The sequence below is a fragment of the Komagataeibacter europaeus LMG 18890 genome (assembly GCF_000285295.1).
GTDB classification, from domain to species: Bacteria; Pseudomonadota; Alphaproteobacteria; order Acetobacterales; family Acetobacteraceae; genus Komagataeibacter; species Komagataeibacter europaeus.
This window is the reverse complement of the sequence record NZ_CADP01000015.1, coordinates 1-54,366: the sequence shown is the minus strand read 5'-3', so window position 1 is coordinate 54,366 and position 54,366 is coordinate 1. Positions and strand designations below refer to the sequence as shown.

Annotated in this window: 55 protein-coding genes and 2 pseudogenes; 16 read left to right on the top strand and 41 right to left on the bottom strand. The window is 64.5% G+C overall.

Features of this window, described 5'->3' with window-relative positions:
- Positions 1-148 precede the first annotated feature (148 nt).
- Together GEU01_RS07400 and GEU01_RS07395 are read right to left on the bottom strand one after the other, a co-directional pair.
- Entirely contained in the window at positions 149-1,228 is a 1,080-nt protein-coding gene (locus GEU01_RS07400) for an IS5/IS1182 family transposase (RefSeq protein ID WP_019085572.1), read from the bottom strand.
- A 258-nt stretch (positions 1,229-1,486) separates the two neighbouring features.
- On the bottom strand, positions 1,487-2,896 hold the full coding sequence (locus tag GEU01_RS07395) for a sugar porter family MFS transporter (RefSeq protein WP_019085571.1): 1,410 nt from the start codon (positions 2,894-2,896) through the stop codon (positions 1,487-1,489).
- Positions 2,897-3,146: 250 nt separating this feature from the next.
- On the opposite strand from GEU01_RS07395, the gene GEU01_RS07385 reads away from it, so the two are divergent.
- Positions 3,147-4,475: a DUF6056 family protein gene (locus GEU01_RS07385; protein WP_019085569.1), complete on the top strand. Its 1,329-nt coding sequence runs from the start codon at positions 3,147-3,149 to the stop codon at positions 4,473-4,475.
- A gap of 110 nt (positions 4,476-4,585) precedes the next feature.
- Here the strand turns inward: GEU01_RS07385 and GEU01_RS07380 are convergent, their stop codons facing one another.
- Positions 4,586-4,882: a hypothetical protein gene (locus tag GEU01_RS07380; RefSeq protein WP_019085568.1), complete on the bottom strand. Its 297-nt coding sequence runs from the start codon at positions 4,880-4,882 to the stop codon at positions 4,586-4,588.
- Between the two features lie 182 nt (positions 4,883-5,064).
- Between GEU01_RS07380 and GEU01_RS07375 the strand changes: the two genes are divergently transcribed.
- Positions 5,065-5,253, top strand: a complete 189-nt coding sequence (locus GEU01_RS07375; protein WP_026018574.1) for a hypothetical protein — start codon at positions 5,065-5,067, stop codon at positions 5,251-5,253.
- A 204-nt stretch (positions 5,254-5,457) separates the two neighbouring features.
- On the opposite strand, the gene GEU01_RS26725 is transcribed toward GEU01_RS07375, so the two are convergent.
- Both GEU01_RS26725 and GEU01_RS27290 read right to left on the bottom strand, forming a co-directional pair.
- On the bottom strand, positions 5,458-5,646 hold the full coding sequence (locus tag GEU01_RS26725) for a hypothetical protein (protein ID WP_019085566.1): 189 nt from the start codon (positions 5,644-5,646) through the stop codon (positions 5,458-5,460).
- A gap of 403 nt (positions 5,647-6,049) precedes the next feature.
- The gene (locus tag GEU01_RS27290; protein WP_269719725.1) at positions 6,050-6,184 is read right to left on the bottom strand and encodes a hypothetical protein; all 135 of its coding nucleotides are present in this window, start codon (positions 6,182-6,184) and stop codon (positions 6,050-6,052) included.
- Between GEU01_RS27290 and GEU01_RS27515 the strand changes: the two are divergent.
- A pseudogene (locus GEU01_RS27515) lies at positions 6,178-6,420 on the top strand (CatB-related O-acetyltransferase); the annotation flags it as partial. The gene GEU01_RS27290 and the pseudogene GEU01_RS27515 overlap by 7 nt on opposite strands.
- 332 nt (positions 6,421-6,752) lie before the next feature.
- On the opposite strand, the gene adhP reads toward GEU01_RS27515, so the two are convergent.
- From adhP to GEU01_RS07350, 3 genes are all read right to left on the bottom strand, one after another.
- Entirely contained in the window at positions 6,753-7,787 is a 1,035-nt protein-coding gene (gene adhP, locus GEU01_RS07360) for an alcohol dehydrogenase AdhP (protein WP_019085564.1), read from the bottom strand.
- Positions 7,788-7,929: 142 nt separating this feature from the next.
- Positions 7,930-9,189: a cystathionine beta-lyase gene (gene metC / locus GEU01_RS07355; RefSeq protein ID WP_026018573.1), complete on the bottom strand. Its 1,260-nt coding sequence runs from the start codon at positions 9,187-9,189 to the stop codon at positions 7,930-7,932.
- 11 nt (positions 9,190-9,200) lie between these two features.
- Positions 9,201-10,049 carry a sulfurtransferase gene (locus GEU01_RS07350; RefSeq protein ID WP_019085562.1) on the bottom strand — a complete coding sequence of 283 codons (849 nt, stop codon included), beginning with the start codon at positions 10,047-10,049 and terminating at the stop codon, positions 9,201-9,203.
- 118 nt (positions 10,050-10,167) lie between these two features.
- Between GEU01_RS07350 and GEU01_RS07345 the strand changes: the two genes are divergently transcribed.
- Complete coding sequence (locus tag GEU01_RS07345) at positions 10,168-11,244, top strand: AI-2E family transporter (RefSeq protein WP_019085561.1); 1,077 nt, start codon at positions 10,168-10,170, stop codon at positions 11,242-11,244.
- Positions 11,241-11,933, top strand: a complete 693-nt coding sequence (locus GEU01_RS07340) for an endonuclease/exonuclease/phosphatase family protein (RefSeq protein WP_019085560.1) — start codon at positions 11,241-11,243, stop codon at positions 11,931-11,933. The genes GEU01_RS07345 and GEU01_RS07340 overlap by 4 nt, the downstream gene beginning before the upstream one ends.
- A 9-nt stretch (positions 11,934-11,942) precedes the next feature.
- Here GEU01_RS07340 and GEU01_RS07335 read toward each other — a convergent pair whose 3' ends face one another.
- The 3 genes from GEU01_RS07335 to GEU01_RS07325 form a co-directional block, all read right to left on the bottom strand.
- Positions 11,943-12,344: a cytochrome c3 family protein gene (locus GEU01_RS07335; RefSeq protein WP_232272446.1), complete on the bottom strand. Its 402-nt coding sequence runs from the start codon at positions 12,342-12,344 to the stop codon at positions 11,943-11,945.
- On the bottom strand, positions 12,332-12,967 hold the full coding sequence (locus GEU01_RS07330; RefSeq protein ID WP_232272445.1) for a ferric reductase-like transmembrane domain-containing protein: 636 nt from the start codon (positions 12,965-12,967) through the stop codon (positions 12,332-12,334). The genes GEU01_RS07335 and GEU01_RS07330 overlap by 13 nt, the downstream gene beginning before the upstream one ends.
- A 272-nt stretch (positions 12,968-13,239) precedes the next feature.
- Positions 13,240-14,658: a phospholipase D-like domain-containing protein gene (locus GEU01_RS07325; protein WP_019085558.1), complete on the bottom strand. Its 1,419-nt coding sequence runs from the start codon at positions 14,656-14,658 to the stop codon at positions 13,240-13,242.
- Positions 14,659-14,780: 122 nt separating this feature from the next.
- Here GEU01_RS07325 and GEU01_RS07320 point away from each other — a divergent pair, with 122 nt between their 5' ends.
- Positions 14,781-15,179, top strand: a complete 399-nt coding sequence (locus GEU01_RS07320; RefSeq protein WP_232272444.1) for a YraN family protein — start codon at positions 14,781-14,783, stop codon at positions 15,177-15,179.
- A 15-nt stretch (positions 15,180-15,194) separates the two neighbouring features.
- Here GEU01_RS07320 and GEU01_RS07315 read toward each other — a convergent pair whose 3' ends face one another.
- The 10 genes from GEU01_RS07315 to purB all read right to left on the bottom strand — a co-directional run bounded on the left by GEU01_RS07315 (position 15,195) and on the right by purB (position 22,836).
- Positions 15,195-15,536 carry a hypothetical protein gene (locus GEU01_RS07315; protein WP_010507969.1) on the bottom strand — a complete coding sequence of 114 codons (342 nt, stop codon included), beginning with the start codon at positions 15,534-15,536 and terminating at the stop codon, positions 15,195-15,197.
- 142 nt (positions 15,537-15,678) lie between these two features.
- Complete coding sequence (gene grxD / locus GEU01_RS07310; protein ID WP_010507968.1) at positions 15,679-16,014, bottom strand: Grx4 family monothiol glutaredoxin; 336 nt, start codon at positions 16,012-16,014, stop codon at positions 15,679-15,681.
- Between the two features lie 37 nt (positions 16,015-16,051).
- On the bottom strand, positions 16,052-16,285 hold the full coding sequence (locus tag GEU01_RS07305; protein ID WP_010507967.1) for a BolA family protein: 234 nt from the start codon (positions 16,283-16,285) through the stop codon (positions 16,052-16,054).
- Between the two features lie 19 nt (positions 16,286-16,304).
- Entirely contained in the window at positions 16,305-18,515 is a 2,211-nt protein-coding gene (purL, locus tag GEU01_RS07300; RefSeq protein ID WP_019085555.1) for a phosphoribosylformylglycinamidine synthase subunit PurL, read from the bottom strand.
- The gene (gene purQ / locus GEU01_RS07295; protein ID WP_019085554.1) at positions 18,512-19,216 is read right to left on the bottom strand and encodes a phosphoribosylformylglycinamidine synthase subunit PurQ; all 705 of its coding nucleotides are present in this window, start codon (positions 19,214-19,216) and stop codon (positions 18,512-18,514) included. The genes purL and purQ overlap by 4 nt, the downstream gene beginning before the upstream one ends.
- A complete protein-coding gene (locus GEU01_RS07290; protein WP_019085553.1) occupies positions 19,213-19,596 on the bottom strand; it encodes a Rap1a/Tai family immunity protein in 384 nt (127 codons plus the stop codon). The genes purQ and GEU01_RS07290 overlap by 4 nt, the downstream gene beginning before the upstream one ends.
- The gene (purS, locus tag GEU01_RS07285) at positions 19,593-19,835 is read right to left on the bottom strand and encodes a phosphoribosylformylglycinamidine synthase subunit PurS (protein WP_010507962.1); all 243 of its coding nucleotides are present in this window, start codon (positions 19,833-19,835) and stop codon (positions 19,593-19,595) included. Before purS ends, GEU01_RS07290 begins: the two co-directional genes overlap by 4 nt.
- The gene (gene purC / locus GEU01_RS07280; RefSeq protein WP_019085552.1) at positions 19,832-20,593 is read right to left on the bottom strand and encodes a phosphoribosylaminoimidazolesuccinocarboxamide synthase; all 762 of its coding nucleotides are present in this window, start codon (positions 20,591-20,593) and stop codon (positions 19,832-19,834) included. The genes purS and purC overlap by 4 nt, the downstream gene beginning before the upstream one ends.
- Positions 20,594-20,688: 95 nt before the next feature.
- Positions 20,689-21,432, bottom strand: coding sequence for an NRDE family protein (locus tag GEU01_RS07270; RefSeq protein ID WP_019085551.1), 744 nt, complete (start codon positions 21,430-21,432; stop codon positions 20,689-20,691).
- A gap of 51 nt (positions 21,433-21,483) precedes the next feature.
- Positions 21,484-22,836, bottom strand: coding sequence for an adenylosuccinate lyase (gene purB, locus GEU01_RS07265; protein WP_019085550.1), 1,353 nt, complete (start codon positions 22,834-22,836; stop codon positions 21,484-21,486).
- Between the two features lie 226 nt (positions 22,837-23,062).
- Here purB and GEU01_RS07255 point away from each other — a divergent pair, with 226 nt between their 5' ends.
- From GEU01_RS07255 to GEU01_RS07240, 4 genes are read left to right on the top strand one after another with little or no spacing between them, the layout of a single operon-like run.
- Positions 23,063-23,668 carry a YjbE family putative metal transport protein gene (locus GEU01_RS07255; RefSeq protein WP_010507956.1) on the top strand — a complete coding sequence of 202 codons (606 nt, stop codon included), beginning with the start codon at positions 23,063-23,065 and terminating at the stop codon, positions 23,666-23,668.
- The gene (locus tag GEU01_RS27280) at positions 23,668-25,641 is read left to right on the top strand and encodes a lytic transglycosylase domain-containing protein (RefSeq protein WP_019085549.1); all 1,974 of its coding nucleotides are present in this window, start codon (positions 23,668-23,670) and stop codon (positions 25,639-25,641) included. Before GEU01_RS07255 ends, GEU01_RS27280 begins: the two co-directional genes overlap by 1 nt.
- Entirely contained in the window at positions 25,641-26,105 is a 465-nt protein-coding gene (locus GEU01_RS07245) for a phosphatidylglycerophosphatase A family protein (protein WP_010507954.1), read from the top strand. The genes GEU01_RS27280 and GEU01_RS07245 overlap by 1 nt, the downstream gene beginning before the upstream one ends.
- Before the next feature lie 31 nt (positions 26,106-26,136).
- On the top strand, positions 26,137-26,640 hold the full coding sequence (locus GEU01_RS07240) for a CinA family protein (RefSeq protein ID WP_019085548.1): 504 nt from the start codon (positions 26,137-26,139) through the stop codon (positions 26,638-26,640).
- A gap of 107 nt (positions 26,641-26,747) precedes the next feature.
- Here GEU01_RS07240 and GEU01_RS07235 read toward each other — a convergent pair whose 3' ends face one another.
- The 14 genes and pseudogenes from GEU01_RS07235 to GEU01_RS26200 all read right to left on the bottom strand — a co-directional run bounded on the left by GEU01_RS07235 (position 26,748) and on the right by GEU01_RS26200 (position 41,312).
- Entirely contained in the window at positions 26,748-27,038 is a 291-nt protein-coding gene (locus tag GEU01_RS07235; protein ID WP_232272443.1) for a hypothetical protein, read from the bottom strand.
- A 41-nt stretch (positions 27,039-27,079) separates the two neighbouring features.
- Positions 27,080-27,568, bottom strand: a complete 489-nt coding sequence (locus tag GEU01_RS07230) for a type II toxin-antitoxin system RatA family toxin (protein WP_019085546.1) — start codon at positions 27,566-27,568, stop codon at positions 27,080-27,082.
- Positions 27,568-28,560, bottom strand: coding sequence for a lipoyl synthase (gene lipA, locus GEU01_RS07225; protein ID WP_026018572.1), 993 nt, complete (start codon positions 28,558-28,560; stop codon positions 27,568-27,570). Before lipA ends, GEU01_RS07230 begins: the two co-directional genes overlap by 1 nt.
- A 236-nt stretch (positions 28,561-28,796) precedes the next feature.
- Complete coding sequence (gene lpdA, locus GEU01_RS07220; RefSeq protein WP_019085544.1) at positions 28,797-30,206, bottom strand: dihydrolipoyl dehydrogenase; 1,410 nt, start codon at positions 30,204-30,206, stop codon at positions 28,797-28,799.
- A 12-nt stretch (positions 30,207-30,218) separates the two neighbouring features.
- On the bottom strand, positions 30,219-31,475 hold the full coding sequence (locus tag GEU01_RS07215) for a pyruvate dehydrogenase complex dihydrolipoamide acetyltransferase (RefSeq protein ID WP_026018571.1): 1,257 nt from the start codon (positions 31,473-31,475) through the stop codon (positions 30,219-30,221).
- Between the two features lie 14 nt (positions 31,476-31,489).
- Positions 31,490-32,858, bottom strand: a pseudogene (locus GEU01_RS22435) (pyruvate dehydrogenase complex E1 component subunit beta).
- A 7-nt stretch (positions 32,859-32,865) separates the two neighbouring features.
- Positions 32,866-33,825, bottom strand: a complete 960-nt coding sequence (gene pdhA, locus GEU01_RS07205; protein WP_231289843.1) for a pyruvate dehydrogenase (acetyl-transferring) E1 component subunit alpha — start codon at positions 33,823-33,825, stop codon at positions 32,866-32,868.
- Positions 33,826-33,959: 134 nt separating this feature from the next.
- Complete coding sequence (moaC, locus tag GEU01_RS07200) at positions 33,960-34,451, bottom strand: cyclic pyranopterin monophosphate synthase MoaC (protein ID WP_010507943.1); 492 nt, start codon at positions 34,449-34,451, stop codon at positions 33,960-33,962.
- Entirely contained in the window at positions 34,448-35,323 is an 876-nt protein-coding gene (trpC, locus tag GEU01_RS07195; protein WP_010507941.1) for an indole-3-glycerol phosphate synthase TrpC, read from the bottom strand. The genes moaC and trpC overlap by 4 nt, the downstream gene beginning before the upstream one ends.
- Before the next feature lie 18 nt (positions 35,324-35,341).
- Entirely contained in the window at positions 35,342-36,736 is a 1,395-nt protein-coding gene (trpD, locus tag GEU01_RS22430) for an anthranilate phosphoribosyltransferase (protein WP_019085542.1), read from the bottom strand.
- A 6-nt stretch (positions 36,737-36,742) separates the two neighbouring features.
- Complete coding sequence (locus GEU01_RS07185) at positions 36,743-37,339, bottom strand: anthranilate synthase component II (protein ID WP_026018570.1); 597 nt, start codon at positions 37,337-37,339, stop codon at positions 36,743-36,745.
- A gap of 227 nt (positions 37,340-37,566) precedes the next feature.
- On the bottom strand, positions 37,567-39,135 hold the full coding sequence (gene trpE / locus GEU01_RS07180; RefSeq protein WP_019085540.1) for an anthranilate synthase component I: 1,569 nt from the start codon (positions 39,133-39,135) through the stop codon (positions 37,567-37,569).
- Positions 39,132-41,123: a peptidyl-prolyl cis-trans isomerase gene (locus GEU01_RS07175; RefSeq protein ID WP_019085539.1), complete on the bottom strand. Its 1,992-nt coding sequence runs from the start codon at positions 41,121-41,123 to the stop codon at positions 39,132-39,134. The genes trpE and GEU01_RS07175 overlap by 4 nt, the downstream gene beginning before the upstream one ends.
- A 45-nt stretch (positions 41,124-41,168) precedes the next feature.
- The gene (locus GEU01_RS26200; protein WP_019085538.1) at positions 41,169-41,312 is read right to left on the bottom strand and encodes a hypothetical protein; all 144 of its coding nucleotides are present in this window, start codon (positions 41,310-41,312) and stop codon (positions 41,169-41,171) included.
- Between the two features lie 18 nt (positions 41,313-41,330).
- On the opposite strand from GEU01_RS26200, the gene tpiA reads away from it, so the two are divergent.
- The 4 genes from tpiA to kdsA all read left to right on the top strand — a co-directional run bounded on the left by tpiA (position 41,331) and on the right by kdsA (position 45,025).
- On the top strand, positions 41,331-42,074 hold the full coding sequence (gene tpiA, locus GEU01_RS07165; RefSeq protein WP_019085537.1) for a triose-phosphate isomerase: 744 nt from the start codon (positions 41,331-41,333) through the stop codon (positions 42,072-42,074).
- Between the two features lie 37 nt (positions 42,075-42,111).
- A complete protein-coding gene (gene secG / locus GEU01_RS07160) occupies positions 42,112-42,408 on the top strand; it encodes a preprotein translocase subunit SecG (protein ID WP_010507935.1) in 297 nt (98 codons plus the stop codon).
- Between the two features lie 128 nt (positions 42,409-42,536).
- Positions 42,537-44,180, top strand: a complete 1,644-nt coding sequence (locus GEU01_RS07155) for a CTP synthase (protein WP_019085535.1) — start codon at positions 42,537-42,539, stop codon at positions 44,178-44,180.
- Positions 44,177-45,025 (top strand): 3-deoxy-8-phosphooctulonate synthase, encoded by an 849-nt coding sequence (gene kdsA, locus GEU01_RS07150; RefSeq protein ID WP_019085534.1) that lies wholly within the window; start codon positions 44,177-44,179, stop codon positions 45,023-45,025. Before GEU01_RS07155 ends, kdsA begins: the two co-directional genes overlap by 4 nt.
- Positions 45,026-45,291: 266 nt before the next feature.
- On the opposite strand, the gene GEU01_RS07145 is transcribed toward kdsA, so the two are convergent.
- From GEU01_RS07145 to GEU01_RS07135, 3 genes are read right to left on the bottom strand one after another with little or no spacing between them, the layout of a single operon-like run.
- Complete coding sequence (locus GEU01_RS07145) at positions 45,292-46,365, bottom strand: glycosyltransferase family 4 protein (protein ID WP_019085533.1); 1,074 nt, start codon at positions 46,363-46,365, stop codon at positions 45,292-45,294.
- Between the two features lie 60 nt (positions 46,366-46,425).
- The gene (locus GEU01_RS07140) at positions 46,426-47,637 is read right to left on the bottom strand and encodes a hypothetical protein (protein ID WP_010507929.1); all 1,212 of its coding nucleotides are present in this window, start codon (positions 47,635-47,637) and stop codon (positions 46,426-46,428) included.
- Between the two features lie 50 nt (positions 47,638-47,687).
- On the bottom strand, positions 47,688-48,458 hold the full coding sequence (locus GEU01_RS07135; protein ID WP_010507928.1) for a helix-turn-helix transcriptional regulator: 771 nt from the start codon (positions 48,456-48,458) through the stop codon (positions 47,688-47,690).
- A 158-nt stretch (positions 48,459-48,616) separates the two neighbouring features.
- Here GEU01_RS07135 and GEU01_RS07130 point away from each other — a divergent pair, with 158 nt between their 5' ends.
- Together GEU01_RS07130 and sodC are read left to right on the top strand one after the other, a co-directional pair.
- Positions 48,617-49,828: a DmpA family aminopeptidase gene (locus GEU01_RS07130; RefSeq protein ID WP_232272442.1), complete on the top strand. Its 1,212-nt coding sequence runs from the start codon at positions 48,617-48,619 to the stop codon at positions 49,826-49,828.
- Positions 49,829-50,053: 225 nt separating this feature from the next.
- Positions 50,054-50,581: a superoxide dismutase[Cu-Zn] gene (gene sodC, locus GEU01_RS07125; protein WP_010507926.1), complete on the top strand. Its 528-nt coding sequence runs from the start codon at positions 50,054-50,056 to the stop codon at positions 50,579-50,581.
- A 158-nt stretch (positions 50,582-50,739) separates the two neighbouring features.
- Here the strand turns inward: sodC and GEU01_RS07120 are convergent, their stop codons facing one another.
- The 3 genes from GEU01_RS07120 to GEU01_RS07110 all read right to left on the bottom strand — a co-directional run.
- A complete protein-coding gene (locus tag GEU01_RS07120; RefSeq protein ID WP_026018567.1) occupies positions 50,740-53,067 on the bottom strand; it encodes a TonB-dependent receptor in 2,328 nt (775 codons plus the stop codon).
- 543 nt (positions 53,068-53,610) lie between these two features.
- A complete protein-coding gene (locus tag GEU01_RS07115) occupies positions 53,611-53,979 on the bottom strand; it encodes a lysozyme inhibitor LprI family protein (protein ID WP_019085530.1) in 369 nt (122 codons plus the stop codon).
- A gap of 14 nt (positions 53,980-53,993) precedes the next feature.
- Positions 53,994-54,366: IS5 family transposase (locus tag GEU01_RS07110; protein WP_019085529.1), on the bottom strand; the 373-nt coding region annotated here is incomplete at its 5' end.

Here is a 54,366-nt window from a genome sequence, read left to right as displayed (position 1 = left end):
CTGGAGACCCGCAAAAACCGGGTAATTTCTGGCGAAGCGGGCTGGCTTGATGACGTCGAGGTTGCGGGGCGCACCAAGGGTATCATTCGGACCGATTTCCACGATACCCGGCGTTGATTTCGCCGGTTTTGCCGACTTGCAGACAGAGTCAGCCTGCGGTTTCTAGACGCTCGTGGAAGATCAGCCGATTGAAGTTGTAGGCCAGGTTGCAAAGGGTCAGTTTCGCCTCAGCGCGGGCGAGGCCGATGGTGCGGATGAACAGGTTGAACCGGTTTTTCTGATGCGCGAAGACATGCTCAACATGCGCACGGATCGAGGATTTGGCGGCATTGGCCCGCGCGGTTGCCTTTGACATCGGCTTGCCCATGGGTTTGCGCCGATGAATACGGGACGTGAGCATCTGGTCCGACAGCCACTTCTCGTTGCGCCTGGATCGATAGGCACTGTCTGCCCAGACCTCGGAACTGGTATTGTTCGTGCTGACGACCTGCCGGAGAAGACGCCCGTCCGCCGCTGACGCCGAAGTCACCGCCATGCCTCGGATGAAGCCGAAGCGTCGGTCGATGCTGATGTGGGATTTGTAGCCGAAGACCGGCAGGGCGATCATGGGGAGCGGCGTCCCATCTGCCCGATACCGGACTTTTCCGCCGACCTTGAGTGTCCAGCGAGCGTCGGTATCCTTCTGTGCTGCCTTGTTCGGCTCGTCCGGCCAAATGTCGCTGGCGCTCTTCCCTGACTTGATCGCTTCGCGTTCGCCCTCGGTGTTCCGCTGTCTTGGCGCAGGCACTAGCGAGGCGTCCACGATCTGCCCGGACATTGGCATGTAGCCCTTCTTCTGGAGTTGCCAGTCAAAGGCCTTCATCACCCGCCTGAGCGTTCCCGTCTCGGTCAGGCGATTGCGAAAATGCCGGATCGTATTCTCGTCCGGCGTTCGATCCCCGAGCGACAGCCCCAGAAATCGCAGCCAACTCAGCCGATCGCGGATCATGAACTCCATCCGGGCGTCTGACAGATTATGCTGCGCCTGCAGGATCAGGACCTTGAACATCATCACCGGATCGAATGGTGGGCGGCCGCCTTTGCTACCATCGCCATACCCAAGCCCTTCGACCAGCCACGCCCGGAAATACTCGAAATCCACCGTCTCCTGCAAAACCTCGAGCGGATCGCCCTCTTTGCTCAATGCATCAAGGTGATCGCTCAAACTGAACAGGGACTTGGGATCCATAGCAGGCCTCCGTGATCGCGTAACTTCAATGAATCACCATAGCCGTCCAAACGCTACCGGTTTTTGCGGGTCTCCAGCTTGTTGCAGACCCGTGAACCATAACGGAATGAAATAAATGTGGAGATACAAAGAATTTTAAGTGAATATTTTCAAAAATAATGCCGCCTTAAAAAAAGGCGGCATACAGAAAATTTTTTACTTAAATTTACCAATAAATTATTTTCAGGCAGCCCTGAACAATCCACCTGTCAATCAGGTCTAACGCCCGATTTCACGCAGCGGCCGGCCGGCTTCCAGATGCTGTTCGATCACCTCCAGCGGCACGTCACGGGTTTCGGGCACCAGTGCCAGCGTAAACAGCACGAACACCACGTTCATCACGCTGAAACCGGCAAAGGTCCAGCCCGCCCCTGCAACCGCCACGATGCTGAGGAACGTGTTGCTGACCGCCCAGTCCATGCCCCAGTTGGCCAGCGTAGAGCAGGCGACGCCAAAGTCCCGTCCCTCGATCGGCTGGATTTCCGAACACAGGGTCCACACCAGCGGCCCGGCCCCCATGCCAAAGCCCGCCACGAACACCAGCAACGCCGCCACCAGCGCCAGCACCGCGCCAAGTCCGGTCAGGTGCATCCCCTCGATCACGCCCGCCGCGGCCAGGGCCACCGCCATGATGATGCAGCTTGTCACCAGCAGCGGCCTGCGCCCCCAGCGTGAAACCATGAAAATGGCCAGCACGCCCACGACCGCGTTGACCGCGCCGACCATGACCGTGGCCCATGCGGCGGCGGCGGTGCCGAAATGCGCCCCTTCCAGAATCTTGGGCGCGTAATACATCACCACATTGATGCCGGTCAGCTGCTGCATGACCTGCAACCCGATGCCAAGGGCGACGGAGCGGCGAAAAAACGGCCTGGTGCGCAGCAGGGCGAATCCCCCCACCGGCTTGCCCGCGCCCAGTTCGCGGCGGATGTTGTCCAGTTCCCGGTCTGCCGTCACCTCATCCCCACGCAGGCTGCGCAGGACCTTGCGGGCGTCCTCGAACCGGCCCTTTGCCGCCAGCCATGACGGGCTGGACGGCAGGAACGCGCACCCCATGAACAGCAGCGCCGCCGGAATGACCGGCAGCCCCACCATCAGCCGCCAGTGCCCACCACCCGACAGGATGCCGCCCGCCAGGTACCCCAGCAGGATGCCCGCCGACTGCAGCATGGAAAAGGTGGTCACCATGGTGCCGCGCATGCGCCCCGTCGTCAGTTCGGAAATATACAGCGGCGCGGTAAAGGTGCAGATGCCAATGGCCATCCCGATCAGGAACCGCCCCAGCAGGATCTGCCCGATCAGGCCCGCCGTGGCGCATAACAGCGCCCCCAGCCCGATCAGCAGCGTGGCCGTGCCCAGCGCCAGCCTGCGGCCAAAGCGGCTGGAAAACACGCCTGCCGCCCCGGATCCCAGCAGCGCGCCCACCATCAGCACCGACACGACCCATTCCTGCGCCCGGGCAGAGGCATGGAAATCATGGCCGATGAAGCCCAGCGCCTCCGCGATCAGGCCGGTATCCAGCCCCACCAGCAGTCCCGCGCAGGCAGTGGTCAGGGCCGCGCGCGCCGCAGCCCCGCCCGTACCGGCGGATGGCGGGGGCGACCCGGCAGTGGCCGGAGCGGCGGGCACCGCGCCATGCGGGGGGGAGACGGATTGATCGGCAGGCTGTAACACGTGGCTCTATCCCCTGATCTCCGGCATGATCGTGATTGACGGGGCCGGTCAGGATGGATTCATAGGCGATGCGACGGCATCGATCCATGATACAACCCCGGTCACGGATCAATTGCACGAACGGCCCCCGTGGCCAGACCGCATCATTTTTCCGTAGGGATGCCCGTCATGGTGAAATCCCGGACCGGCAGGGGCCCAGTATCGAATGAAACCATCCGCATGCATTCCCCCCCGCCCCGAACCCGGTGAACGGGTCGGGCTGGCGCTATGCTTCATGTTCCTGCTGTGGGCCAACTGGGTCACGCCGCTATGGGCGGATGATTACTGCCGCACCATGCCGTTCCACCCCGCCACCATCATGCGCATCGTATGGGGCAACTACAATTTCTGGACCGGGCGGTGGTTCACCACGCTGGCAACCTTTTTCGTGCTGGACCTGCGGCCCTATGGGTCGCTTGCGGCCTTTGCGGTGGTGAATGCGGGCATCTTCACCTTTCTGGTGCATGTCGTGGTGCATATGTGCCGCGCGGTGGCGGGGCGGCCCCCCCCTGCCTGCTGGCGGGACGGCATGGTGCAGTACCTGCTCGTGTTTCTCATGCTGTGGTGGCTGCCGCGCACCATTGGTGAGGTCGCGTTATGGAAAACCGGGGCCATTGGCTATCTGTGGCCTGTTGCGGGGGAAATGTGGCTGCTGGCGCGCATCCTGTCCCGCCGCACGGACATGAACGGGGTGCAGCATGGCGCCGTTTTCCTGATCTCCACCTTCCTTGAACCGCTTTCGCTGCTGCTGACGCTGGTGCTGGCGGGGGACGCGGTGCGGGCGTGGAAGCGGGGACGGCGCGCGCCGTGGGCGCTGCTGTGCAGCCACGGCATGGGCACGCTGGTACTGGGAATCGCGCCAGGCAACTATGTGCGCATGCGCACCATGACGCCCAGCCCGGTCATGGACCGGCTGGATGGGCTGCTGGGCAATCTTGGCAGCCTGTTTGACCCGTTCTGGCTGCCATTCGTGGCGGTGATCGGCACCGGCCTGTTCCTGGGGCGGCGGCAGACCCCCTTTCCCGCCTGCCGGCGTGCGGGGCATGGGGCATGGTTTGTCGGGCTGGCGCTGGCCTATATGGCGCTGCTGCTCATGTTCCCGCGCGAAGCACTGGCCGCGCGGGTATCCTTTCCCGCCAGCGTGCTGCTGGTGTGCTACCTGACCTGCCTGCTGTTCACCTGCCCCGCCGGGCGGGTTTTCAGTTGGGTCATGACATCGGGCTGTGCCGGGCTGGCTGTCATGCATATGGCCATTGTGGTGCCTGACCTTGTGCTTCTGGCGCGCATAAGCCACGACCGGGTGGCTAGCACGCGCGAACAGGTGGCGCGTGACCAGCCGGTCGTCCTGCCCCGCGTCACGATGGGGCCACGGCACAAGCTGCTGTATGTGCGCAAGGACATCATTTTCGTAGGCATCAACCCCGACCCGCACAACATGCTGACCATGTGTTTCGCACGCGCCATGGGGGCATCGTCCGTCCGGTCCGTGCCATGACGGATGATACAAGGTAAAAAAAGTTTCTGGGCGCCGCCTTTTTTGCAAAAGACGGCGTTTTCCGAAGCGTTCTGGAAAAACGCTTCGCCAGAAACTTCTGCCTTGACCTTTTACTGACCGCCGTTACCGGGCGGCGGGGACGCGGGCTGCGATCCCCCTTCCGGCGGGCCATTTTCGGGCTGCTGCTGGTTTTCACGCGCTTCCTTGCGCGCATGGTGGCGTCGCGCCATGCCTGCGGCACATCCGGCAGCCGCCCCGCCCTTGGCATGGCCACTGCCAACGAAATGCCCCGCCACGCCACCGGCGACGGCCCCCTTCACGCAGCCCCCCGGTTCCGCCCGCGCCGCAAGCGGCAGGACGAGGACAGTCGTGGTGGCAAGGGCCAGTGCGGTACGCCTGAAAAACATATCTTATCCCATCGGATTGGTGTTCAGGACGTTCAACGGCGGACCGTGGCGCGGGTTCCCCCGTCCCGATCCCGCGCGGTTTCAAGGGGTGTCAGGGAACGGCAGTCATGCAGGGGCAATGGTTGCCAGCCATCGTGGCATCTTTCATCCTCTGCCCATCAATCCAACGGGAGAATACCGACATGGCCAAAGAACCGACAAACGTCATCCACGCCGCCCTGATCCACGCCGCCGCCACCCTGACGGCCGCGAAAAAGGACGTGATGGAAAAAGCATCCCCTGCCGAGGTGAAGAAGCATTTCAAGACCTTCCTTCACACGCTGGAAGAAGGCTGGCGCGAGCATGAGGCAGGCGATCACCACCATTCCTGATCGCGGGGCATGAATGCACGAAAGGGGGCGGCGCCATCTGGCACCGCCCCCTTTCGCCATTCAATACCGAAGTTTCCGGCTGCTGCGTTATTTCAATTAGCGATGCCCGGTGAAAAACTGGCTCATGTCGCCCTTGGTCTTGTGGCCCCAGTTATCCAGTTTCTTGCCGGTCCGGTCGCCCCAGTCCTTGGCGCTGTCGGTCTTTTACGCGGCCTTTTCATGCGCTTCATGGGCCTTTTCACGGGTCTCCCTGCTGGTTTCATGGGATTTCAGGCGCACTTCACATTCCGCATGATCCGTCACGCCGTCGCAGGAATCCGCCAGCGCGGGCACCAGCATCGCCACGTTCAGCCCGGTTGCGCACAGCCCTGCCAGAATCACCGTTTTTTTCATGATACCCTTACCTGTCTTTCAGTTTCTGCATTATCGACATGTCGGCATGGCCGCGCATGCCCTATCCGATAGGAAAAACGCGCCCCCGAAGCCGAAGTTTCTTCAGGTCATTCCACATGTCCATAATATGTATCGACTGCGTATTTTTCATATATAAAATTTCAAGAAGTTATATTAAAAATATATATTGGTTGTAATGAAAATTCTTATAAATAAAAAAATAATTAATACCCTTAATCTCAATCATATAAACGTTGACAATAAATCAATATATTTACGTTTCTGGAATGATCTGGCCGAAATAGAAATCTATTCCTGGTTCAAGAACAGCACGCTGTTCCAGTGTGGCGCCTTTTCCTATTCCTTTTCAAAAATTTACGCGGATGTCACCGTAGGCAGGTATTCATCCATCTCCCATGGGTTTGGCGATTTCAGTCGATCCCATCCCCTGAATTCCGTAACGTCCAGTCCGGTTGTCACTGATGATTTTTACCGGAATCTGGCGCATTCCCATAAAAAAACTGGAATCTCCTGCCATTCAATTCTGATTACGGAAGAATTGTCATCGGGAATGACTGCTGGATCGGTGCAAACGTAATGGTCAAGGGTGGCGTCACAATCCACGATGGCGCGGTCGTCGCAGCGGGATCCGTGGTCACGAAAGATGTTCCCCCATACGCCATAGTTGGCGGAAACCCGGCCAGGATAATAAGAATGCGGTTCAATGAAAACATCATTGAAAAAATGCTGCGGTCCAGATGGTGGGATTATGCGTACTGGGACCTGAACATGCTGGACTGGAGCGATCCCCTCAAGTTCATGGAAATGTTTGAAACCAGAACTGCAGAAATAAAGAAATTCAATCCGCCCAAAATAAAATTTTCCGACCTGAGACCGGAACCCGACAATAAAATAGCGCACCTGTCCGAAAAATTACTGCATCGTATCGGCATCCTTTAGCCGGAATGCGCAATAACCTTGCCGTTTTACATCGGACAGCCACCTGCCACGGCGGCGCGACGACGGGATGCATCTTTCCCGTTCGCGCCCTCCGGTTACACGATACGCCACCCTGAACGGGCATCAGGGTGGCGGCTGCCGTCGTTTCAGGCCCCGTTACGGAAATCCAGCACCACGCGTCCCTTTACCCGGCCATGCTGCAGGTTGTCGAAAATGGTGTTGATGTTTTCCAGTTTGTCCGTGCTGACCACCGTCGTCACCTTGCCATCCGTGAAGAAGGACATGGCTTCGATCATGTCCAGCCGCGTGCCGACAATGGACCCGCGCACGGTCGTGCCATTCATCACCATGTCAAAGATGGACAGCGGGAAGTCACCGGGCGGCAGGCCGTTCAGCACCACCGTGCCGCCGCGCCGCGCGTAACCCACCGCCTGGCTGAACGCCTTGTCCGACACGGCGGTGACCAGCACGCCGTGGGTGCCGCCGGTCTGTTCGCGGATATAGGCGACCGGATCCTGCTTCAGCGCGTTGACGGTCACGCGCGCGCCCAGCCTGCGGGCTTCTTCCAGCTTTTCATCGCTGATATCCACCGCCGCCACGTTCAGGCCCATGGCCACCGCGTACTGGATGGCCATCTGCCCAAGTCCGCCCGCGCCGGAAATGGCGACCCATTCCCCGGCCCGGGTGTCCGTCATCTTCAGGCCCTTGTACACCGTCAGCCCCGCGCACAACACGGGGGCCGTCTTGATCGGGTCGATGTCTTTCGGCAGATGGGCGACGTAATTGGGGTCGGCCACCACGTATTCGGCAAAGCAGCCATTGACGGAATAGCCGGTGTCCTCCTGCTTTTCACACAGGGTTTCCCATCCGCCCAGACAGTGTTCGCAATGCCCGCAGGCCGAATACAGCCACGGCACGCCCACCACGTCGCCGGTCTTGATCCAGTTGACGTTGCTGCCGACCTCGACCACATGGCCGATTCCCTCGTGCCCCGGGATAAAGGGCGGCCTGGGCTTGGTGGGCCAGTCGCCACGGGCGGCATGCAGGTCCGTATGGCAGACGCCGCAGGCATCGACCTTGACCAGGATCTGGTTGGTGTTGATCTGCGGAATGTCCAGTTCCTCGATCGTCAGCGGCTTGCCGAATTCCCGTACAACCGCAGCCTTCATCTTTCCAGCCATCTTGCACCTTCCGTTCCGATGTCACGGCCCCGGCCATGGAGCCACCATTCCCTGCGCCACCCGCCCGGCCGGCATGGCCGGACGGGGGCATCGTGTATGGGGCAAGTGTCCCATCCCTGCCCCGTCGCAACCTTGATCTACGTCAGTCCGTCCCCCGCCCTGCGCGGGCGGCAGACATGCCATCCAGACCACGCGCCAGACCGTCCACCAGCAACCCGCCCGCTTCCAGCCCGACATGCAGCCTGCACGCCGGTCCCGCGCCCGTAACCGACAGGCACGAACGCGAGATCCCGCCCGTGGTGGGCAGCACAAGGCTTTCATACCCGCCCCATGACGCGCCAATGCCGAAATGCTGCAGCCCGTCGATCATGGCGGTCATGTCCGCGGTCGTGAAGCCCGCGTCAAACACCACGCCGAACAGGGAGGACGCGCCACTGAAATCCCGCGCCCAGTATTCATGCCCCGGGCATGACGGCAGGGCGGGATGCAGCACGCGATGCACCTCGGGCCGGGACTGCAGCCACAACGCCACCCCCAGCGCGGTGGCCGCCTGGCGTTCCAGCCGCGCGCCCATGGTGCGCAGGCCGCGCAGCGTCAGCCAGCAGTCATCCGGTCCCGCCGTCTGCCCCGCCTGTATCGCGGTGTCGCGCAGGGGCCGCCAGTCGGCATCCGACGCCACCGTGACCGCGCCGATGATGGTGTCGGAATGGCCCGCGGCGTATTTGGTCAGCGCCTGAACCGAGACATGCGCCCCATGCGCGAACGGGTTGAACAGGCCGATGCCCCATGTGTTGTCCACCACCAGCCGCGCGCCAGCCCGGGCGGCAAGGCGGCCGAGCATGGGAATATCCTGCACCTCGAACGAATGGCTGCCGGGACTTTCGGCAAAGACCAGGCGGGTATCGGGCCGCACCAGCGCCTGAAGCTCGGTCTCGGTCGCCATGGGCGGGAAATAGGTAACGTCCACGCCAAAACGCCGCAGCACCCTGTCGGCAAAGCGCCGGGTGGGACCATAGACGGAATCGGACAGCAGGCAGTGATCGCCCGCCTGCAGGTAGGCCAGCAGCGGCAGCGTGCAGGCCGCCAGCCCCGATGGCACGACCTGCGCGTGGGTGCCGCCCTCGATTTCGGCGATGACCGCTTCCAGCCTGTGCTGGATGGGGGATCCCATGGCGCCGTAGATCAGTTCCGGCCCATAGCGGCCATGACCGGCGCGGTCCATGGCCTCCAGACTGGAGAACAGCACGGTGGAACCCCGCTCGGCGGCGGGATTGACGAATACGCCCCTGTCGCCCTCCGGCCGGTCGCGCCCCATCTGGACAAGCCGCGTGGACATGTCGCGCCAGCCGCGCACGACGCGTTCAAGCAGGTCAGGCGGCACCAGCGCCATGGGATCGGTCATGTCGGCCGCCCTTACGCGCCGCACACGATGGGCGAATCAGGCGTGGACGCCCATTCCGCCCATGACCCGTCATAGACCGCGGGTTCCCCCGCGCCGCCCCCGATGCTGACCAGCGCCAGAGCGATCATGCACGCGGTCATGCCGCTGCCGCACGAACACGTCACGGGCGTGCTGTCGGTCACGCCAAGGCTGGCGAACTTTTCCTTCAGCGTATCAACGGGCAGGAAGCGGCCATTGTCATCCAGCAGTTCGGTATAGGGCAGGCTGCGCGCGCCGGGCATGTGGCCGGATTCGATCCCGGCGCGGGGTTCGGGGTCGCGGCCCTCGAACCGGCCCCGGCTGCGGGCGTCAAGGATCAGCCCCGGCAGGCGGCCATGCACGATGTCCAGCACGTCGCCCGTGCCGTGCAGCCGGCCGTAGCGCGGGCGGCTGACAAAGGGCGCGGGGGCGGCAAGGTCCGGCCCGGTTTCAAGCGCCAGCCCCGCGCTTTTCCATGCGGGCAGCCCGCCTTCGAGCACCTGCACCCGTTCATGACCGAACAGGCGCGTCAGCCACCATGCGCGCGCGGCGCAGGCCATGCCGTCCTGGTCATAGAACACGATGCGTTTCGTGTTCGCCATGCCGCGTTCGGTCGCAAGACGGGCGAAGCGGGCCTGACCGGGAATGGTATGCGGCAGGGGGGAATCCGGATCGGAAAACGTGTCGATGTCAAACCGCACGGCACCGGCGACATGGGCATTGGCGAAACGCTGCTGCGGGTCGAAGGCCTGTCCCGGCAACGCCATGGAGGCATCGAGCACAAGGATGTCGCCATGCTGGATGGCCTGTGCCAGGTCTGTGGCTGAGATCAGCGGATGCATACCTTCTCCCGGTGTTTAGGAATTGCGTGTCGCATAATAAGGTGCAGCATACGCCACGGGAACGAAAGTCCTGAACATTTGTCTTTCGTTTAATGGCAGGAGGGGATACGCCACCGCTATGGTCGAACGTATCATGATGGGACTGATGCTGGGGGGGATCGCATTCGGCTGCGTCCTGATCCTGTATCCGTTCATGACCGCCCTGCTGTGGGCTGCGATCCTGACCTTTTCCACATGGCCGGTGTTCATGCGGCTGCGGCGGCACATGTCGCTGCTGCCCGCGGCCCTGATCATGACGGTGCTGTGCGCGCTGGTGCTGGTGGTGCCGCTGGCCGCCGTGGTGTCCAGCAGCATTGCCGATGTCCCGGCGACACTGCAGTACGTGGTGGACGCGGTGGGCACGCTGCACCTGCCGCCGCTGCCCGCGCGCATTGCGCATATTCCGCATTTCGGCCCTGAAATTGTTGAAAAATGGCAGAAATGGTCGGTTGACATCGGCAGCATAGACCAGATCGTGCGCCCCTATGCCGGGCGCATCGGGCAATCGATCCTGACCGCCATGATGCAATTGGCCAGCGGGCTGGCGCATCTGGCCATGGCGCTGTTCATTTCCTTCTTCTTCTGGCTGGGCGGCGATGCGCTGGGCGATACCTTCGTCGCCGTGGTGCGGCGGATCGCGGGGGTGTATGCCGACCGGATCCTGCGCATCGTGGGCCGGACCATACGCGTCACGGTGTACGGCATCCTTGGCACCGCCATCATCCAGGGCATCCTGACCAGTATCGGCTTCGCCATCGCGGGCATTTCCAGCCCCGTGCTGCTGGGCGCGGTGACCGCCTTTGTCGCGGTGCTGCCCATCGGCGCGCCGCTGATCTGGATTCCCGCCGCCGTGTTCCTGCTGCTGACCCACCATCCTGGCTGGGGCATCTTCCTGCTGCTGTACGGCACGATCATCGTATCGGGGGCGGACCACGTCATCCGGCCCATGTTCATCGCGCGCGGGGCGCAGATGCCCTACCTGCTGACCGTGCTGGGCGTGCTGGGGGGGGTGCTGACCTTCGGGGGGCTGGGCATTTTCCTTGGTCCCGTCCTGATTGGCGTGGGCTATACCCTGACTGCCGAATTCGCTGCCGGCGATCCCCGGTCCAGAGATCCCGTCCCTGACGAAATACGCGAGCCGTTTATCGAACCATGACCCTAGCGCGCCCCTACCTTCGCCTGCCCTCAATCCAGCCCCGGCACGGCACGCCACCGCAGATGGACCTGACCCCGCGCGAGGGCGAGGCGATCAAGATCGTCAGCTGGAACCTGCTGCGCCGCATCGGGGCGACGGTACGTGACGTGATCGACCTGATCCGCGTCGAACGGCCCGACCTTATGCTGATGCAGGAAGCAACGGTGGAAATCGATGCCCTGCCCACGCTGATCGGCGGGCATTACGCGCGTTCCCCCCTGCCCGGCCGCATACACGGCCTGGCATGCTGGAGCCCGTGGCCCTACCGCCGCCAGCCGCTGACCTGCACCCTGCCCGCCGGCACGCTGATCCGCCGCGTGGCCCAGATCGTGGATTGCGGGACGGTGACGGTGGCCAATGTCCACCTGTCGCACGGGCAGTTGCTCAACCGCAGGCAGTTGCGCCGCGTCGTGCAGATCCTGCCGCACCAGGCCGCCATACTGGGGGATTTCAACCAGGTCGGTCCCGCCCTGATCCGGCATTTCCATGACGTGGGGCCACGCGAACCCACGCACCGCATGGCCGATATGCTGCCCATCCGGCTGGACCGCTGCCTTGTGCGCGGCCTGACCTGTATCGAACGCCATGTGATCGAGAATTACGCATCCGACCACCGCCCCATTTCCGTCCTGCTCAGGCCCATGCGCTGAACCTGCGCGTCAGAACAGCCGCCCATGCGCCGGGATGTCGGGTCTGCGGGCATGGCAGTCGCGGCATTCATGCACCGGCCCCGCCTGCCGGCCCTGCTGCTGCAGGTTCAGGTGGCAGCCTTCGCACAGTTCATGGAACTGGTCGCGCATGATGGGGGCCAGTTGCGGCGTTTCCCTGTGGCAGGCGATGCAGGTGCGGTGTGTCGCCGGTGTCACCACCGGTTTGAGGAAATCATGGTGGCAGGTGACACAGTTATAGCCCCCATGCGCGCGGTGGTGGAACACAAGGGGAATGTCCTGCCCTGTCGCGACCGTCATCCGGTGCCCGGCCACAAGCAGGGCGAACAGGGCCACAAGCCCGATTGCCGTCAGGACAGGCGCCATCGCGCGCCGCAGGCCTAATGCCGCCATAACACGAACACCACCGTTTCGGACGCGGCCACGCACAGCATGACGCCAACCAGCCCGCGGGCCAGATACGCCGTGTGCAGCCGCCGCCTGCGCCCGTCGCGACGGGTGGGCACGCGCGCCAGCAGCCAGCGTTCCCCCACCGGCAGCATGCAGGCGACCATGGCGATCCCGACACACAGCCAGACCTGCCACCACAGGGCCACATGCACCCGTGTCGCCACGACATGGAAAACCGAGGCCCCGAGTACCGCCATCGCCAGCATCGCGTGCGAGCGGCGAAACATGGCCGCCGTCGCGTAAAGCCCACGGCGCACGCGCTGCAACGCAAGGCACGGCGTCACCACCGCCAGCAGGGCCGCCGCCGCGCCGAACTGCATGCCGGGCGCGCCCGATGGCCACAGGTCATACAACGTCTGCGGATCCACCCACATGACCACCCCGGCATGCAGCGCCACCAGCCCGACGAACAGCCACGCCAGCCAGCGGTGCAGGGTCAGGAAGAACCGGCCGTCAAAAAAGGGTTCGGGCAGCGGGCGCCCGGTCAGGGCAAACAGCGTGAGCAGGAAAAACAGCGCCGAAAACCCGCACAGCATGCTGACCTCCCACGCAGTGGACAGGTGCATGATGCCGCATGGCCAGAAACACAGCAGGAAAACGCTATAGGCCGCGCATAATGGCAGGATCAGGAACATGCGACACGCGATATATGTGGCATGGCCATAAGGGACTGCTTCAGAGAAAGCCGTTGATGGAAGGTGGCAAAGGTTTTGGGTGAAGCTTTTTTCAACAAGCTTCGGAATACGCCGTCCTTTTGAAAAAAGGCGGCACCCGGAAACTTTTATTGCTCATATGCAATGGTAGGCATGCCCGCCCGACCCTGTCAATTCACCCCGCCCTACAGGTAAGGCAGGAACAGCCGCGCCGCCGCGTCCCGCATCTTGAGCGGGAAGGAACGGCGGTCAAGGTCATGGTGCGTCAGGCGCACATGGCGGTGGGTGGCGATGAAATCATCAATCATGGCCGCCAGCGTCCCGTCATACGCTTCCAGGTTGATTTCAAAGTTCAGCCGCAGGCTGCGCACGTCCAGGTTGGAACTGCCGACGAATGACCAGTGCCGGTCCACCACCATCAGCTTGGAATGGTTGAACGGCGGCCGCGCCAGCCAGATCCGGCACCCCGAATCAAGGAATCGCGGCAGGTTGGCCGACCGCGCCCAGTCCAGCACGGTATGGTTGCTGTGCCACGGCACGACGATATCCACCTCGATCCCGCGCATGGACGCAAGTGCAAGTGCGGTCAGGAACCGGTCATCGGGCAGGAAATACGGCGTCATGATCCGGATGCTGCGCCGCGCCAGGGTGAAAGCCTGCAGCATGGTGTATTCGATCTTTTCCAGATCCATGTCCGGGCCCGCGGTCACGACGCGGCTCAGGCTGGGGCCGTGGCTGTCCTGACGCGGGAAATAGATGTCCGCCGTCAGTTCCTCGCCCCGGGTAAAGGCCCAGTCGCGGGCGAAGGCCTCGCTCAACTGGTGGACGACCGGGCCCTTCAGTTCAAAATGCGTGTCCGATACCGGGTGGCGGGGATGGTATGCGGCAATGTTTTCCACGCCAATGTTCAGCCCGCCCATGAATCCGGTCAGCCCGTCCACCACCAGTATCTTCTTGTGGTCGCGCATGTTGATGAACGGCATGCGCCACGGCAGCATGGAATGCATGAACCGCCCCACCGGCACCCCCGCGTCATGCAGGATGCGCCCCACGCCACAGTTGAAATATCCCGATCCCACGCCATCAACCAGCACGCGCACCTGCGCGCCCCGCCTGTGGGCCGCGACCAGCGCGTCACAGAACTGCCGCCCGATCCGGTCGTCACGGAAGATGTACGAACACATCAGCACGCTGTGCCGCGCGCCGTTTATGGCGTCCAGCATGCGGGGATAGACGGTGTCCCCATCATGCATGGGCATGATCGCGTTACCACCCAGCAGCGGGCGGCCGGTCAGCTTGCCCACCATGGAGGCCAGCGGCGCGAAGGCCCCGGATTCGTCACGCCGCCATTGCGACGACATGGTGCGGCTGCGCCACGGGTGCTGTCCCGCCATGCGCCGCGCGCGCCGGTGCACGCGGTTGATGCCGAACATCAGGTACAGCGCCCCACCCGTCAGTGGCATGAGCACGGTCACGCCAATCCAGCCGATGGACGCCCCGACATCGCGCTTGGTCAGCAGCACATGCACCACCACCGCCGCGATGATGGACACGCGCGCCAGCAGCAGGCAAAGATCCCATATGGTCAGGAAATGAAGAAGCATGTCGCACATCCTGTCGCGGCCCGCGGCGTTTTCCCCATGGCCGACAAAGCCCGGTCGTGCTGCCTGCTATATCCTACCAGCCGGGTTTTACACACCCATGCCAGCCGCAGGAAAAACAAAGCATGACAATGCGTAATGCTGCCCCCGCTCCCCTCCACCGCCAGCGGCGCGGCAGGCGGGCCTGCGCTGATGGCATGGCGGCGGAACGGCTGGCGATCGCGGATATTCAGGCCCGTGGCGGACAGGTGCTGCTGCACCGCGCCCGCACGCGATGGGGAGAAGTGGATATCGTGGCGCTGCAGGCGGGCTGCCTGATCTTTGCCGAAGTCAAGGCACGCCCGTCCCTGCTGGCGGCGGGCGAAGCCATCCGCCCGGCGCAGGTGGCGCGTATCATGAACGCCGCGCGATTTCTATGCGCGGCCAACCCGCACTGGGTTTACGACAGCATGCGCTTCGATCTGTGCGCGGTGTTGCCGGGCAATGTCGTGGAATGGATACCGGACGCCTTCAGGCAGTATTGAGGCCGCTGCCCGGGATCAGGTGCGGTGGCGGGCCGCCGTGGGGTGGATGTGGTGGGCCACCGTGCCATGCGGGTGATAGACGATGGCATGGACCATGGTACGGCGCGTATGGGCCGCCGAACTGTGGTTCGCCGCCATCACGACCGGGGCGCCATGGCCACCATGGCCACCCGCGCGACGGGCATAGGCCACATGCCGGACCGGCGGCGGGGCCGCCGTCAGCGCGCCCAGTGTCAGCCGGTCGGCTTCCATGTCCGTCACGGCGTGGGTACGGGCGTGGGCGGGGGTTATGATGCTGCCAACAAGACCTGCGCCAAGCAGTAACATTGTAGCAAAACGCAAGTCGCTGTAGCGCATCAGGCCCCCTTGTTTTTCAAACCTGCACGAAGCTAGGCGAAAGCATGGGCGCGACGCAAGGGATGTTGTCCACAAAACGGGAAACGGGCGGAACATTTCTGTCCCGCCCGTCCCGATCCACCACGTTATGGTGCGCAGGCACTCAGGCCGCGGCGGTGGCGATGCCCTTTTCCGCCAGCAGCTTTTCCAGCTCGCCGGTCTGGTACATTTCCGTCACGATATCGCAGCCACCAACGAATTCGCCCTTGATGTAAAGCTGCGGCACCGTCGGCCAGTTGGAGAAATCCTTGATGCCCTGCCGCAGTTCGGGATCAGCCAGCACGTTCTCGGTCTTGAACGGCACGCCAAGGTGCTTGAGCACCTGCACCACGCGCGCGGAGAAGCCGCACTGCGGGAAGTTGGCGTCGCCCTTCATGTACAGCATGACGGGGTTGGCGTCGATCTGCGCCTGGATGCGCTGTGCGATTGTTTCAGCCATTGTTTTCGTTTCCTGCGTTGGGGGTAAGAATCCGTGATCAGTCCGGGGTCTGCGTCTGCAGGGCCAGGGCGTGCAGCTTGCCGCCCATGTGCCCCTGCAACGCGTTATAGACCAGCTGGTGCTGCCGCACGCGTGGCAGGCCGCGAAAGGCCTCGCTCACGACACGGCAGGCGTAGTGGTCCCCGTCGCCCGCCAGATCATCGATCTGGATCTTCGCATCAGGCAGGGCTTCGCGGATATAGGTTTCGATTTCCTGTGCCGTCATTGCCATCTGGCTTAAAACTCCTGCCCTATCGGTCCATCAGTCGCGGAAAGAATTCGGAATGTACCGCGAGCAGACGTGCCTTGGATATTGTGGACCCGCTGGGCAATGTCAAACCCTCGCCCCCCGAACGGCCCAGCCTGCGGCATGGCACACCCGCCTTTGCCGCAAGGGTGGCCAGCGCCTGCCCGTCGCGCACGGCGACGACGTAACGCGACTGGTCCTCGCCAAACCAGAAGGCTTCGGGCCGCATGCCCGACTGCGGCGCATCCAGGACGCAGCCCGCCTGCCCCGCCATGACCATCTCGGTCACCGCCACCAGCACGCCGCCATCGGCCACGTCGTGACAGGCGATGATGGTGCGGTCCTGAATCAGGCCACGCACGAAATCGCCATTGCGCCGTTCGGCGGCCAGGTCCAGTTCCGGCGGTTCCCCGTCCTGCGCGCCAAGGATCTCACGCAGCCAGATCGACTGGCCAAGCTGGCCCTTCGTCTCACCCAGCAGCATGACATCACAGCCATCGGGCATTTCCAGCCCGACCGCCGTGCGCACGTCCTCCAGCACGCCCAGCCCGCCAATGGCGGGGGTCGGCAGGATGGACTGTGACGTGCCATCGGGCGCGCGGGTTTCGTTGTACAGCGAGACATTGCCACTGACGACCGGGAAGTCCAGCGCGCGGCAGGCTTCCCCCATGCCCGCGATGGCATCGACGAACTGGCCCATCACCTCCGGCTTTTCAGGCGAGCCGAAGTTGAGGTTGTCGGTCACCGCCAGCGGGCGCGCGCCGGTCGCGGTAATGTTGCGCCATGCCTCGGCCACGGCCTGCGCGCCACCCAGCTTCGCATTGGCGCGGCAGTAGCGCGGCGTGCAGTCGGTGGTCAGGGCCAGCCCGATCTGCGTGTCCTCGACCTTGATGATCGCGGCGTCGGCCGCGCCGGGACGGCGCACCGTCTGGCCGCCCACCGTGCTGTCGTACTGGTTGTAGACCCACGCGCGCGATGCAAGGTCGGGACAGCCGATCAGCCGGATCAGCGCCTGTTCCACGCCCACGGGATCGATGATCCGCTCCATCGGCTGCGGCTTCAGCGCAGGCGCGGTCGGGCGGTGATAGACCGGGGCCTGATCCGCCAGCGGGGCCAGCGGAATGTCGGCCTCGACCTCGCCCTTGTGGCGGATCACGATGTTGCCGGTATCGGTCAGGTGGCCGATGACGGCGAAATCCAGTTCCCATTTGTCAAAAATGGCGCGGGCCTGTTCCGTGCGGTCGGGACGCAGCACGATCAGCATGCGTTCCTGGCTTTCGGACAGCATCATTTCATAGGCCGTCATGCCGCGTTCGCGCTGCGGCACGTTATCAAGGTCAAGGTCGATGCCGACCCCGCCCTTGCCCGCCATTTCAACAGCGGACGAGGTCAGGCCGGCAGCCCCCATGTCCTGAATGGCCACGATGGCGTCGGTCGCCATCAGTTCCAGACAGGCCTCGATCAGCAGCTTTTCGACAAACGGGTCGCCCACCTGCACGGTCGGGCGCTTGGCCAGCGCGTCCTCGTCAAACTCGGACGACGACATGGTGGCCCCGTGAATGCCGTCACGCCCGGTCTTGGACCCGACATAGATCACCGGGTTGCCCACACCGGCGGCGGCCGACAGGAAGATGCGGTCCTGCCGCGCGACACCCACCGTCATGGCGTTGACCAGCGGGTTGCCATCATATGCGGGGTGGAAGTTGATCTCGCCCCCCACGGTGGGCACGCCCACGCAGTTGCCGTAGCCGCCCACGCCGCGCACCACGCCATCCACGATGCGGCGGGTCTGCGGGTTGTCGGGGTCGCCAAAACGCAGGGCGTTGAGGTTGGCGACGGGACGCGCACCCATGGTGAACACATCGCGCAGGATGCCGCCCACACCCGTCGCGGCCCCCTGGTAGGGTTCGATGAAGGAGGGGTGGTTATGGCTTTCCATCTTGAAGATGGCCGCCAGCCCGTGGCAGATATCGACCACGCCCGCGTTTTCACCGGGGCCGTGGATGACCCACGGGGCCGTCGTCGGCAGGGTTTTCAGGAACGCGCGCGACGATTTGTACGAGCAGTGTTCGGACCACATGACCGAGAAAATGCCCAGTTCCGTGAACGTGGGCGTGCGGCCCATGATCGACAGGACATTGCCGTATTCTTCCGCCGTCAGGCCGAATTCGCGCGCCAGTGCCGCATCAACGGGGCGCGGTGACTTTGCACTCATCCGACCAGTGCCTCCACAAGTCCCGTAAACAGGGGTTTTCCGTCCTCGCCCCCCATCAGCGGATCAACCAGATCCTCCGGGTGGGGCATCATGCCGCAGATCCGCAGGTTTTCACTGAACACGCCGGCAATGGCGTTCATGGAACCATTGGGGTTCAGCTGCGGGTCGCCTTCATCCACGCGGCCATCTCCGGCCACGTAACGGAAGGCCACGCGGTCCGTGTCCTCCAGCATGCGGATGGTGTCGGCGCTGGCGATGTAATTGCCATCACCATGCGCCATGGGGGTGCGGAACACATCGCCCTTCGCCCAGTGGCGGGTGAACGGCGTGTCGTTGCGCTCGACGCGCAGGAAACAGTCCTGCGACAGGAAGCGCAGCGCCGCGTTGCGCAGCAGCGCGCCGGGCAGCAACTGCGCTTCGGTCAGGATCTGGAACCCGTTGCACACGCCCAGGATATGCCCGCCCCTGGCCGCGAATTCACGGATTGCCACCATGATCGGGGCATGCGCCGCCATCGCGCCACAGCGCAGGTAATCGCCATAGCTGAAGCCACCGGGCAGCACCACAAGGTCAGTGCCCGCGGGCAGCGCCGCCTCCCGGTGCCACACCATGGCCGGCGCCTGGCCGGTCACGCCGCGCAGGGCGATGGCCATGTCACGTTCGCGGTTGGTGCCGGGGAAAACTACAATCGCCGCCTTCATTTGCCGCCGCCGCAGGGATAGGATTCATGAAGCGCGGTAAACACGGCCTCCCCCGCCGGGCGGGACAGCGTGTCACGGTGGTCCTTCATCCAGCTTACGACCTTGGTGCGCATGTCCGCCGTGGGGGTTGCGGGGGTTATGCAGAAGGCCGAAACGTCCTTGGCGTCCTTTTCGGCATTACGCTCGAACAGGTGGTCAAGGGCCCCGGAATCGGCAACGCCGGAAATATAGGCGTCACAGATGCCGGTACCGGCGGGCTTGGTGCACAGCGATCCAAGCTGCTCGCCCGTCAGGCGCGACAGGCGCTGGGCGGACGCATGGGAAGCGGGCAGGCCAACGGCCATGACGCAGCCAAGGGCAAGAAGGCTGGCGATCTTCATCCAGCGACCTCCGTCGTGAAATCCTCGATCACAAGGTTGGCCAGCAGCGCGCGCGCCATGGCGTCGGCCTGCGCGCGGGCGCGTTCGCGATCGGTTTCGTCAATATCCAGTTCGATCACGCGCCCGATGCGGACTTCGCCCACATTCTTGAAATCCAGCACGTGCAGGGCGTGTTCCACCGCCTTGCCCTGCGGGTCGAGCACGCCTTCCTTCAGCATGACGGTCACGCGCACCTTCATTGCATTACCTCCGGTCCCTTCATGTCGGAATTCGTGGCCTCGGGCAGGATACCCAGGCGCATCGCGACTTCCTGATATGCTTCCTCAACCTTGCCCATGTCCTTGCGGAAACGGTCCTTGTCCAGCTTCTCGCTGGTCTTGGCGTCCCACAGGCGGCAGTTATCGGGCGAGATTTCATCCGCCAGCACGATACGCATGTTGTCGCCTTCGAACAGGCGGCCGAATTCCAGCTTGAAATCGACAAGGATGATGCCGATGCCCATGAACAGGCCGCACAGGAAGTCGTTGATGCGCATGCTCAGCGACACGATGTCTTCCATGTCATGCGGGCAGGCCCAGCCGAACGCGGTGATGTGCTCCTCGCTCACCATCGGGTCGTTCAGGGCGTCATTCTTGTAATAGAATTCGATGATCGGGCGCGGCAGGCGCGTGCCTTCCTGAATGCCCAGCCGCTTGGACAGCGAACCCGCCGCGACGTTGCGCACCACGACTTCCAGCGGAATGATCTCGACTTCGCGGATCAGCTGTTCGCGCATGTTCAGGCGGCGGATGAAATGGGTGGGAATCCCGATATCGTGCAGCCGCAGCATGAGGTGTTCGCTGATACGGTTGTTCAGCACCCCCTTGCCGGTGATGACGCCCTTTTTCGCGCCGTTGCCGGCGCTGGCGTCATCCTTGAAATACTGCACGAGGGTGCCCGGTTCGGGCCCCTCGAAAAGGATCTTGGCTTTTCCTTCGTAAAGCTGGCGGCGGCCCATACTCGTCCTTCACATAACGCTGCGGGATCCGTTGTCGGCATGATCCCTGATGATGCGCATGGCATAGCAGCGATCCGGCCCGGAAGATACCATATTTACCCTGCCCGCGCGCCCGGGGCCGACAGGTTGACGGGCTGGTAGCCCACGCGGTCCGGGGCGCCGGCGGCGAAAAACCATGAATGCCGCCCGTCGCGCGCCACCCCGATGGCCGATGAACTGCAGGTGCCAAAGCCCGAACGCGGCGGGATGTTCAGTTCGCTGCCCGCAGGCAGCGAACGGTCGGCCAGCAGCGTGGTCCACGCCGTCCACTGCGGCGGCACCGGGCGCCGGGCCGCGCGGAAACGCGGCAGGTGGCGGGCGATGCGCGGCATGGCCATGTCATCGGGGTCGGTGGTGGCGACCATGTGCACGCCCGGCGCCAGCGGTTCGACCTGTGGTCGGCCATAGCCGGGACCACGGATGAAGAAGGCGCTGTCCCCATCGGCCACGATCATGTTGAACGACCGCCACGCGCCCGCGTCGATCGTGGCGATATGCGCCACGGCGTCGCGCGCGGTGGGAAAGCGCCCGGCCAGCAGCGGCAGCGCCCCGCGTGAATTCTTGCCCGGCATCGGGCCAAGGCTGCCCACGCGGTTCATGATGCCCGCCACGACACCCGCGTCATTCAGCGTCAGCCACGACCCGCCCGCGACCTGGTCCTGCCCGCCCACGACATCGGGCTGGTCCACCCAGTGCCGCCCCGGCGGCAGCCAGGGCCGGTCAAGGCGTTCATCACGGTTGGCCGCCATCAGCAGCGGCCATTCCTGGGCCTGGTCGTGGGAAATGACGACTGTGCACACGCCTTGATATCCTGCTGTTGTTTGCGTCAGGCCACGGTGTGGTCCGTGTGGTCAGGCCCGCGCGGGGCCCGGCTCACCAAACACGCGGCTGTAGGTATGGTCGATCTGGCGCAGGTGGGCATTGCTGTCCATGGCCGCGTCCAGCACTTCGGGCGGCACCCGGCCCGCGACCTCGGGGTCGGCGTCCAGGTTTTCGCGGAAGGTCTTCGCATCCTTGCGGCCCAGCCTGGTCCATGTCTCCATGGCGTTGCGCTGGACGATCCGGTACGCGTCCTCGCGCAGGATGCCCGCGCGCGCCAGCGCCAGCAGCACCTCGCCCGAATGCACCACGCCGCCGAGGCTGTCGATATTGGCCTGCATCTGGTCAGGATAGACCACCAGCTTTTCCATCATCCCCGCAAGCCGCATGAGCGCGAAGTCCAGCCCGATCGTGCCATCGGGGCAGATGTTGCGCTCGACCGAGGAATGGCTGATGTCACGTTCATGCCACAGCGCCACGTTTTCCAGCGCCGGGATGACGTGCGAGCGCACGAGGCGGGCCAGGCCCGTCAGGTTTTCCGACAGCACCGGGTTGCGCTTGTGCGGCATGGCGGACGAACCCTTCTGCCCCTTGTGGAAGAACTCCTCCGCCTCGCGCACTTCCGAACGCTGCAGGTGGCGCACTTCGGTGGCCAGGCGCTCGATCCCGCTGGCGATCACGGCCAGCGCGCAGAAATACGCGGCATGCCGGTCGCGCGGGATGACCTGCGTGGACACGCCTTCGGGCTTCAGGCCCAGCTTCGCGGCCACGTATTCCTCAACGCGCGGGTCGATATGGGCATAGGTGCCCACCGCGCCGGAAATGGCGCAGACGGCGATTTCGTCGCGCGCGCGCAGCAGGCGTTCACGGTTGCGGGCGAATTCGGCGTAATGCCCTGCGATCTTCAGGCCGAATGATGTCGGTTCGGCATGGATTGCGTGGCTGCGGCCGATGGTCAGGGTGTATTTGTGTTCGAACGCCCGGCGCTTCAGCGCCACCAGCACCGCGTCAAGGTCGGCCAGCAGCAGGTCGGTGGCCTGCACCATCTGCACCGACAGGCAGGTGTCCAGCACGTCGGACGATGTCATGCCCAGATGCACGAAGCGGCTGTCCGGCCCCACCTTTTCCGCCAGCCACGTCAGGAACGCGATCACGTCGTGGCGGGTTTCGGCCTCGATTTCATCAATGCGGTCCAGATCGGCCTGTGAAAAGGCGGCCATGGCGGCGTCGCCCTTCGTGCGGATGGTCTTTGCGGCCTCGGCCGGGATCGCGCCATATTCCGCCATGGCTTCACAGGCCAAGGCCTCGATCTCGAACCAGATGCGGTAACGGTTCTCGGGCGACCAGATGGCGGCCATGACGGGACGGGTATAGCGCGGTACCATGTTCTCGGGCTTCCTTGCAGCAAACGGACAATACAGGATCAGGCGGCCTTCCTAGCCAATTCTGCCGCGTGCGTCTCCCTTATATTCACCTGTGATTCATAACGTGGCATATATCACGCGCCGGAACGGGTGTGTTTGCATGATGCGGGCGGCAAACGGCATAAAGCGATTGTGAAACCCCGCGCCATCCCCGCCATGGCCCATTGTCCCAGGAACGTATCTGCCCATGTCCGCCATTTTTTCCGCCTCCTCCCTTTACGCACTGGCGCAGGTTGTCCTGATTGACGTGACGCTGGCGGGGGACAACGCCATCGTGGTGGGCATGGCGGTGCGCAACCTGCCGCACGCCTCGCGCCGAATCGCCATCCTGTGCGGTGTGCTGGGGGCGGCGGTGATCCGGATCTGCCTGGCGCTGGTGGCGGTCAGGCTGCTGGCCATCATCGGGCTGACGCTGGCGGGCGGGCTTCTGCTGCTGTGGGTGTGCTGGCGCATGTACCGCGAAATGCGCGGCGACGCCCATGCCGAAGGCGATACCCCCGCACCTGCGTCCCTGCGCAACGCCATCATCCGCATCATCGTGGCCGACCTGTCCATGAGCCTTGATAACGTTCTGGCCGTGGCTGGCGCCGCGGGCGAGCACATGGGCGTGCTGGTGGCGGGGCTGGTCATATCGGTGGTGCTGATGGCGGTGGCGGCATCGCTGATCGCGCGCCTGCTGGAACGTTATCGCTGGATTTCGTGGGTCGGGCTGCTGGTGGTGCTGGCGGTGGCGATCGAACTGATCGTCAAGGGCGGGGGCGAGATCTGGACCCATGTGGGAGGGGCCGCGTAATGCCGCGCCGGGCTGGTCCCGTCGCAGCCCGGGGCCTTGCCGCGGGGCTGGCGCTGCTGCTGGCCGCGTCCCCGCTGCATGCGGCCCCTGCCCCCGCCGCGCCGCAGGGCAACTGGCCCACGCCGGGACAGGCCGCGACCGGCAATGCCGATGATGATCCCGTCGCGGCGAAGCTGCTGGTCTACCTGCGCCTGCTGTCGGGCAGCGGCACGGCGGAGGAATATGCGACGTTCGTGGACGAAAACCCGTCATGGCCGCAGCGCGCGCTGCTGCTGGCGCGTTTCCAGCAGAAACTGGCGGCCGAACCCGATGACGCGGTGGCAGGCGCGTTGTGCGACCGCCAGCAGTTGACGGACGTGCATGCGCTGGTGCGCTGCGCGCGTGCAACGCCCCGCCCCGCAGCACTGGACAGCTGGGCGCGGGTGGCATGGGTCAACCGCGCGGATACGCAGCCCGATGCGCAGGCCATGCTGTCCGCCTTCGGCCCCGTGCTGACGCCACAGGACCACTGGCTGCGATTCGACCGGCAGGAACGCGCGGGCCGGATCGATGCGGCGACACGGCAGGTTCCCATGCTGGACACCGGCCAGCAGCCCGTCGCGCGCGCGCGCCTGGCCTTCCGCCGCAATGACCCCGATGCCGAAAACACGCTGGCCACCCTTCCGCCCGAACAGCAGGCCGATGGCGCGCTGGTGCTGGACCGCCTGCGCTGGCTGCACCATGCGCAGCGGCTGGATGAGGCACTGTCCCTGTGGCATGCGCGCGGGGTGGAAACCGAAAAGCAGCAGACCCCGGCGGTCGCCGCGGTTTTCTGGCGCGAACGCGACGCCATGGCGCGCGACCTGCTGCTGGCCCACCGCACGGATGACGCGCTGTTCATGGCCAATGACAGCGCCGATACCGGGTCGGCCACGCATTACGACGCCCTGTTCCTGACCGGGTGGATCCGGCTGGAATACCTGCATGACGCCGACCACGCGCTGGCGGACTTCACGCCCCTGGCGCAGGCGGTGCCCGTCATTACCCGCAGTCGCGGGCTGTACTGGGCCGGGCGCGCGCTGTGGGCGCAGGGACGGCATGGACCGGCAAAGGCGCAGTGGCAGCAGGCGGCGGCGCTGGCCAACACGTTTTACGGGCAGATGGCCATTGAACGGCTGGCGGGCGACAGCATGAACCAGCTGATCGTGCCCGATCAGGCGGGCCGCCAGATCCGCGGCTACCTGCTGCGCGAACGTGAACCCACGCCCGGCGTGGCCGATTCCGTGCATTTCGACACCAGCGACCTGGCCCGCGCGGCCGAGATACTGGTGGCGTGGGGCGATCGGCACCATGCCCGTGACTTCATCCTTGCCCTTGATGCGCAGGATACCGGCCCGATGAAGCACGTGCTGGCCGCGCGCATGGCCACCCGGCTGGGTATCCCCGATGCCGCCGTGATGGTGGCCCGCCTGGCGGGCAGGGACGGGCTGACGCTGGTGCATGAAGGCTGGCCGCGTGCCTATGACCCGCCGACATCCACCCTGCCCGCCGATGTGGAACTGGCGGTGGCGCGACAGGAAAGCGGCTTTGACGCGGGCGTGGTCAGCCCCGCCCACGCGGTGGGCCTGATGCAGCTGCTGGTTCCCACGGCGCGGGAAGTCGCGCGCAAGGCCGGGCTGAACGTGAATGTCAGCGCGGCCAGCCTGACCGACCCGCAATTGAACATGCGGCTGGGGGCGGCGTTCCTTGCGGATATCGCGCAGCGCATGGGCGGCGCCGTGCCGTACGTGGCCGCAGCCTACAACGCGGGGCCGAACCGCACGGATACCTGGCTTATGACACTGGGCAACCCCGCGCGTGACACGCCCCAGCCGGACGCCATGCTGGACTGGATCGAAAGCATCCCCTTCGGGGAGACACGCAACTACGTTGAACGGGTGGAGGAGAACATGGCCATTTACCAGGCAACCGATCCGGCGCTGGGCCACGGCTGATGGCGCGTCCCCTGTCCCACCTGATCGCAAGTTTTGGCGGCACGGGGTTCGCCCCGCGCGCGCCGGGCACGGTGGGGTCGCTGGCCGCCCTGATCGTGGGGGTGCCGCTGCTGGGCCACTGGATCTGGATGGCGCTGGCGGTGCTGGTGTGCACGGCGGTGGGCTACCGCGCGACGCAGCTTGCCTCCAACGGGGAGGATCACGGCTGGATCGTGATCGACGAGGTCGCGGGCATGTGGCTGGCCATGTTCCCGCTGGCCCCCCTGCGCCTGTCCGCCCTGCGGTGGGCGGACGTGCTGTGGCTGCTGCTGGCCTTCGCCCTGTTCCGCCTGTTTGACATTACCAAGCCCGGCCCGGTGGGCTGGTTCGACCGCAGGCATGACGCCATGGGCATCATGGGGGACGATATCGTGGCCGGAATCATGGCAGGCATCATCCTGACAGGCATCCGTTTCCTGGCGTGATGCGTTAGGGTGGGAAAGGAGACCATACCGGATGTTACCTGATACATTCCTTGCCCACATGCCCGACGCGCTGGCCCGCTTCCGTTCGGCGGGCTGCCGGATTGTCACGGCGGAAAGCTGCACCGGCGGCCTGCTGGCGGCCGCCCTGACCGAAGCCGCCGGATCGTCTGACGTGGTGTGCGGCGGATTTGTCACCTATTCCAACAGCATGAAGGCCCATGCGCTGGGCGTGCCCGCGAAACTGCTGGAACAGTACGGCGCGGTCAGCCGCGAAGTCGCCGCCGCCATGGCGCAGGGCGCGCTGGCCCATGCGCCCGACGCCAACCTGTCCGTCGCCATTACCGGCATTGCCGGTCCCGGCGGGGCATCAGCGGGCAAGCCGGTGGGCCTGGTCTGGTTTGCCGTGGCCACCAGCGGCACGGTGGATACGGTGTCCCATCTTTTCGCGGGGGAACGGTGGGATGTACGCACGCAGGCCGTGCGCACGGCGCTGGCCCTGCTGCTGGACCATGCGGGGCGCCTATCGGCGGAATAGGCCGTCATGAAAGTTCCTGGTGAAGCTTTTTTCAAAATGCTTCGAAGAACGCCGCCTTTTCGAAAAAAGGCGACGTCCGGAAACTTTTATTGTTTTCAAACAGTTTATTAATATCCGGCGACCGTGCTGCCCGTTTCAGGCACGCGGATGGCCGGTGCGGTCTGGCCCGTGCCCTCGGCCTGGACCGGGTGGCCGGGGGCCGCCACGGGCGCGGGCGATGCGGTCTTGAGCGAGGCACGGGCCTTCTGCAGGCTCTGGTCATTCAGGTCGGCGGTTTCCGCGTCGCTGGCGGCAACGGATTCCCTGCCCGCGTGGTGCGACGGCACGGGTGCTGCGGACGCAGGCTGCGCCATGCACAGCAGCACGCCCCCTGCCATGGCGGTCATAATGGTTTTCATGATTGGGTATTTCCCTGTCCGGTTTTACGTAAGGGGGGCCGTCAGGCGTTCCCGGCCTTGGCCGGGCCAACGGGTTGCTGCGGTGCGGCGACGGCGGGCGGCGGGCCATAGATGTCACGCGCCCGGCGGATGAAGGCCGAGACCATAAGCCGCACCGCTTCGTTGAACACCACGCCGATCGCCGCCTGCAACAGGCGGGAGCGGAATTCGAAATCCACGAAAAAATCGACCAGGCAGCCACGCGGTTCCGGGGTGAAAGTCCACACGTTGTTCAGGTAACGGAACGGTCCCTTTTCATAACTGACGCGAATGGTGTCGGGCGCTTCCAGCAGGACGCGACTGGTGAACGTCTCCAGGAAGGGACCGAAGCCAATGGTCAGGTCGGCCACCAGTTCATCCGCCGTGCGGGTACGCACGCGCGCACTGGTGCACCACGGCAGGAACTGGGGGTATTTCCCGACGTCGGCCACCAGATCAAAAAGCTGGCTGGGGGTATAGGCGATAAGCCGACGTTCGGCATGGGTGGGCATCACTTCATCTCCGTTGCGCCACGTTCTGTCCGCAGGCGTTGTTCACGTGCGGCGCGCAATTCCGCAAAATCAGAATCCGCATGGTACGACGACCGTGTCAGTGGCGAGGAACTGACCTGCAGGAACCCCTTCACGCGGGCCATGCCCGCATAATCGTCGAATTCCCCGGGCGTGACAAACCGTGCCACCGCAGCATGCTTCACTGTTGGTTGGAGATATTGCCCCAGTGTGATGAAATCAACGTCCGCAATCCGCAGATCATCCATGACCTGAAGTATTTCGGGCCGTTCTTCGCCCAGTCCCAGCATCAGTCCCGATTTCGTGAAGATGGACGGGTCCAGCCGCTTCACGTCATCGAGCAGGCGCATCGACTGGTAATACCGCGCACCGGGCCGGATGGAGGGATACAGCCGGGGCACGGTTTCCAGGTTGTGGTTGAATACGTCAGGCCGCGCCGCCACCACGACCTCCAGGCTGCCGGGCTTGCGCAGGAAGTCCGGGGTCAGGATTTCGATGGTGGTGTCGGGGGCGGCGGCGCGTATGGCCGCGATCACGCGCGCGAAGTGATGCGCGCCACCATCGGGCAGGTCGTCGCGGTCCACCGATGTTATGACAACATGCCGCAGGCCCAGCTTCGCCACCGCGTCGGCCACGCGCTGCGGTTCGTCCGCATCCAGCGCATGCGGCAGGCCCGTGGTGACATTGCAGAACGCGCAGGCGCGGGTGCAGATTTCCCCCATGATCATCATGGTGGCGTGGCGCTGGGACCAGCATTCGCCAATATTGGGGCAGGCCGCTTCCTCGCACACCGTGACCAGCCTGTTGTCGCGCATGAGCTTGCGCGTCTCGTGATAGGTCGGGTGGTTGGGCGCGCGCACGCGTATCCACTCGGGCTTGCGCGCGATGGGGTTGTCGGGCCGGTGTGCCTTTTCCGGGTGCCGCTGCGCGGCCTCCCCTTTCTTCCGGTGATCGATCATCAAACGCACGGACATGACGCAAAAATTCCCGTAAACAGGCAGATAACCAGAAGTGTAACGCCTGCCCCACCACGTCAAGCGTTCTTGCCGCCTTCGTCCCGGCAGGGGATCACAACCGCACGATCAGCGCGCCCGTCCCCCCTGCCCGCCGGACAGTCAGAAGTTTCTGGTGAGGCTTTTTGCAGGAAGCCCCAGGGAACGCCGCCTTTTTGAAAAAAGGCGACATCCAAAAACTTTTCCTTGTTTATCAATCAGATATGCAATGCCCCGTCATAGGCCGCCAGCACCGCTTCGTGCATGGTTTCCGATATGGTGGGATGCGGGAAGATGGTTTCCTTCAGTTCCGCGTCCGTCAGTTCCCCGGTGCGGGCAATGACGTAACCCTGGATCATCTCGGTGACTTCGGCGCCGACCATGTGGGCGCCCAGCAATTCGCCGGTGGCGTCGTCGAATATGGTCTTGACCATGCCCTCCGGCTCCCCCATCGCGATCGCCTTGCCATTGCCGATGAACGGGAAACGCCCGATACGCAGCTTGTGGCCCGCCGCCTTCGCCTTTTCTTCCGTCATGCCGACGGACGCAACCTGCGGGCGGCAATAGGTGCAGCCGGGAATGTTCAGCGGGTTGATCGGGTGGACGGTGCGGCCCGCGATCTGTTCGGCCACCATCACGCCTTCATGGCTGGCCTTGTGCGCAAGCCACGGGGCGCCGACGATGTCGCCAATGGCGTACACCCCTTTTTCCCCCGTGCGGCAATAGGGATCGACCTTGATATGGGTGCGGTCCACTTCGATCGCGGTGCCTTCCAGGCCGATATTCTCGACATTGCCGACAATGCCGACCGCCGAGATCACGCGCTCCACCATGACCTGCTGCACCTTGCCATCCACGGTCACGTCGATGGTGACGGCGTTGTCGCCCTTGCGGATCGCGCCCAGCTTCGCCCCGGTCAGGATCTTCATCCCCTGCTTTTCCAGCGCCTTGCGGGCAAAGGCGCTGATTTCCGCATCTTCAACCGGCAGGATGCGGTCGGCGACTTCCACAATCGTCACTTCCGCGCCCATGTTGCGATAGAAGGAGGCGAATTCGACCCCGATCGCGCCCGACCCGATCACCAGCAGGCTGCGCGGCAGTTCTTTCGGCACCATCGCCTCACGGTAGGACCAGACCAGCCTGCCATCGGGTTCCAGACCCGGCAGCACGCGCGCACGCGCGCCCGTGGCCACGACCACGTTGGGCGCGGTCAGGGTGGCGGTTTCCTTTCCATCCACGCTGACCGATACCTTGCGCTGCCCGCCCGTGGCGCCCGCCAGCCTGCCAAAGCCGTTGATGACCGTGACCTTGTGCTTTTTCAGCAGGTGGGCGACGCCGGCGGAAAGCTGTGCCGCGACATTGCGCGACCGCTTGATTACCCTGGCGAAGTCAAAACGCACATTGTCCGCCGCAAACCCGAATTCGCCAAGGTTGTGCAGCAGGTGGTTGATTTCGGACGCGCGCAGCAACGCCTTGGTCGGGATACAGCCCCAGTTGAGGCAGATGCCCCCAAGCTGTGCCGCCTCGACCACCGCGACCTTCAGCCCAAGCTGGCCCGCGCGGATGGCCGCGACATAACCGCCCGGCCCGCCACCGATGATAATGACATCAAATTGCGTGGTGCTCATCAAACCGTTTCCTCAGACCACAAGGCTCATGGGGTTTTCAACCACGTTGCGGAAGGCCGAGACCCATTCCGCCGCCAGTGCGCCGTCCACCACGCGGTGATCAACCGACAGGGTCACGGTCATGACGGTGGCGATGGTGATTTCATTCCCCTTCACCACCGGCCTGCGCTCACCCGCCGCAATGGCGAGGATACCGGCCTGTGGCGGGTTGAGGATGGCGGAAAACGCCTTCACCCCGTACATCCCCATGTTGGAAATGGAGAACGTGCCACCCTGGAATTCCTCCGGCTTCAGCTTGCCGGCGCGCGCGCGGGCCACAAGGTCGCGTGTTTCCAGACTGATCTGGCGCAGGCCCTTGGTGTCGGCATTGCGGACGATGGGCGTGATCAGGCCATCGGGGATGGAAACGGCGACGGAAATATCCACGTCGTCATAAACCAGCATCGCGTCATCGCTGTACGCCACGTTGACCCTGGGCACGCGGCGCAGCGTGATGGCGGCGGCCTTCACCAGCATGTCGTTGACGGAGATCTTGTACGCACCCGGCCCATCGCCGGGGGCGGCGGCATTAAGCTGGGTGCGCAGGGCCAGCAGCGCGTCAAGCTGCACATCCATTTCCACATAGAAATGCGGAACGGTGGTCTTGGCTTCCGTCAGCCTGCGCGCGATCACCTTGCGCATGGTGGAATGCGGCACGCTTTCATACCCGGCGGCTGCCACGGCCGGTGCGGCAGGGGCTGCGGGTTTCGGTGCCGGTGCCTGTGCCGGGGCCGCGGCCGCCTGTTCCACATCGCGGCGCACGATGCGCCCGTTGGGGCCGCTGCCCTTCAGCGTGGACAGGTCAATGCCCCTGCCCACCGCGATCCGGCGCGCCAGCGGGGACGCGAACACGCGCCTGCCCCTGCCCGCCGGGGGCGCAGCGGGCGCGGCCTGCGGTGCAGGGGTTGCGGTGGGTGCCGCCGCGGAAGCGGGCGTTGCCGCCGCCGGGGCCGCGGGGGCGGATACGGGCGCATCCGGCACGCTTTCGCCTTCGGCCACCAGTATGCCAATCGGCGTGTTGACGGCGATGCCTTCCGTCCCCTCGGGGATCAGGATGCGGCCCAGCACGCCTTCATCCACGGCCTCGACTTCCATCGTGGCCTTGTCGGTTTCGATTTCCGCGATCACGTCGCCCGCGGCAATCGCCTCGCCTTCCGCCTTGACCCAGCGGGCCAGCTTGCCTTCCTTCATGGTGGGCGACAGGGCGGGCATCAGGATGTTGATGGACATCGTGCGATCCCCCTTCACACAACCTGCCGGACGGCATTGATGATCCAGTCCGGGTTGGGCAGCGCGAGTTTTTCAAGGTTGGCGGCGAACGGCATGGGCACGTCGGCCCCGGTCACGCGCACCGGCGGCGCATCAAGGTAGTCAAACGCACGTTCGATCACCTGCATGGCGATTTCAGCGCCAATGCCCGCGAACGGCCAGCCTTCTTCCACCGTGACCAGGCGGCTGGTCTTCTTCACGCTGTCCACCACGGTCTGGGTATCCAGCGGGCGGATGGTGCGCAGGTTGATGACCTCGGCCTCGATCCCCTGCTCCGCCAGCTTCGCCGCCGCTTCCAGCGCCGTGCCAACCATGATGGAGAAGGTGACGATGGTGACATCCGTGCCCGCGCGCTCGATCTTCGCCTTGCCGATCGGCAGGATGAAGTCCTCATCCACCGGGCAGGGAAAACGCTGTCCGTACAGGATTTCGTTTTCAAGGAAGATGACCGGGTTGGGATCACGGATGGCCGCGCGCAGCAGGCCCTTGGCATCCGCCGCCGACCAGGGTGCGACCACCTTCAGCCCCGGCACATGGCCGTACCAGCTTGCGTAACACTGCGAATGCTGCGCGCCCACGCGGGCGGCCGCGCCATTGGGGCCACGGAACACGATGGGGCACGACATCTGCCCGCCCGACATGTAGCGCGTCTTGGCGGCGGAATTGATGATCTGGTCAATGGCCTGCATGGCGAAGTTCATGGTCATGAACTCCACAATCGGCTTCAGCCCGGTCAGCGCGGCCCCGATGGCCATGCCGGTAAAGCCCTGTTCGGTAATGGGGGTGTCGATCACCCGCTTTTCACCAAACTGGTCCAGCAGCCCCTGCGAGACCTTGTAGGCCCCCTGGTACTGGGCCACTTCCTCACCGATCAGGAACACGTCCCCGTCCCGCGCAAGCTCCGCGGCCATGGCGTCGCGCAGGGCCTCGCGCACGGTGATCTCGGCAGTCTCGCCCCAGTCCTTTTCCGGCTGGGCCGATACGGGCGGTGCGCCGGGCGCGGCAGGCACCGGGCCACAGGATGGCGGGGCGGCAGGNNNCCGCCGCATTCGGGGCCGCCGTGGCGGGGGATGCCGCGGCGGGCTGCGCGTCCGCGTCCTCGCCTTCGGCCAGCAAGATGGCGATGGGCGTGTTGACGGCCACGTTTTCCGTCCCCTCGGGGATCAGGATACGGCCCATGATGCCTTCATCCACGGCCTCGACTTCCATCGTGGCCTTGTCGGTTTCGATTTCCGCAATCACGTCGCCAGCCGCAATGGCCTCGCCCGGCTTGCGCAGCCAGCGCGCGACCTTGCCCTCCTTCATCGTGGGGGACAGGGCGGGCATGAGTATTTCTGTTGCCATCTTTGATTCAGCTTCCTACCAGAATGTCCGTCCACAGTTCCGAGGGATCGGGCTCGGGACTGGTCTGGGCAAACTCCGCCGCGTCAAGCACGACCGCCTTGACCTTGTCATCCATCGCCTTCAGGTCGCTCTCGGCCACGCCACGTTCCAGCAGTTCACGGCGCACGCGGTCGATGGGGTCATGGTTCTTGCGCACGTCCTCCACTTCCGAACGCTGGCGGTATTTCGCCGGGTCCGACATGGAATGGCCACGGTAGCGGTAGGTATCGACCTCCATCAGCACCGGGCCCTTGCCCGCGCGGCAGTGGGCCACGGCTTCGGCCGCCGCGGCGCGCACCGCCTCGACATCCATGCCATCGACATACATGCCCGGAATGCCCCACGGCTCCCCATTGCGCCAAAGGGCCTTGGAGGCGGAGGACCGTTCGACGCTGGTGCCCATGCCGTAGCGGTTGTTTTCCAGCACGAACAGGCAGGGCAGCTTGTGGAGCGCCGCAAGGTTGAAGCTTTCGTAAACCTGTCCCTGGTTCGACGCGCCTTCGCCATAATACGTGACCGAGACTTCGTCCGTGCCGCGATACTTGTTGGCGAACGCCAGCCCGATCCCCAGCGAGACCTGCGCGCCGACAATGCCGTGCCCGCCATAGAAATGCTTTTCGCTGGAGAACATGTGCATGGAACCGCCCTTGCCGTGGGAATAGCCCCCCTCGCGCCCGGTCAGTTCCGCCATCACGCCGCGCGGGTCCATGCCGGCCGCCAGCATCTGCCCGTGGTCGCGGTAGGAGGTGATGATCTTGTCCCCCTGCTTCAGTTCCATCTGGATCCCGACCACGACGGCTTCCTGCCCGATATACAGGTGGCAGAAACCGCCGATCAGCCCCATGCCATACAGTTGGCCCGCGCGTTCCTCGAACCGGCGGATCAGGACCATCTGGTAGTAGGCTTCCTTCAGGTCGGCTTCGGTCATGGTCCGGCTGTTATGCCCGCCGGACAGGCCGGGATCTGTCTCGTTACTCATCAAACGTCCTCAGGTTCATGTTTCCTGGGCCATGCCTGTGCGGGCACGGCGATCGGAGCCAGCGCCGGCGTGCCGGCATGCCGTCATGGTGTGGCGGCACGATCATAAGTGCCCGACGCCCCACCGGATTTATGGATCACGTGTATCTGACCGATTTCCATGTCACGTTCCACAGCCTTGCACATGTCATACAGCGTCAGCGCCGCGACGGAGGCGGCGGTCAGGGCCTCCATCTCCACCCCTGTCGGCCCGGTGGTGCGCACGCGGGCGGTAATTTCGATCCCCGCGCCCGCCGCGTCGGGGGCCAGGTCCACCTTCACCGATGAAATGGCCAGCGGGTGGCACAGCGGGATCAGGTCCGATGTTTTCTTCGCCGCCATGATGCCCGCGATCCGCGCGGTCGCCAGCACGTCGCCCTTTGGCATGTCCCCCGACAGGATCATGGCCAGTGTCGCGGGCCGCATCCTGACATGCCCGTGCGCCACGGCTTCGCGCCGCGTATCGGGCTTGGCCGAGACATCGACCATGACCGCATGCCCCGCCGCGTCAAGGTGTGACAGGCGCGCGCCCGTCATGGCGTGGCGTCATCCGCCGGCGCGTCCGGCGCGGTGCCCAGCAGGGCATGGACGGCGGCCCCCACGTCCTCATGCCGCAGCAGGCTTTCCCCCACCAGGAAGCCCGACGCGCCAATGGCGTTCAGCTTCACCACGTCGGCATGGGTGCGGATGCCGCTTTCGGACACGATGATCCGGTCCGGCGGCACCAGCGGGGCCAGGCGGCAGGTGGTCTCGATATCGGTCTGCAGCGTTTTCAGGTTGCGGTTGTTGATGCCGATCAGGGAGGTATCAAGGGCGAGCGCGCGGTTCAGTTCGCCCTCGTCATGCACTTCCACCAGAACGTCCATGTCCAGCCCGCGCGCGATGTCCAGCAGTTCGGCCGCTTCCGCATCGGTCAGGATCGCCATGATCAGCAGGATGCAGTCCGCCCCGATCAGGCGGCTTTCATGCACCTGCCACGGGTCGATGATGAAATCCTTGCGCAGCAGCGGCAGCTTGCACGCCTCACGCACACGCGTCAGGTCTTCCGCGCAGCCGTGGAAGCACGACCCTTCCGTCAGCACCGAAAGGCACGCGGCCCCCGCCTTTTCATATTCCTGCGCGATCACGGTCGGTTCGTAATCGGGGCGCAGGATGCCGGCGGAAGGCGACGCCTTCTTGATTTCCGCGATCAGCCCGATCTGGTGGTCGGCGGTCTTCTGCTTCAGCGCCTGCCCGAAGCCGCGCGGCGGCGTGGTCACTTCGCGCGCGCGCGCCGTGATTTCCTTCAGCGGGGTGACCTTGGCACGTTGCGCCACGTCCACCCGGGTCCGTGCACAGATACGTTCCAGAACATCGGGAATGCTGTCCACATCCGCGGGCTGGACACTACCTGTCTGGGGGGGGGTCATTGGCGTGTCGTTCATTTTCTACCCTGTTACTCTGTTTGGCATGTCCGCCCGGAAATTCCGGACAGCCTCCAGCACGGCCGCGACCGCACCCTTATCAAGCGCGTCGGCCGCAAAGCCGGCATTCGCGCGCAGGGCGGCATAATCAATCGCGCCGCCCCGGATAATACTGTCGCCCCGCCCCGCCACGTGCAATGCCACCGCGGCGTTCAGCAGCACGGTATCGCGATAGGCCCCGCGCGCGCCCTGCGCCAGCGCGCGCAGGGCGGCGGCATTATGCGCGGGTGCGCCACCGGCAATGGCCGAAATCGGCGCGGGTTCGAACCCTGCCTGCCCTGCATCCACGATCAGCGACATGACCTGCCCGTCTTCAAGGATGGTGGCATGGTTGGGGCCGGCCAGGGTCAGTTCGTCAATGTACCGCCCCGCGCCGCAATCCCCGCATATGGCCCATACGCGCGCCGACCCGGTCGCCTGCAATGTCCGGACCATGGGGCCCAGCCAGTCGGGGGAAAACACGCCCACCATCTGCCGCGCAACCCCCGCGGGATTGCACAGCGGGCCAAGCAGGTTGAAAATGGTGCGAAAACCCAGCGCCCGGCGCACCGCCCCCACATGCCGCATGGCGGGATGGTGATTTGTGGCGGCAAGGAAGGCCAGCTTATGCTCCGCCACCATGGCACCGATATGCCCGTGGTCCACCGGCAGCGGGACATCCAGTTCCAGCAGCACGTCCGTCGCCCCCGAGCGCGAGGACAGCGCGCGGTTGCCATGCTTGACCACCGGCGCCCCCAGGGCGGCCAGCACGAACGCCACGGCGGTGGACACATTCAGCGTGCCCAGCCCGTCGCCCCCCGTGCCGCATACGTCAATCGCCCCCGGCGGCATGCCGGGCACCGCCACCATGCGCGCGCGCATGGCGCGTACGGCGGCCTCCAGTTCGGTCACGGTTTCCCCGCGCATGTGCAGCGCGGTCAGGAAGGCCGCCAGCCCGCCCGTGGGCACACGCCCGTCCATGATCTGGTCAAAGGCCACCTGCGCCATAGTGGCGTCCAGCGCGCGGCCCGCCAGCGTCCAGTCCAGTATTTCGCGAAATTCCGGCGTCATGGCAGCGGCTGCGGGCACATTGCCGCCCGGTCCGGCCGCCGTCGCGGCATTATTGTCCCGCACCCCGCCCGCAGGTGCGCGGTTACGCAGTTCGGCTTCCAGTTCCACCGGGTCGGACAGGATGCGCCCCTGAATGTACAGCCCGGTCAGGAAGGCGATGGCGGGAATTTCCTCCATCGCGCCCGCCTTGATGGCATCCAGCGCGGCCTTGACCTGTTCAGGCGCCACGACTTCGCCGCCCGCGACACGTCCCGGAAGATCGCGGAACATGGTGCTGGCGGCCGAGGCGCTGTCCCTGCTGCTGGCCATCGCCGTTCAGGCAGCCTTGCGCGGCGCGTTGCCGCCACGTGCGATGGACAGGAAATTGGCCATGATCTCGTGGCCGTATTCCGATGCAATGCTTTCGGGGTGGAACTGCACGCCAAAGATCGGCAGCGTCGCATGCCGCAGGCCCATGATGACCCCATCAGACGTATGCGCGGTCGCCACCAGCGTATCGGGCAGGCTGTCGGGATCAACCGTCAGGCTGTGGTAACGCGTGGCGTTGAACGGGTCGGGCAGGCCGGCAAAGATATCGGTCCCATCATGGTACACCGGCGAGACCTTGCCATGCATCGGCACGGGCGCGCGCACGACCCTGCCGCCAAAGACCTGGCCGATGGCCTGATGGCCAAGGCAGACGCCAAAGACCGGCACCTTTCCCGCCGCCGCCGCGATCAGGTCACAGCAGATCCCGGCCTCGTTCGGGGAACAGGGACCGGGCGAGATGACAATCGCCTCCGGCTTCAGCGCCAGCGCGTCGTCCACACTGATCGCATCGTTGCGGTACACTTCACACGTCTCCCCCAGATCGCCCAGATAATGGACGAGGTTGAACGTGAAGCTGTCATAATTGTCGATCAGAAGGATCATGGGCGTATCATGGCTTTTCCGCTGGGCCGGGTCAAACCTTCTGGCGTGGCCCGGCATGTCTTGCCTTTCCTTACCATGTACGCGGGGGGCATGAAATCACCTTGCAAAATGTTTCAGGCCGCTGCCGTAAAACATACAAAGGGTTTCGGGTGACGCTTTTCGCCAAAAAGCTTCAGGAAACGCCGCCTTTTTGAAAAAAGGCGGCGCCCGGAAACCTGCATTCCCTTTTATGCGCCGTCGCTGGTGGCGAAGCGCACCGCTTCCTCCGCCGCGCGGAACAGGGCGCGGGCCTTCTGGCGGGTTTCCTCGTATTCCGCGTCGGGCACGCTGTCGGCCACCACGCCACAGCCCGCCTGCACGTACATCCGCCCGTCCTTGACCACCGCCATGCGCAGGCCGATGCAGGTGTCCATGTCGCCATCGGGACCGAAATAGCCGATGCACCCGGCATAGGTGGCGCGACGGGTCGGCTCGACCTCGTCGATTATCTCCATGGCGCGGATCTTGGGCGCACCGGTCAGCGTGCCCGCGGGGAAGCCCGACATCAGCGCGTCCAGCGCCTCCAGGTCGGGACGCAGCTTTCCTTCAACATTGGAGGAAATGTGCATGACATGGCTGAAGCGTTCGATCACGAACTGCTCCGTCACCTTCACCGAACCCAGTTCGCACACCCGGCCCACGTCGTTGCGGCCAAGGTCGATCAGCATTAGGTGCTCGGCGCGTTCCTTGGGGTCGGCCAGCAGTTCGGCCTCCAGCGCCAGGTCCTCCACTGTCGTGCGGCCACGCGGGCGGGTGCCGGCCAGCGGGCGGACGGTCATGGTGCCCTCACGCAGGCGCACGAGGATTTCGGGCGACGACCCCACAAGGCTGAACCCGTCCAGATCGAGGTAGAACAGGAAGGGCGCGGGGTTGATCCGCCGCAGCGCGCGGTACAGCGCGAATGGCGGCAGGGTAAAGGCCGCGCTGAAGCGCTGGCTGGGCACGATCTGGAACGCGTCCCCCGCCGCGATATAGTCCTGCAGCCTGCGCACCATGGTGCAGAATTCCTCCCGCGTCATGGTGGATTCAGGCACGGGGGCGGCGATTTCACCCGCTGGTCCGTCGGGCAGTTCGACCGGGGTGGACAGCGCGGCGCGCGCCTGCTGCAGGCGGTCCTGCGCCGCGTCCCATACGGCTTCGGCCGTCTGGTCCGGCGCGGGACGCAGCGGGGCAGCCAGCAGCAGTTCATCGCGCACCGTGTCGAATATCGCGAACAGGCCGGGACGGATCATGATGCCTTCGGGCAGGTCGAGGTCATCGACCGGCATGTCGGGCAGGTGCTCGACCTGCCGGATCATGTCATAGCCAAGATAGCCGAACACGCCGCTGGTCATGGGCGGCAGCCCCTCGGGCAGGTCCATGCGGCTTTCGTGCAGGATGCGGCGCAGGGACACCAGCGGGGCATCGGCTTCGGGCACGAATTCATGGGTGGGGGCCGCGGGGTCGGCGCACACGCTGGCCCGCCCGTCATGGCAGCGCCAGATCAGGTCGGGCAGCAGGCCGATGACCGAATACCGCCCGCGCGACGTGCCGCCTTCCACACTTTCCAGCAGGAAGGCGTTATGCCCGCCATTGCCACCGCCATGGCTGCGCGCAAGGCGTGACAGCCGCAGGAAGGCCGCCACCGGCGTCAGCAGGTCCGCAGGCTCCGCCCGCCACGCCACGGTGCTCCTGCCCGCGCGCAGGTCGGCCAGGGCCGCCGCACGCGCGGTGGCATCAGCGGGCCGGAAGGAAGGGCGTGGGGCGTCTGCTGTCACTGTGCTGTTCCCGTGTTCTGGCTGCCTGTTACCTCCGCCATGACTGCGTGGATGGCGGAATTGTTCGGCCTGGGCTTCACCACGCCTTCCAGCGCGTTGCCGTAGCCCATTTCGATATCATCGCCCATCGACTGGGCCAGGCCCGCGCGCACGCGGTCATACAGGTTCTTCTGCGTGGCCGGGTCGGGGTGGTTGATGGCCGTAAGCGTCGCGACGACGTAGGAATCACCGGCTTCCGTCATCACGCTCTGCCCGGGCTGGGTCAGGCGGAAGATCAGGGCCGCGACCTCACGCGGGATTTCCGGCGCGGGCTGCATGGGGGAAATCGGCTGGCTGTGCTCCAGCCCGGCAATGGCGGGGCTGACATGGCCCAGACCGCCCTGCCCCTGCGCCTGCGTGTAATACGCGGTGGCCTGCCGGTCGGCCATGTGGCGACGGGCATCGGCCAGCCATGCGGCCGCTACGCGGGGACCGGCTTCCGCCAGCGTCAGGGCGTGGCCCGGCGTCACGCCGTCAACCGATACCGCGTACCACACGCCGTCCGGCCCCTGCACCAGTTCGGGGTTCGCCCCCTTCGCCTGCGCGAAGATGCGCGCCACGACCGCCTGCCGCACCGCGTCGCTGCCGGGTATCGGGGCAGGCGTGCCGTCATGCGTCAGGCCCGATGCATCCACGTCGCCCGATACGGCGGCGGCGCCAAGGTCGGCGGGAATGGAATCCAGCCCGCCACCGGCAATGGTGTCCTGCAGTTTCTGCACCCGGTCAGCCAGCACCGCCTGCGCGCGGGAATGGGCGATCTGGTCATGCAGCGCCTGGCGCACCTCCCCGAACGGGGTGGCGTGGGCGGGGGTGATGCTGGTTACGCGAAAGACGACCCAGCCGCCCTCGCTTTTGATCGGGCCCTGCGTTGCGTTGGCGGGGGCGGCGAAAACCTGCTTGCCCAGATCGGCGGAGGGCACGTCGCTGATCTTCATGCCCGGCAGTTCGACCGCGGCGGCGTCCTTGCCCGCGTCCTTCTGCACCTGCGCCCATGCGCCGCCATCCGTCCACTGCGCGCGCAGCGCCGTGGCGCGCGCCTCGGTCGGGACGGTCACGATCTGCACGTCGCGGCGTTCGGGGGCGTTGAAGGTCTGGGCCTGCGCGTCATACGCCTTGTGCAGGTCGTCGTCCGAAATATCGATCTGGCGGCCGATCGTGTCCGCCGACAGCACGACAATGCGGGCATGGCGGAATTCGGGGGCGACGAATTCCCACGGGTGGTTGGCATGGTAGCGCGCAAGCTGCGCCTGCGTGGGGGTGGCCGTGGGCTGCTGGCTGTCAAAGGGCACGCGCACCAGGTCGATCGTGCGGGTCTGGGCCTCGAAATCGAACAGGCGGCGGGCCATCACGTCGGGCACGGTGGCGCCATCGCGAATCGGCTGCAGCAGCACGCGCGACGCCTGTTCCTGCCGCACCAGGTCAACCAGCCGCCCTTCGGACATGCCGGTGCGGCGCAGGCGGTCATTGAACAGCGCGCGGTCGAACTGCCCGTCGCGCCCCTTGAACGCGGGAATGGAGAAGATTTCGTCCCGCACCACGGAATCTGGCACGATCAGGCCATGACGGTCGGCCGCTTCGGCAATTTCGGCCTGCAGCACAAGGCGGGTCAGCACCTGCTGGGCGATCTGTTCACGCGTGCTGGCGGGAATCTGGGACGGATCGGACAGGTGCATGGACTGCGCCACCTGCGGCATCTCGGACTGCAGCGCGTTCTGGTACGACTGCACCAGGATGGGGCGGTCGCCCACGCGGGCCACGACATCGGCGCGTTCGGTGCCGATGTTCATCAGCACGTCGCCCACGCCAAACCCGATGAAGGCAAGGAAAAACAGCCCGGCGACGATGCGTCCCACCCATGAATCGACAAACACGCGATACAGAAAAGATAGCATGAAAAACCCTGCGCCAGCACCAAGACAAAGCCGGATGGAACAGGGCGTGCGCACCATGCGCACCCGTACGGGCGCCCTGTTTTCCGGTCGGGCACCATACGGTCACGCCAGCGGTTTGACCAGCACAAGGATGCACGCACGCCCGCGATGCGGCCCGTGCGGGTTGCAACCGGCGGCGCGCCATGGTGTAGGCTGCACCCCCATGACAACCATGCCACGCACCGCGCGGGCGGCGCGCTGCCACATGGACGCAGGAGTGGAAACATGAAGCAGATAATTGTTGGCAACTGGAAAATGAATGGCCTGAGCGCGGATGCCGACGCGCTGGTGGACGGGCTGGCCGCGCAGCTGGCCGCGCTGTCCCCCCGGGCCGATGTCGTGGTCTGCCCGCCGTTCACGCAGCTGGCCCGCCTTGCGCCGAAGCTGAAGCAGGCTGGCATAAAGCTGGGCGCGCAGGACTGCCACAAGGACAAGTCGGGGGCGCATACCGGCGACATTTCCGCCCCCATGCTGGTGGACCTCGGGGTGGAATACGTCATCCTGGGCCATTCCGAACGCCGGGCCGAACACCACGAGCTCGATGAGACCGTGCGTGAAAAGACGGTCGCCGCGATGGCGGCGGGCCTGACGCCCATCGTCTGCGTGGGCGAAAACGACGACCAGCGTTCCGCCGGGGATTCGCAGGCCACCGTGGGCTGGCAGCTTGAGGGGTCGCTGCCGCAGGGATTCCGCGGCATCGTGGCGTACGAGCCGATCTGGGCCATCGGCACCGGACAGGCCGCGTCACAGCAGGATATCGCCGACATGGCCGCCTTTATCCGCGCCGAACTGGTGCGGCAGTTCGGGGATGCTGGCAAAACGATGCAAATCCTTTATGGTGGCTCCGTCAATGAACGCAATGTCACCGATATCCTGCCTGTCGAACACGTGGACGGGGCGCTGGTGGGCAATGCCAGCCTGAAGGCCGACGCCTTCGTGCCGCTTGTCCGCGCCGCCCGCGCTTCGTGATTGCCGCGCGGCGGACGGGGATCTACTGGAAAGACGCATGATCACAGTTCTTCTTCTACTGCACCTGTTCGTCACCATCGCGCTGATCGGGACCATCCTGATCCAGCGCAGCGAGGGCGGCGGCCTTGGAATCGGCGGGTCGCAGGGCATGGGTTCCTTCATGTCCGGACGCGGGACGGCAACGCTGCTCACGCGCTCGACCGCGGTGCTGGGCACGGCCTTCATGGTGCTGTCGCTGACGCTTGCGGTCATGAACCGCGGGGCATCGACCGGTGCGGGGCATGATATCCTGGCCCAGCCGCCGGCTTCGACCGCGCCGGCCACAACGCCCTGACATCAGGCGGTTTTCCGCAGGAATGACCAACGCCCCCGCACCCTGTGCCGGGGCGTTTTTCATTTTTTCGGCCCGTGGCGCGTCGTAGCCTTTGCAGCGCGGCCGCAAGCTGTGTAGAAAGGCCATCCATGACGCGGTTTGTATTCATCACCGGCGGCGTGGTGTCCTCCCTCGGCAAAGGCATTGCTTCGGCTGCCCTTGCTGCCCTGCTCCAGGCCCGTGGCTATCGGGTCCGGTTGCGCAAGCTTGACCCCTACCTGAATGTCGATCCGGGGACGATGAGTCCCTATCAGCACGGCGAGGTCTTCGTGACCGACGACGGGGCTGAAACGGATCTGGACCTTGGCCATTACGAACGCTTCACGGGTGTGCATGCCACCCGGGCGGACAATGCCACGACGGGGCAGATCTATTCCGGCGTGATCGCGCGCGAACGGCGTGGCGATTACCTGGGGGCGACCGTGCAGGTCATTCCCCACATCACCGACTCGATCAAGGAAACGATCGTGGCGGATACCGAGGACCTGGACTTTGTCCTGGTCGAGATCGGCGGCACGGTGGGCGATATCGAAAGCCTGCCCTTCCTTGAATCCATCCGCCAGCTGCGCAACGACCTTGCCCCCGACCAGACGATGTTCATCCACCTCACCCTGCTGCCATGGATCGCGGCGGCGGGTGAGCTGAAAACCAAGCCCACGCAGCATTCCGTCAAGGAACTGCAGAATGTCGGCATCCAGCCGCAGATGCTGGTCTGCCGGTCGGACCGGGAAATACCCGAAAACGAACGCCGCAAGATCGCCAGCTTCTGCAACGTGCGCCCGCAGGCGGTGATCGCCGCGCGCGACGTGGACACGATCTATGCCTGCCCCATCTCGTACCATGCCGAAGGGATGGATACCGAGGTGCTGCACCATTTCGGCCTGCCCACGACACCCGACCCCGACCTGTCGCGGTGGGAAAGGATCGTGGACGCCGTCCGCCACCCCGACCGCGAGGTGGTGGTGACGGTGGTGGGCAAGTACACCGCCCTGCTGGACAGCTACAAATCCCTGATCGAGGCCCTGCAGCATGGCGGCATCGCCAACCGCGCGCGCGTGCGCCTGAACTGGGTCGAAGCGGAAGATTTCGAGAAATCGGATGATGCGGTGAACAGCCTTGCCCGCAGCGACGCCATCCTCGTACCCGGCGGGTTTGGCGAACGCGGGTCGGAAGGCAAGATCCGCGCGGTGAAATACGCGCGTGAAAACAACATCCCGTTCATGGGCATCTGCTTTGGCATGCAGATGGCGGTGATCGAATGCGCGCGCAACCTTGCGGGCATCAAGGATGCATCGTCGACCGAATTCGGCCCCACCGACCAGCCGCTGGTTGGCCTCATGACCGAATGGGCGCGGGGCAACGAACTGCTGCGCCGGCGCGAAGGGGGCGAGATGGGGGGCACCATGCGCCTTGGCGCCTATCCCGCCAGGCTGGCGGAAGGGTCGCGCGCGGCACAGACCTATGGCCGCACCGACATCCGCGAACGCCACCGCCACCGCTACGAGGTCAACAACCACTACCGCGAGCAGCTGGAAAAGACCGGCCTGCGCTTTTCTGGCATGTCGCCCGACGGCATCCTGCCCGAAGTGGTGGAATACCCCGACCACCCGTGGTTCATTGCGGTGCAGTACCACCCAGAACTGATTTCCAAGCCGTTTGACCCGCATCCGCTGTTTTCCGGCTTCATCGGGGCCGCCGTCGCCAAGGCGGCGGAAAAGGGAGCGAAACGGTGACCGACCATCACGCCATAACCATCGGCAGCCTTACGGTCAGCAACGAAGCGCCCTTCGTGCTGATCGCGGGGCCGTGCCAGATCGAATCCCTGCAGCAGGCCACGGAAGTGGCCGATGCGCTGCATGGGATTGCGACGAAGCTGGGGATCGGGCTGATCTACAAAAGCTCGTTCGACAAGGCCAACCGCACCTCCATCAACGGCGCGCGCGGCGTGGGCATGGCGCAGGGGCTGGATATCCTGTCACAGGTGCGCGCGCGTTTCGGCATGCCGGTGCTGACCGACGTGCACCAGCCCGACCAGTGCGCCCCGGTGGCGGAAGTGGCCGACGTGCTGCAGATCCCGGCCTTTTTGTGCCGCCAGACCGACCTTCTGCTGGCGGCGGGGCAGACGGGGGCGGCGGTCAATATCAAGAAGGGGCAGTTCCTGGCCCCATGGGACATGGCCAATGTCGCGGCCAAGGTCGCCTCCACCGGCAATGACCGCATCATGCTGTGTGAACGCGGCACGTCGTTTGGCTACAACACGCTGGTCAATGACATGCGCGCCCTGCCGATCATGGCGGGCACCGGCCATCCCGTGATCTATGACGCCACCCATTCGGTGCAGCAGCCCGGCGGGCTGGGGTCGGCTTCGGGCGGGCAGCGGGTGTTCGCGCCCATCCTGGCGCGCGCGGCGCTGGCCATCGGGGTTGCGGGGCTGTTCATTGAAACCCATCCCGACCCCGATACCGCGCCCAGCGATGGCGCGACCATGCTACCGCTGGAATGCATGGAAGACCTGCTGACCACCCTGCTGCGGTATGACCGGCTGACCAAGCAGAACCCGCCGGACGTCATCATCTGATCCCCCCGTACCCCTTGCCACAATTGGAAGGGGTACACTTCCCCCCGGTCATGGAATGCCAGAAAACCGTGCTTTCCTGCGGTCTGTAGCGCCATGGGCCGGTGGGGTGTACCCCTGTTCCCTCCGTACCCCTTACTTAACAATTTGTTTGACGAAGCCAGGTAGATCAGGTGCCGTGGCAAGTTTGGAAAATAAGGGGTACGGAGGGAACAGAGGGTACACGCCGCGGTTTTCCGGGCTTTTTGCGTACCCTTGGCGTGTACCCCTTACCCCGCCATGCGCTGCAGGATCGTAGTTCCGGCGCGGCTGAAGGCCCGTGCGCTGAAGCTGTTCATGACCCATTCGCGCGCGGCCTGTCCCATGCCGGCCATCTGTTCAGGCAGGCGCAGGGTGGCTTCCAGCCTGCGGGCCAGCGCGCCCGGCTGCCGGGGCGGCAGTTTCCAGCCGGTCACCCCGTCCACGATGGACCGGCCCATTTCGCCCACATCGCTGCCCAGTACCGGCAGGCCCATGTTCATGGCTTCGTGGGCGGCGATGCAGAACCCTTCGTAAAGCGATGGCTGCACATACAGGTGGCATTGCCGCAGGAAGGCGGCCGTATCCTCGACATAGCCCGCGAAATGCACGTTATCCAGCCCGTGGCGCAGGCAGAAGCCGCGCAGGCGGTCATGTTCCGCCCCCTCCCCGCCAATGGTGACGCGATAGGGCAGCAGGCCTGGCACGTCACGCAGCTGCACCAGCGCGCGGCACAGCACGTCGTACCCCTTGCTGGCATGCAGCCGCCCGAGCGAGCCGATGCGTATTTCCTCCCCCGGTCGCCACGCGGGGGCGGGCGCCACATCGGGCCAGGCGCGGAAAATGGGCCAGCACATGACGCGGCTGTACGGCAGGGCCAGCCGCTTGCGGGTCAGGGCGGTGACAAAGGCGGAATCCCCCACCCAGATCCGGCTGCGTTCCTTCATCATCCGCAGCAGCGCAAGGTTGGCGGGCAGGAGAAAGGCATTATGCTGCCAGCTGACCACGGGAATGCGCCGCCATGCCCCCACCATCTGCCCCAGCAGGGTCGCGCGCGTCAGCGATGTCCAGATATGGGTGGGCCGGACATGGCGCACCCATGCATCCAGGCCTGCCATCTGCCGCGCGATCGGGGCGCGGTCCGCTCCCAGCACCACGGGGTCCAGCCCCGCATGGCGCAGGTGGGGCATGGCCCGCCCGTTGCGCCGCGACAGGGCGGCTACATGCACATCATGCCCGCACTGACGAAAGACATCGGCAATGGCCGGTATGGGCAGGGCCGCGCCGCCGCCTTCAAATGTATTGATGACATAGGCAATGCGCATAGCCTCCCTCATCCATTCCATGGATCTGTGGCGGACAATAGCACCCCGTGCCGCCGGGGTTCAGGGGGTGCGGGATTTATCCTGCGACAAAAAGTAAACAATTTCCCGTGCCGCGCGATGGGCGGCGGTTTCGCCCGGAACGGTATGGAATGTTTCGCTGAATGCGGCCTGCTGGCGCGGGGCGAATTCGTGTTGCCGGTCCCACGCCACCGCCAGCGCATGGGGCAGTTCGCTGACGCTGTCGATCACCTGCCCCATGTTCCAGTGCGCGTAGCTGGGATTGCCCTGCCAGCGCGCGTGGTGGGAATTGAGGAAGATGCACGGCCGGGGACGCGCGATCCATTCATAGACCTGGCTGCTGGCGTCACCCAGATAGATGTCGGCGGCCAGGACATAGGTCATGTCCACCGAATTCTGGCTGCCGGTGTCGATGCGGACATGCGACAGGTTGCGCAGGCGTTCGGGGATCATCCGGCGCAGGCGCACGCGGCGGTGTTCGACCGATGTATGCAGCCTGCGGCGGAACAGCATGACATGGGGCGCGAAGATCAGGTTGTAGTCATCCTGCCGCGCGAACCATTCCAGCACGTCCATGCCCATGTCCCACCATGATGACAGGACCGGGTCGAAATGCGGGTTGTACAGGACCGTGGGCCGGTCGTTGTCAAACAGGCGCGGGCGGCGCGTCATGTCCACGGTGTCGAATTTGGGATAGCCGACAACGGCGTGGTGGCCGGGGCGGATCAGCTGCCGGTCCAGCATGCGGTCGCGCGTCTTGGTTCCGGGCAGCAGCACAAGGTCGAAAAACCGGGTCACGTCGCGAAACCCGATGGACCGGTCCCCTGCCCCATGCGGGAAATAGATCAGCCGGATATCAAGGTTGAAGTGGCTTTTCAGCAGGGCCGACGTGGTTTCCGGCACCACCAGCGCGTCAAACTGCCGAAACAGGTCCACGTTTTCGCGCAGGTTGGCGATGCGGCGGAACGGCACAACCGCCTGCGCCACCACGTTTATGGCCCGCGACACCGGCCCGATATCGATGCGGACAAAGCGCACGCGGTCCATGCAGGGCGCGATGGTCCGGCGGACATGCGCTTCCTGCGCGGGGGTGGAGGTAATGACCGTCACATCCTGCCCCAGCGCCACCAGTTCACAGATGATCGGCGCAGTGTGCGAGACCTGATGGATACAGTCGTGGTTGAACAGGAAACCGATCTTCATGGGCCGCAATGTCATGATAAGGATGGTGTGGGCATACAGCGCGCGGCCCATGATGGGAACCCTTCGCCTTCATGCCCCGGCCATCGCCACGGGCGGGGCGGTCAGCGCGCCATGCGTCCCGACAGCAGCGCAAAGACCTCCGCCTGCGTGGAAACGCCCAGTTTTTCATAGATGTTGCGGCGATGGACCTTGATCGTATGCGGTGAAATCCGCATCGACTGCGCGATGGACCGGGTCGAATGCCCCGCCTGCATCAGCACCATCACATCCATTTCACGCGCGGTCAGGCGGGGACAGCCCAGGCGTTCCAGCACGGCCTGCAGGTCCGCGCCGCCATGGGCGGCCTGCGCCGGGCCGGCTTCCAGCCTGACAGCCAGCGCCATGAGCGGCGGCACCCACGCGGCATAAAGCTGCAGCACCCCCATGTCCGCCGCCGAAAACACCCCGTGGGAGCCAAGGGAAAGCGAAATGACCCGCCCGCCCCCGATCGGGGCCAGGAACTGCACCTCGTCATGATCGACCATGTGGCGGTAATAGGTCTGGTAATATTCGGTCTGGCGGAACAGTTCGGGGGCGACATCGTCAATGCGGTACAGCCCCGCTGCCGGACCGGACAGGGCGAAGCGGCAGAACGGGTCCAGCAGGTAAAACCGCGCAAGATAGTCGCGCAGCAGCACGTCGGCCACCGCGTCATCCGGGCAGTCGGCCAGCAGGACCGGCGCGTGCCCGGGCTGGAAGATCATCGCGACCCATGTATCGAACGCCACCTGGCGGCGCAGGAAGGTCGTCAGCCGCCGCCAGAAATCCGCATTCCCCACATCCCCGACCAGCTTGCCCAGGGCCGCGTGAAACGCCAGGTCGCTTACCTCCATCCCATACTTCCAAAGCAGTACATGACCATCCCCCTTCCGCCTGATACCCGGCCGCCAAGGCGGATGCTACCAAAGGCTTTCGTTACGGGCCAGCACCATACGGCCCCGGCCCGCCGCAACATGCCGCCACCATGCACAACAGCCACAAGGAATGCGTAATGACGGATATCTCCCGCCGCGCCATCATGACCGGGGGCCTTGGCCTGCTGGGGGCCACCGCCCTGACCACCCGCGCGCTGTCCCCCACCGCCGCGCATGCCGCATCGCCCCCGCAGGTTGCGCGCCCGCGTGCCCGCGCGCTGGGCCTGCCCATGCAGGGGCGGACCGGCCCGGACAATGCCATTACCGATGTCGCGGGCGTGCGGGTCGGGCATACCACCCTTGTATCCGGGCATGGGGACCACGCGGTGCGCACCGGGGTCACGGCCATCCTGCCACGTGCGCCGGGCGCGCTGCTGCACCCGTGCTGGGCCGGGACGTTTTCCATGAACGGCAACGGGGAGATGACCGGCACGCACTGGATCGCGGAAGCGGGCTGGTTCATGGGGCCGATCGCCATTACCAACACCTGTTCCATCGGCACCGCGCACCAGGCCGTGGCCAGATGGATGGTGCGCAACTTCCCCGAGCAGATGGGCGAGGACATCTGGCCCCTGCCGGTCGTGGCCGAAACCTATGACGGGTGGCTGAACGACATCGGCGGCTTCCACATTACCGAACGCCATGTGCTGGACGCCATCCGCAACGCCCGTCCCGGCCCGGTGGCCGAAGGCAACGTGGGCGGCGGCACCGGCATGATCACGTATGAATTCAAGGGCGGGATCGGCACATCGTCGCGCCGGGTGGACACCAGCGCGGGCCATTACACCGTGGGCGTTCTGGTTCAGGCCAATAACGGCATCCGCCCGTGGCTGAAGGTATGTGGCGCGCCGGTGGGGCTGGTGATGAAGGACAATACGGTCTGGACGAAGGAAAAAGGCTCCATCATCATCATTGTCGCGACCGACGCCCCGCTCATGCCCACGCAGCTGCGCCGCATGGCCAAGCGCGCGGGCATTGGCATGGGCCGCCTGGGCACGCCGTCGGGCAATGATTCGGGCGATCTGTACCTGGCCTTCACCACCGCCAATGATCCCGGCGCGTACCCGATAAAGGACCGCGTGCATATCGACGCCCTGAATGATGATGACATGGACGCGATGTTCATGGGCGTGGTGCAGGCGGTGGAGGAATCCGCCATCAACGCCCTGCTGGCCGCGCGCACCATGACCGGCCGCCATAACCGGACGGTCCACGCCATAGACCCCGAGCGCCTGCGTGACCTGGTGCTGAAGGCGAACGAACCCTTCGCCCATGCTGACCTGGGATAGGGACAGGTTAAAAAACGTCTTCCTGACCTTCATGGCGCCCTGCCCCACCCTGTTCAGCACAAAGTGAATTCCGTCCCTTTTCGCGCTCGCTACCCTGTCCGCACACGGGTTCGGACATCATGTGCGGTGGTTGAGGTGTTTCGGGACGGGTTCCGCGTTGTTGCGAGCCGGTCTTAATTCCGGCACGCTGGCCGCCTGCGCGAACGGGAATAAGGAAAAAAGACCATGTTCACACCACGCCTTCGACTGCTGGGGCTGCTTGCCGGGCTAGCCACCCTGCCCGCCATGGCCCATGCTGCTGGCACGGCGTCGGGCACGCTGATTGGCAATGACGGTGCCGACCACGGCACCGTGCAGGTCACGGACGCGCCCCACGGCGTGCTGCTGCGGATTACGGCCAAGGGGCTGATCCCCGGCTGGCACGGGATCCATTTCCATGAAAAGGGCGATTGCGGCCCGCCGAAGTTCACATCCGCCGGGGCGCATGTGCATGCGGCGACCCCCGTAGTGCATGGCCTGCTGAATGCGAACGCCAATGACGCGGGCGACCTGCCCAACCTGTTTGTCAGTCAGGACGGGACGGCAACGGTGGAGATGTATTCCACGCTGGTCTCCCTCAACGGCGCGGATGGCCGCCCTGCCCTGCTGGATAAGGATGGATCGGCGCTGGTGATCCACGCCAACCCCGATGACTACCGCACCCAGCCCATTGGTGGCGCCGGGGATCGCGTGGCCTGCGGGGTCATTCACTGATACCACGATACGGTTTCCGGTTGCAGTCAACGGTTGCGGCCGGAAACCGTAGTTTAAAATACAGAAGTTTTTGGTGAAGATTTTTTCAAAAATCTTCAGATAACGCCGCCTTTAAAAAAGGCGGCAGCCAAGAACTTTTATTACTTCTGTCCGGTTTTTTACAGGTCAGCACTGATCGAGAACTTGAAGGTCTCCGGGTCGCCCATGACCAGATCGCTCTGGTAAACCGATGCCCAGTACCGCTGGTTGCCGATGTTATCGACCTCGAAACGCGCGGTCAGCGGCTTCTTGGCTGCAAGGAACGTATAGCGCGCGCCAAGGTCGAAGCGTGACCACGCCGGCAGGTGCGTCGAATTGGCGTTGTTGAACTGCTGCTTGCCGGTGCTGATGACACGGCCCACCAGCGTCAGTCCCTTGATGAACGGCACGTCGTATTCAAGGTTGCCGTTGATGGTGTAGTTCGGCACGCCGATCACGGTCTTGCCGTTATACTCGCCGCCCGCCGTATTCATCTGCTTCGCATCGATCAGCGTCAGGCCGCCGTTGAAGCGCAGTCCGCGCAGGATTTCCCCGTTGAAGGTCAGTTCCATGCCCCGGTTACGCTGCCGGCCATTCTGTGTGTACAGCATCTGCCCGGTATTGCCGTAGGCCTCGGTCATGCCCTGCGGCATGGCGGTCTGGAAAAACGCGACACCTGCGGCAAAGCGGCCCACGTCATACTTGGCGCCGACTTCGTACTGGGTACTCTGGTACGGGGCAAAGACCTGCCCGGCATTGACGTAGGTGGCACCCACCGTCTGCCCCGCCGACAGCCCCTGAATGCGGTTGAAATACAGGGCCGCATGTTTGACCGGATGGATGACAAGGCCAATGACGGGCGAGAACGCCGCCGCATCGTAATGGGTGCTCAACGTGCCGGTGCCATAGGCAAAGGAATCCGACAGGATATCCTGGTACCGGAAGCCCCCCGTCAGCGCGATGCGGTCGTGCCAGAAGGTCATGGTATCGGACAGGAACAGGCTGTACAGCTTGTTCCACGCCACCCGGCCGGGATTGTTCAGGCTGCCGCCGCTATAGGTTTCCTGCGGGGTGAACTGCGTGGGGTGATAGATGTTGCCCGCCTGCGAGATCAGGCTCATGGAATAGGCGGCGTCTGATTCCTCCCATATCGCTGACCCACCCGCGTTGATTTCATGTTTGATCGGGCCGGTGGTGACATGGGCATGGATACCGGCCTGCGTGGCCTCGTTCATGACGTTGTACGCATCCGCCATGGCGCCCACGGTGCCGGCCCCGGTGCGGGAATTGGTCAGCGTGGTGGTGGCGTAATTACCCATTTCATTGCCGCCCTGCGCGCCAAATTTGCCGTAGGCGGTGATATGGCTGCCAAAATCATGTTCGATGTTCAGCGTGCCGAACAGGTAGCTCAGGTCGGTATAGGCCCAGCGCTGCCCCCAGTTTTCCGAAGGCGAGGTCGCCTTGGGCGCGGGCATGCCATCGGCCAGGCTGGAGACGATGATCGCACTGCGCCCGCCATAAACCTGCTGCTTCTGGTAATTCATGTTCATGTCGATGCGCGTGTCATCATTGTGCCAGTCAAAGGCTGCGCCTAGGGCGACGTCATCACGCCGTTCGCCCTTGATCGCCGTCTGCCCGTCCATGCCGGCGGCGTTGAAGCGGAAGCCGAAGGCATGGTCGCGGCCGAACCGGCGGCTGACATCAAACGCGCCACCGCCCTGCCCGCCGCTGGTGTAATCGCCGGTGATGCGCGTGATGTCGGTTGCCGCAGCCCGTTTGGGGATCAGGTTGACATTGCCGCCAATGGCCGAACCACCGGGGGCCGCGCCATTAAGGAACGCGCTGGCGCCATTGAGCACCTGCACCGAATCATAAAGCTGGGGCGAGACAAGCTGCCGTGGGGTGACGCCATACAGGCCGTCAATTGCCACGTCATCGCCATACAGCGTGAACCCGCGGATCTGGAACAGCTGCGCGTAATTGCCGTACCCCATTGTCGTGCGGACGGTGGGGTCGTTCAGCAGCACGTCGCCCAGTGTCTGTGACTGCTGGTTCAGGATCAGGCTGGAATTGTAGCTGCGGATGTTGAAGGGCACGTCCAGCCCCTTCTTCTTGCCCAGTGCGCCCAGGTCGCCACCGCTGCTGACATACATGCGGTTCCTGCGCGCGGCGGTGACGACCATGTCCTCGTGCCGGGCCGGCGGGGCGTCCGGTGTGGCGTCCGGTGTGGTGTCCGGTGTGGTGTCCGGTGTGGTGTCCGGTGTGGTGTCCGGTGTGGTGTCCGCCTGCGCCGCCGTACCGTCCGCCTGTGCCCGGGCAGGCCGGGCGCGCGGGGTGGAAGCCGGTTTTACCTTCTGCGGCACGGCAGTGTCCCCGCCGGTCGCGGCGCGGGCCGCCACCGGAGCGTCCACACCCGCCAGCAGGCTGGCGGCGCAGATGGTGCTCAGGCAAAGCATACGAAGACTCATGGATCAAAGCTCACACTGTGATGGTTCACGGCAGCTTATTTAGAAATTGAGAGTGAATTGCAATATCAGATATGCACCTTTCCCGACCCGGTCCCGGCCCAGTGCGCATGTGCTGACACAGTCCGCCGCCACCCTGCCGGTCACGGTCCCCCCATATTGCGTGATTGAAAATATGGCGGGAAACCGGCCCCCATCGGGCACCGTCCTGCGGCATTACCGTTCAACAACACCAGGCGATACAGGGAGGTTTCATGCCCGAAGCCATGCCGTGCAATGTGATCGGAACGGGGAAAATGAAACCTTTTGTAAAGTTCAGTTCCTACGGACGGCATTTACGCCAGAGGCCGGGCATTAACGCCCGATCAGCATGGAGACAGTTCGAATTCTTTGCGAAAATATTCCAGCAAATGTATTGTTATTCAACAGACAATCAGGACTCTTTATTGGCCCCGATACAGCATTCGTACCCGGCCATAAAAAAATACTTCAGGACGCAGTTCAGATAAACATGAAAGGAGATCTTATTTTTACCCAAGAAGCGATTTATTTAAGCTGAGACTGAGAGACAGCTTCCCGCAATTGCGCAATTCGCCTATAATTCAATGCAGCAATACACGCATATTCCCTGATCTCCAATGCATTACCAATTCCACTAGCCCCCAAAGACTTTATAAAGAGACAGTGCGCCTCACGATAATTAATAAATTCCTGCTTATCTATGGCGAAATGACTTTTAGCCTGAGCAATATATTGGTCTTCCACATCCCATCGGGACAACATGGTATTCACATAGGCTTCAGCTTGCGCTAATTTTCTTTGACTTTCATCACGTTTTTTCTGCAGGCATTCATGTATCCCTGCCATCGAAAACTCACTACATTCGTCATATAGTTCCTCTGCTGTCGGGACCATCGGATTAGGGCCTGTTAGCACTTGATCCAGTCTGCGGCGGCAGCGATGTGGATGACCGCGAGGAACGAGGTTGCTGTTTTTTCGTATCTGGTTGCGACAGCGCGCCATTCCTTGAGACGAGCCCAGAGGTTCTCCACAAGATGTCGGCATCGATAGGCCCATTTGGGACAGGCGACCGGCGCATCGCGTCGTTTCGCGGGAATGGCCGGTCGGGCTCCCATGTCCCATATCCGTTCACGAAAGGCGTCTGACGCGTAGCCTTTGTCCGCCACGACCCACAGGGGAACAGAGGGGAGATCGTCGAGCATGGCTGGCGCCAGTGGCAGTTCATGGGCCTGTCCGGGTGCCAGAGCGAAACCAATGGCTTTTCCGTGTCCGTCCGCGATC

Excerpts from the sequence above, each read along its gene's own strand:
- lpdA (WP_019085544.1), bottom strand. The coding sequence starts at position 30,206 with ATGAGCACCACGCAATTTGATGTCATTATCATCGGTGGCGGGCCGGGC.
- GEU01_RS07375 (WP_026018574.1), top strand. The coding sequence starts at position 5,065 with ATGGCCAAAGAACCGACAAACGTCATCCACGCCGCCCTGATCCACGCC.
- GEU01_RS07380 (WP_019085568.1), bottom strand. The coding sequence starts at position 4,882 with ATGTTTTTCAGGCGTACCGCACTGGCCCTTGCCACCACGACTGTCCTC.
- GEU01_RS07305 (WP_010507967.1), bottom strand. The coding sequence starts at position 16,285 with ATGGCAATGACGGCACAGGAAATCGAAACCTATATCCGCGAAGCCCTG.
- GEU01_RS07340 (WP_019085560.1), top strand. The coding sequence starts at position 11,241 with ATGACCCTAGCGCGCCCCTACCTTCGCCTGCCCTCAATCCAGCCCCGG.
- sodC (WP_010507926.1), top strand. The coding sequence starts at position 50,054 with ATGTTCACACCACGCCTTCGACTGCTGGGGCTGCTTGCCGGGCTAGCC.
- GEU01_RS07155 (WP_019085535.1), top strand. The coding sequence starts at position 42,537 with ATGACGCGGTTTGTATTCATCACCGGCGGCGTGGTGTCCTCCCTCGGC.
- GEU01_RS26200 (WP_019085538.1), bottom strand. The coding sequence starts at position 41,312 with ATGTGGCAGCGCGCCGCCCGCGCGGTGCGTGGCATGGTTGTCATGGGG.
- GEU01_RS07115 (WP_019085530.1), bottom strand. The coding sequence starts at position 53,979 with ATGGTCCCGACAGCAGAGGAACTATATGACGAATGTAGTGAGTTTTCG.
- GEU01_RS07145 (WP_019085533.1), bottom strand. The coding sequence starts at position 46,365 with ATGCGCATTGCCTATGTCATCAATACATTTGAAGGCGGCGGCGCGGCC.
- purQ (WP_019085554.1), bottom strand. The coding sequence starts at position 19,216 with ATGAAGGCGGCGATTGTAGTTTTCCCCGGCACCAACCGCGAACGTGAC.
- trpC (WP_010507941.1), bottom strand. The coding sequence starts at position 35,323 with ATGACCCCCCCCCAGACAGGTAGTGTCCAGCCCGCGGATGTGGACAGC.
- moaC (WP_010507943.1), bottom strand. The coding sequence starts at position 34,451 with ATGACGGGCGCGCGCCTGTCACACCTTGACGCGGCGGGGCATGCGGTC.
- GEU01_RS07140 (WP_010507929.1), bottom strand. The coding sequence starts at position 47,637 with ATGGGCCGCGCGCTGTATGCCCACACCATCCTTATCATGACATTGCGG.
- GEU01_RS26725 (WP_019085566.1), bottom strand. The coding sequence starts at position 5,646 with ATGAAAAAAACGGTGATTCTGGCAGGGCTGTGCGCAACCGGGCTGAAC.
- GEU01_RS07315 (WP_010507969.1), bottom strand. The coding sequence starts at position 15,536 with ATGCGCTACAGCGACTTGCGTTTTGCTACAATGTTACTGCTTGGCGCA.
- GEU01_RS07345 (WP_019085561.1), top strand. The coding sequence starts at position 10,168 with ATGGTCGAACGTATCATGATGGGACTGATGCTGGGGGGGATCGCATTC.
- GEU01_RS07320 (WP_232272444.1), top strand. The coding sequence starts at position 14,781 with ATGACAATGCGTAATGCTGCCCCCGCTCCCCTCCACCGCCAGCGGCGC.
- lipA (WP_026018572.1), bottom strand. The coding sequence starts at position 28,560 with ATGTCCGTGCGTTTGATGATCGATCACCGGAAGAAAGGGGAGGCCGCG.
- GEU01_RS07120 (WP_026018567.1), bottom strand. The coding sequence starts at position 53,067 with ATGAGTCTTCGTATGCTTTGCCTGAGCACCATCTGCGCCGCCAGCCTG.
- GEU01_RS07350 (WP_019085562.1), bottom strand. The coding sequence starts at position 10,049 with ATGCATCCGCTGATCTCAGCCACAGACCTGGCACAGGCCATCCAGCAT.
- pdhA (WP_231289843.1), bottom strand. The coding sequence starts at position 33,825 with ATGACCGAAGCCGACCTGAAGGAAGCCTACTACCAGATGGTCCTGATC.
- GEU01_RS07135 (WP_010507928.1), bottom strand. The coding sequence starts at position 48,458 with ATGGAGGTAAGCGACCTGGCGTTTCACGCGGCCCTGGGCAAGCTGGTC.
- GEU01_RS07330 (WP_232272445.1), bottom strand. The coding sequence starts at position 12,967 with ATGCACCTGTCCACTGCGTGGGAGGTCAGCATGCTGTGCGGGTTTTCG.
- purS (WP_010507962.1), bottom strand. The coding sequence starts at position 19,835 with ATGAAGGTGCGCGTGACCGTCATGCTGAAGGAAGGCGTGCTCGACCCG.
- GEU01_RS07230 (WP_019085546.1), bottom strand. The coding sequence starts at position 27,568 with ATGCCCACCCATGCCGAACGTCGGCTTATCGCCTATACCCCCAGCCAG.
- purC (WP_019085552.1), bottom strand. The coding sequence starts at position 20,593 with ATGGGCCGCCGCCAGCTTTACGAAGGAAAAGCCAAGATCCTTTTCGAG.
- GEU01_RS07175 (WP_019085539.1), bottom strand. The coding sequence starts at position 41,123 with ATGGTGCGCACGCCCTGTTCCATCCGGCTTTGTCTTGGTGCTGGCGCA.
- GEU01_RS27290 (WP_269719725.1), bottom strand. The coding sequence starts at position 6,184 with ATGGCAGGAGATTCCAGTTTTTTTATGGGAATGCGCCAGATTCCGGTA.
- tpiA (WP_019085537.1), top strand. The coding sequence starts at position 41,331 with ATGAAGCAGATAATTGTTGGCAACTGGAAAATGAATGGCCTGAGCGCG.
- GEU01_RS07130 (WP_232272442.1), top strand. The coding sequence starts at position 48,617 with ATGACGGATATCTCCCGCCGCGCCATCATGACCGGGGGCCTTGGCCTG.
- GEU01_RS07245 (WP_010507954.1), top strand. The coding sequence starts at position 25,641 with ATGGCGCGTCCCCTGTCCCACCTGATCGCAAGTTTTGGCGGCACGGGG.
- GEU01_RS07255 (WP_010507956.1), top strand. The coding sequence starts at position 23,063 with ATGTCCGCCATTTTTTCCGCCTCCTCCCTTTACGCACTGGCGCAGGTT.
- GEU01_RS07185 (WP_026018570.1), bottom strand. The coding sequence starts at position 37,339 with ATGATCCTTCTGATCGACAATTATGACAGCTTCACGTTCAACCTCGTC.
- GEU01_RS27280 (WP_019085549.1), top strand. The coding sequence starts at position 23,668 with ATGCCGCGCCGGGCTGGTCCCGTCGCAGCCCGGGGCCTTGCCGCGGGG.
- GEU01_RS07215 (WP_026018571.1), bottom strand. The coding sequence starts at position 31,475 with ATGTCCATCAACATCCTGATGCCCGCCCTGTCGCCCACCATGAAGGAA.
- adhP (WP_019085564.1), bottom strand. The coding sequence starts at position 7,787 with ATGGCTGGAAAGATGAAGGCTGCGGTTGTACGGGAATTCGGCAAGCCG.
- GEU01_RS07400 (WP_019085572.1), bottom strand. The coding sequence starts at position 1,228 with ATGGATCCCAAGTCCCTGTTCAGTTTGAGCGATCACCTTGATGCATTG.
- GEU01_RS07235 (WP_232272443.1), bottom strand. The coding sequence starts at position 27,038 with ATGAAAACCATTATGACCGCCATGGCAGGGGGCGTGCTGCTGTGCATG.
- purB (WP_019085550.1), bottom strand. The coding sequence starts at position 22,836 with ATGGTACCGCGCTATACCCGTCCCGTCATGGCCGCCATCTGGTCGCCC.
- trpD (WP_019085542.1), bottom strand. The coding sequence starts at position 36,736 with ATGGCCAGCAGCAGGGACAGCGCCTCGGCCGCCAGCACCATGTTCCGC.
- GEU01_RS07290 (WP_019085553.1), bottom strand. The coding sequence starts at position 19,596 with ATGAAGATCGCCAGCCTTCTTGCCCTTGGCTGCGTCATGGCCGTTGGC.
- GEU01_RS07325 (WP_019085558.1), bottom strand. The coding sequence starts at position 14,658 with ATGCTTCTTCATTTCCTGACCATATGGGATCTTTGCCTGCTGCTGGCG.
- grxD (WP_010507968.1), bottom strand. The coding sequence starts at position 16,014 with ATGGCTGAAACAATCGCACAGCGCATCCAGGCGCAGATCGACGCCAAC.
- secG (WP_010507935.1), top strand. The coding sequence starts at position 42,112 with ATGATCACAGTTCTTCTTCTACTGCACCTGTTCGTCACCATCGCGCTG.
- metC (WP_026018573.1), bottom strand. The coding sequence starts at position 9,189 with ATGACCGATCCCATGGCGCTGGTGCCGCCTGACCTGCTTGAACGCGTC.
- GEU01_RS07385 (WP_019085569.1), top strand. The coding sequence starts at position 3,147 with ATGAAACCATCCGCATGCATTCCCCCCCGCCCCGAACCCGGTGAACGG.
- GEU01_RS07335 (WP_232272446.1), bottom strand. The coding sequence starts at position 12,344 with ATGGCGGCATTAGGCCTGCGGCGCGCGATGGCGCCTGTCCTGACGGCA.
- purL (WP_019085555.1), bottom strand. The coding sequence starts at position 18,515 with ATGAGTGCAAAGTCACCGCGCCCCGTTGATGCGGCACTGGCGCGCGAA.
- GEU01_RS07240 (WP_019085548.1), top strand. The coding sequence starts at position 26,137 with ATGTTACCTGATACATTCCTTGCCCACATGCCCGACGCGCTGGCCCGC.